Here is a 56,920-nt window from a genome sequence, read left to right as displayed (position 1 = left end):
GGACGAAGCGCCCGAACGCGAAGGACGACCTCCGCGACCGCGCCCGCGAGCTCCGCCTCCAGGGCATGACGTACGACGAGATCCAGGTCGAGCTCGGCTGCTCGAAGAGCTCCATCTCCCTCTGGGTCCGTGACCTTCCGAAGCCGGAACGGCGCCGCACCACGGAGGAGTCCTCGGCCATCGCCCGGCGAGGCTGGGAACGAACACTGGAGATCCGGGACCAGGAACGCCGCCAGGTCAAGCTGGATGCGGCCGCCGAGATCGGCCACCTCTCGGAACGTGAACTCTTCCTGGTGGGCGTCAGCCTCTACTGGTCCGAGGGCAGCAAGGACAAGTCATACGACCGCCGCGAGCGTGCGATCTTCGTGAACAGCGACCCCGGCATGGTGAGCACCTACCTCGCCTGGCTACGCCTCCTCGGCGTGAAAGACGAGCACCTGCGGTTCGCCGTGACGATCCACGAAACGGCCGACGTCGCCGGCGCGGAGACATTCTGGGTCGAACTCGCAGGGGTACCACCGAAGCAGTTCCTCAAGACGACACTCAAGCGGCACAACCCGAAAACCATCCGGAAGAACACCGGCGAGAGCTACCACGGTTGCCTAGCGGTACGTGTGCTTCAAAGCGCCGGTCTGTACCGTCGCATCGAAGGGTGGTGGTGCGGCATAGTAGGGGCTGCATCGCAGTTCGATCCGAAAAATCGGACATAGACGGCGAACCATCCCGGATCGTCTAAGGGCAGGACAAATGGTTTTGGTCCATTGAATGAGGGTTCGAATCCTTCTCCGGGAGCTCACACCGCACGACTGCTGAACTTCGGGTCCTGACTTTCGCAGTCGGGACCCACCCTCGTTTAGGGCCTCAAACCCCCCGGTATCCTTCACGGGTCCACCACCCGAAGCCGAAGGGCACACCCGTGAGCGCCAACCGCCCGGCAGCCGTCGTCGTACTCGCAGCGGGTGAAGGCACCCGCATGAAGTCGGCCACACCCAAGGTTCTGCACGAGATCGGCGGGCGTTCGCTCGTCGGTCACGTCGTCGCCGCCTCCCGCGAGCTGGATCCCACCCACCTCGTCGTCGTCGTCGGGCACGCCCGCGAGCAGGTCACCGCGCACCTCGCCGCGATCGACGCCGACGTCCGCACCGCGGTCCAGTACGAGCAGAACGGCACCGGGCACGCCGTCCGGATGGCCCTCGAAGAGCTGGGCGACCGGCCCGCCGGCACCGTGGTCGTCGTCTGCGGCGACACCCCGCTGCTGACCGGCGAGACCCTGGCCTCACTGACGGCCACGCACGAGGCCGACGGCAATGCCGTCACCGTGCTGACCGCCGAAGTCCCCGACTCCACCGGGTACGGCCGGATCGTCCGCGGCGCCGACGGGGCGGTCACCGCCATCGTCGAGCACAAGGACGCCACCGACGCCCAGCGCGCCATCCGCGAGATCAACTCCGGCGTCTTCGCCTTCGACGGCACCCTCCTCGCCGACGCCCTCGGCAAGGTCCGCACGGACAACAGCCAGGGCGAGGAGTACCTCACCGACGTGCTCGGCATCCTGCGCGAGGCCGGCCACCGCGTCGGCGCGGCCGTGGGCGCGGACCACCGGCAGATCCTCGGGATCAACAACCGGGTCCAGCTCGCCGAGGCCCGCGCACTGCTGAACGCCCGCCTGCTGGAGCGCGCCATGCTCGCCGGCGTGACGATCGTCGACCCGGCGAGCACGCTCGTCGACGTGACGGTGACTTTCGGCCAGGACGCGATCGTGCACCCCGGCACCCAGCTCCTCGGCACCACGCACATCGCCGAGCGGGCCGAGGTCGGCCCCAACACCCGCCTGAAGGACACGCACGTCGGTGCGGGCGCCCGGGTGGACAACACGGTGGCGGACACCGCCGTCGTCGGCGCGGCGGCGAGCGTCGGCCCCTTCGCGTACCTGCGCCCGGGCACCAACCTGGGCCCGAAGGCCAAGGCCGGCACGTACGTGGAGATGAAGAACGCCACGATCGGCGAGGGCACCAAGGTTCCGCACCTGTCCTACGTCGGCGACGCCACGATCGGCGAGTACACGAACATCGGCGCGGCCAGCGTGTTCGTGAACTACGACGGTGAGCACAAGCACCACACGACCGTCGGCTCACACTGCAAGACGGGTTCGGACAACATGTTTGTGGCTCCCGTCACCATCGGGGACGGCGCCTACACGGCCGCCGGCTCCGTGATCACGAAGGACGTGCCGCCCGGCGCCCTGGCCGTGGCCCGCGGCCAGCAGCGGAATATCGAGGGCTGGGTGGCCCGCAAGCGTCCGGGAAGCGCCGCCGCCACAGCGGCCCAGTCGGCGGTCCACGAGGACTCCGCCGAACGCTGAGGTGAACTGACCGGAAACGGCTACGCCCGAGAGCGCGTACCGTGATACGTGAACGCAATTCGGCTGGCTCACCGTGTGCGGGACGGACGCACATGGGGGCGAGCAGCTTTCCCACGTCTGAGGAGACAGTGCTGTGACCGGGATCAAGACGACCGGCGAGAAGAAGCTGATGCTCTTCTCCGGCCGCGCCCACCCCGAGCTGGCCGAGGAGGTCGCGCACCAGCTCGGTGTCGCCCTCGTGCCGACCAAGGCTTTCGACTTCGCGAACGGCGAGATCTACGTCCGCTTCCAGGAGTCGGCGCGTGGCGCGGACTGCTTCCTGATCCAGAGCCACACGGCTCCGATCAACAAGTGGATCATGGAGCAGCTGATCATGATCGACGCGCTCAAGCGCGCGTCGGCACGCTCCATCACCGTGATCGTCCCGTCCTACGGGTACGCCCGCCAGGACAAGAAGCACAAGGGCCGCGAGCCGATCTCGGCCCGCCTGGTCGCGGACCTGCTGAAGACCGCGGGTGCGGACCGCATCCTCACGGTCGACCTGCACACCGACCAGATCCAGGGCTTCTTCGACGGCCCGGTCGACCACCTTTCGGCCCTGTCGGTCCTCGCGGACTACGTCGGCGCCAAGGTCGACCGCTCCAAGCTGACGATCGTCTCCCCGGACGCCGGCCGCGTACGCGTCGCCGACCGCTGGTGCGACCGCCTGGACGCCCCCCTGGCGATCGTGCACAAGCGCCGCGACAAGGACGTCGCCAACCAGGTGACCGTCCACGAGGTCGTCGGTGAGGTCAAGGGCCGCGTCTGCGTCCTGGTCGACGACATGATCGACACGGGCGGCACCATCTGCGCCGCAGCCGACGCGCTCTTCGCGCACGGCGCGGAGGACGTCATCGTGACAGCCACGCACGGCATCCTGTCGGGCCCGGCCGCCGACCGCCTGAAGAACTCCAAGGTCAGCGAGTTCGTGTTCACGAACACCCTGCCGGACCCGTCCGACCTGGAGCTCGACAAGATCACGGTGCTCTCCATCGCCCCGATGATCGCCCGCGCCGTGCGCGAGGTCTTCGAGGACGGCTCGGTCACCAGCCTGTTCGAAGAGCAGCAGTAAGCACGTCCGCACCGTGCTGACTCCTGTGGGTCAGATCATTTTTGGGTACGGCCTCCCCGCCGGGTACACTCCTTGAGTTGCTCGGCGAGGGAGGCCGTACCTGTTTTCCGCGGGTATGGATGCTCCGTTATCGACGCGCTCTTCGTAGCAGGCCGTGTTCCGGCCGGGTGACTGTCGTCCATTTCCGTCACCCCACGAGGAGTGAGCATGTCCGAGATCAAGCTTTCCGCGAAGGTCCGCGAGAACTTCGGCAAGGGTTCCGCCCGTCAGGCCCGTCGTGACGCCCTGACCCCCGCGGTCATCTACGGCCACGGCACCGACCCGAAGCACGTCAACGTGGACGCCCACGCGCTCCAGCTGGCGCTGCGCACCCCGAACGTCCTGCTCTCCCTGGACATCGAGGGCGCCGGCACCGAGCTGGTCATCCCGAAGGCCGTTCAGAAGCACCCGCTGAAGCGTTCGATCTCGCACGTCGACTTCCTGATCGTCAAGAAGGGCGAGAAGGTCACCGTCGACGTCGCGATCGTCACCGAGGGCGAGCTGGCCCCGGGCGGCAACATGCTGGAGACCCTCCAGAACACCATCTCCGTCGAGGCCGAGGCCACGCACATCCCGACCGAGGTCACCGTCTCGATCGCGGGCCTGGAGGCCGGTGCCACCATCACCGCCAAGGACCTGGTCCTCCCGGCGGGCACCACCCTGGCCGTCGACGGCGACATCGCCGTCCTGCAGGTCATCGGCGCGTCGACCGAGGAGCCGGCCGCCGAGGGTGCGGGCACCGAGGCCTGAGCCTCGCCCCTTCCCCTCAGCACTTGCTGAACGACCGCCGTCCGGCTCCACTGGAGCGGGACGGCGGTCGTCTTCGTAGAAGGAGCTTTTGATGTCGGACGACGCGGCGCCCTGGCTGATCGTGGGTCTCGGGAACCCGGGTGCGGAGTACGCGGGCAACCGCCACAACATCGGTTTCATGGTGGCCGACCTGCTGGCGGAGCGGATGCGCGGCAAGTTCAAGGCGCACAAGGCCCGCGCGCAGGTGGTCGAGGGCCGGATGGGCCCGCCGGGACCGGCGAACCGGCGCGTGGTGCTGGCCAAGCCCATGTCGTTCATGAACCTGTCCGGCGGCCCGGTGACGGCGCTGCGGGACTTCTACAAGGTGCCGCTGGACCGGATCATCGCGGTCCACGACGAGCTGGACATCGACTACCCGACGCTGCGGCTGAAGCTGGGCGGCGGGGACAACGGCCACAACGGCCTCAAGTCGATGACCAAGTCGATGGGCCCCGACTACCACCGGGTGCGCTGCGGCATCGGCCGCCCGCCCGGCCGGATGCAGGTCGCCGACTTCGTGCTGAAGGACTTCTCCTCCACGGAGCGCAAGGAGCTGGACTGGTTCGTCGACCGTTCGGCGGACGCCGTGGAATGCCTCATCCAGGAGGGCCTGGAGCGCGCGCAGTCCACGTACAACAGCTAGCACGGCCAACAGCCGGCACGGCCAACAGCTAGCACGGCCAACAGCCGGCACGGCGGAGGGCCCGCACACCGTCTCCGGTGTGCGGGCCCTCCGCCGTGCCGTACGGAACCTCAGCCGGTGTTGCGCAGGCCGGCCGCGACGCCGTTGACGGTGAGGAGCAGCGCCCGGGACAGGATCGGGTCCGCCTCCTCGCCGCGCTCGGCGGCCGCGCGCTGGCGGGCCAGCAGGGAGACCTGGAGGTAGGAGATCGGGTCCAGGTAGGCGTCGCGGACCGAGAAGGTCTGCTGGAGGACCGGGTTGGAGTCGAGGAGCTTCTCGCCCCCGGTGATCCGCAGGACCTCGCGGACGGTCAGCTCGTGCTCGGCCTCGATGCGGGCGAAGACGTGCTTGAGCTCGTCGGGCACCAGGGTGTCGACGTAGTGGCGGGCGATCCGCAGGTCCGTCTTGGCCAGCGTCATCTCGACGTTGGACAGGAAGTTGCGGAAGAAGTGCCAGCGCTCGCCCATCTCGGCCAGCGCGTCGCCCTGGCCGGCCTCGCGCAGGGCCTTCAGGCCCGAGCCGACGCCGTACCAGCCGGGGACGATCTGGCGGGACTGGGTCCAGCCGAACACCCACGGGATGGCGCGCAGTCCGTCGAGGCCCGCGCCGGAGTCGGGGCGGCGCGAGGGGCGCGAGCCCAGGTGCAGGTCGGCGAGCTGGTCCACGGGGGTGGCGGCGAAGAAGTACGCCGGCAGGTCCGGGTCCTCGACGAGCGCGCGGTACGCGTCGTGCGCGGCGTCCGAGACGGTGTCCATGGCCGCGTCCCAGCGGGCCAGGTCCTCGTCGGACTGGCGCGGGGCGGTGTGCAGGGCGGAGGCCTGGAGGGTGGCCGCGACGGTCAGCTCCAGGTTCTCGCGGGCCAGCGAGGGCACGAGGTACTTGTCGGAGATGACCTCGCCCTGCTCGGTGACCTTGATCTCGCCCTCCAGGGTGCCCCAGGGCTGCGCGAGGATCGCGTCGTGCGAGGGGCCGCCGCCACGGCCGACGGTTCCGCCGCGGCCGTGGAAGAGGCGCAGCCGGACGCCGTAGCGGTGGGCCACGTCGCGCAGCCGGCGCTGGGCGCGGTGGATCTCCCACTGGGAGGTCGTGATGCCGCCGAACTTGGAGGAGTCGGAGTAGCCGAGCATGACCTCCTGCACGTCGCCGCGCAGGGAGACGAGGCGCCGGTAGGAGGGGTCGGCGAGCATCTCGTCGAGGATGACGTCGGCGGCCTTGAGCTCGTCGGTGGTCTCCAGGAGCGGGACGATGCCGATCTTGGCCCAGCCGCCGTGCAGGTCGATGAGGCCGGCCTCGCGGGCGAGGACGGCGGCGGCGAAGACGTCGTCGGCGCCCTGGCACATCGAGATGATGTAGGACTCGATGACCTCGGGGCCGAACTTCTCGAAGGCGTCCTTGATGGCGCCGAACACGCCGAGGGTCTTCTGGCCGGCCGCGTCGAGCGGGGCCGGGGTGGGCGCCAGCGGGCGGCGCGAGCGCAGCTCCTTGGCCAGGAGGCGGCCGCGGTAGTCGCGGGGCATGTCCGCGTAGCGCCAGGACTCCTCGCCGAGCCGGTCGAAGAGCTGGCCCAGCGCGTGGTGGTGGGCGTCCGCGTGCTCGCGTACGTCCATCGTGGCGAGCTGGAGGCCGAACGCGGCCAGCGTGCGGATGGTGCGGTCCATGCGGCCGTCGGCGAAGAGCGCGCCTCGGTGCTCGCGCAGGGAGGTCTGGATGAGGGTGAGGTCGGTGAGCAGCTCGGCGGTGCCGAGGTAGTCGCGGCCCTCCTCGTGCGGGATGCCCTTGGCGAGGCGCTCGCGGGTGTTGAGGAGCTTCTGCCGGATGCAGGTGGCCTTCAGGCGGTACGGCTCCTCGGCGTTCAGCCGCTTGTAGCGCGGGCTGATCTCGGGGAGGCGCTCCAGGTCGGCCTGGAGGGAGGTGAGGAGTTCCTCGGTGGCACCGGTGTAGCGGATGGAGTTCGACAGCAGTCCGCGCAGGAAGTCGATGAGTTCCAGGGCGTCGGTGATGCCGTGCTCGTGCTGGAGGATCAGCACGTCCCGGGTCACGTCGGGGGTGACGTTGGGGTTGCCGTCGCGGTCGCCGCCGATCCAGGTGCCGAAGGTGAGCGGGCGGGTGCCGGCCGGGATCTCGATGCCCACGCGCTGGAGCTCGGCGGCGAGGTCTTCGAGGACGTCGCCGACGGCGCCGGCGTGCAGCTCGTCGAGGTAGTAGATCGCGTTGCGGGCCTCGTCGGCGGGCTCCGGGCGGACCACGCGCAGCTCGTCGGTCTGCCAGACGAGGTCGATGTTCTCCGCGAGGCGCAGGTCGTGGCGGCGGCGCTCGCCGGCGCCCGCGACGGGCTCCTCCAGGAGGGCCGCGATGCGGCGCAGCTTGTTCAGGACGCTGCGGCGGGCCGCCTCGGTGGGGTGCGCGGTGAAGACCGGGCGGACGTTGAGGTTCTTGACCGTCTGGCGCAGGTGCTCGGGGTCCGCGTCCTTGAGCATGTCGGCCGTGCGGGCCAGCAGGCCGCCCTCGGCGGCGCGGTGGGCGCGCAGCTCCTTGCCGCGGTGCACCTGCTCGGTGACGTTGGCGAGGTGGAAGTAGGTGGAGAAGGCGCGCACCAGCTTGGCGGCGGTCTCCAGGTCGGTGTCGCCGAGCAGCTCGGCGGCCGCGATGCCGTCGGTGCGGGTGAGGGCCCGGACGCGTTCGACCAGGTCGAGGAGGTCCTGGCCCTCCTGGCGTACGAGGGTCTCGCCGAGGAGGTCGCCGAGGCGGCGGATGTCCGCGCGCAGCTCGGCGTTGGCGGCGCCGGCGGGGGACGTCGCGGCGGCGGTGGTCGAGTGGGCCTGGTCGGCACTGCTCACAGGTGCGGCTCCTTGCAGTGTTTCGAGCGCTACTGGGAGGTGGGCCCCGGAATGCGCGCGGTGGTGCCCGCCCGGACCTGGGTCCGGCGGTGCCACCGCTCCTGATGCGCAGCTCGGGCTGCCCGTGCGGACCGCGCTGTCCGACGACACCAGGATAGGTGGCCCGTACCGGTGACCAGGTCCGTGTGTCACCAGGCGGGACGGCGGCCCCGCGGGCCGGGCCCGTGCACCCGGACGGCGGGCGTGCTCCCCTTGCCCCGCGGGGGACCTTTGCCATACTTACGTTGCCGTAGGTTACGCGCCCGTAGGGACGCGAGGCCGGGCGGCGCGCCTGCCGACTCCCTCACCCTCAGGGGACACACCTATGACCATCAGTCCCGACGTGATCGAGGACGCCTCGGCGTCTTGCGGCGCGTCCGCGCCGTCCGCGACCCTCGGCGGTGAGAACAAGCGGTCCGTAGAGCAGATCGCGCTGCTGCTGTTCATCACCGTCCCCTTCCTCGCCCTGCTGGTGGCGCTCCCGCTCGCCTGGGGCTGGGGGGTGAGCTGGCTGGACGTGGGGCTGATGGTCTTCATGTACTTCCTGGCGTGCCACGGCATCACCATCGGCTTCCACCGCTACTTCACGCACGGCTCCTTCAAGGCGAAGCGGCCGCTGCGCATCGCCCTGGCGGTCATGGGCTCGATGGCGGTCGAGGGGCCCCTGGTGCGCTGGGTGGCCGACCACCGCAAGCACCACAAGTACTCCGACCACGAGGGCGACCCGCATTCGCCGTGGCGCTTCGGCGAGACGGTGCCGGCCCTGATGAAGGGCCTGTGGTGGGCGCACATCGGATGGCTCTTCGACGAGGAGCAGACCGATCAGCAGAAGTACGCCCCGGACCTGATCAAGGACCCGGCGATCCGCCGCATCTCGCGCGACTTCATCTTCTGGACGATGTTCTCGCTGGCGCTGCCGCCGCTGGTGGGCGGTCTGGTGACGATGTCGTGGTGGGGCGCCTTCACGGCGTTCTTCTGGGGCTCCCTGGTGCGGGTCGCGCTGCTGCACCACGTGACGTGGTCGATCAACTCGATCTGCCACGCGGTGGGCAAGCGCCCGTTCAAGTCGCGCGACCGCTCCGGCAACGTGTGGTGGCTGGCGGTGCTGTCCTGCGGCGAGTCGTGGCACAACCTGCACCACGCCGACCCGACCTCCGCCCGGCACGGTGTGCTGCGCGGCCAGGTCGACTCCAGTGCGCGGCTGATCCGCTGGTTCGAACGGCTGGGCTGGGCGTCCGACGTCCGCTGGCCGTCCGAGGCCCGCATCGACGCCCGGCGCAAGGAAGAAGTGTCGAACGCGGCATGATGGGGGGCGTGGGAAACGACGGCAGCAGTTCCAGCAGCGAGAAGCCCAGGCGCAGCCGCCGGGTCCGGATGACGGGCGTCGAACGGCGTCAGCAACTGCTGGACATCGGCCGCACCCTGTTCGCCGAGAAGGGGTTCGAGGGCACGTCGGTGGAGGAGATCGCGGCCAAGGCCGGAGTCTCCAAGCCGGTGGTCTACGAGCACTTCGGCGGCAAGGAGGGCCTCTACGCGGTCGTCGTGGACCGGGAGATGCGCCAACTGCTGGACGGGGTGACGGGCGCGCTGACGGCCGGGCACCCGCGGGAGCTGCTGGAACAGGCGGCGTTCGCGCTGCTGGACTACATCGAGAACTACACGGACGGTTTCCGGATCCTGGTCCGGGACTCCCCCGTGGCCCAGTCGACGGGCACCTTCGCCTCGCTGATCAGTGATATCGCCACGCAGGTGGAGGACATCCTGGGCCTGGAGTTCAAGGCCCGCGGCTTCGACCCGAAGCTGGCCCCGCTGTACGCCCAGGCGCTGGTCGGGATGGTCGCGCTGACCGGGCAGTGGTGGCTGGAGACGCGCCAGCCGAAGAAGGCCGAGGTCGCGGCGCACCTGGTGAACCTGTCCTGGCACGGCCTGGAGAACCTGGAGGCCAAGCCGCGGCTGGTGGGCCACCGCAAGAAGTGAGCCCGTACCGCGCGTGTACGACGGCGCCCCGTCACCGGATTCCGGTGGCGGGGCGCCGTCGTGTGGTGCTGGGCCGGCCGTGCGGGGCCGTACGCCAGGGGGTGGGGCCCGGTCAGGCCTCCCTGCGGGCGACGGCGAAGATCCGGCGGAACGGGAAGACGGTGCCGCGGGGGCCCATCGGGTAGGCCTCGCGGAGCAGGGCGCGGTACTCGGCGAGGAGGGCCTCGGCGGCCTCCTCGTCGTCGGCCAGCGCGGTGAGCACCGGCCGCAGGGCGGTGCCCTTGACCCAGTCCAGTACCGGGTCGGGGCCTTGGAGCAGCTGGTGGTAGGTGGTCTCCCACACGTCGGCGGCGCAGCCGAGTTCGGTGAAGCGCTCCAGGTATTGGGAGGGTTCGAGGATGTGGATGTAGCGGGCTCCGTGCCCGGCGAGCCGGGCCCGCCAGCGCGGGGCGTCGCACAGCTCGGCGAGGATCCGGTGGCTGGGGGCGGTGAAGTTGCCGGGGATCTGGAAGGCGAAGGTGCCGCCGGGGCGCAGTCCGTTGATCCAGGGGGAGAAGGACCCGGCGTGGCCGGGGACCCACTGGAAGGCGGCGTTGGAGACGATCAGGTCAAAGGGCTCCTCCGGAAGCCAGTCGGCGAGGTTTCCGTGGCGGAAGTCGAGCCTGCCGCCGCCGGCGGTGGGTCCGGCGTACTCGGCGTCGGCGCGGTGGAGCATCTCCGGGGAGAGGTCGTAGCCGGTGATGTGGGCCTCCGGCCAGCGGTCCGCGATGAGCGCGGTGACGTTGCCCGGTCCGCAGCCGAGGTCGGCGATGCGGGCGGCTCCGGAGGGGAGCTCGGGTATGCGGGCCAGAAGGTCGAGGAAGGGCCTGGCCCGGTGGCCGGCGTGCCGGAGGTACTGCTGCGGGTCCCAGGTGGGGGCCGTGGGAGCGATGGGGGCGTCATGCGTGGGGGACGCGGATGTCGGGGGCGCCGTGCTCGTGGTCGACGCCGGAATCCTGGCCGGCGCGGTATCGGAATGCATGTTCGAGCCTCCTTGCTGGCGGTGCGGTCGGAAACGGAAGCTGCTCCGGCCCCCTCCATGCCCCATGGTGGCGAAAAATATATCTCGATGTCAAGATACTTGACATCGAGATGCTCGATTTAAAGAGACTTCACGTCGACAGACCCTTTACACTGATCCGCATGGAGGACGAGGTCGACCGACTGGTCGCGGCATGGCGGCGGGAACGCCCTGACCTCGACGTGGAACCACTCGAGGTGCTCAGCCGCGTCAGCAGGCTCGCGCGGCACCTCGACCGCGCCCGCCGGCTCGCCTTCTCCGAGCACGGCCTGGAGCCCTGGGAGTTCGACGTCCTGACCTCGCTGCGGCGGGCCGGCGCGCCCTACCAGCTCTCCCCCGGCCAGTTGCTGACGCAGACCCTGGTGACCTCCGGGACCATGACCAACCGCATCGACCGGCTCGCCAAGAAGGGCCTCGTCGAACGGCTGCCGGACCCCAACGACCGCCGCGGGGTCCTGGTGCGCCTCAGCCCCGAGGGCCGCGACCGCGCCGACCAGGCGCTCGCCGGGCTGCTGGCCCAGGAACGGGCGATCTTGGCCCAGCTCTCGCGGACGCAGCGCGGCGATCTCGCGGGCCTGCTACGCCAGTTGACCGCTCCGTTCGACAACATCCCCGGCTAGTCCCGGCCCCGGCAGTGCCGGCCCCGGCAGTCCCGGCAGGTCCGCGGGCCGTACGCCGGCCCGCCGGGCCAGGGCGACCGCAGCGAGCGTGGAGTGCACGCCCAGCTTGCCCAGCACGTTCTGCATGTGGGTGCGAACGGTGTGCGGGGAGAGGAACAGCCGCGCGGCCACGTCCTTGCGGCCCAGCCCCGCCACCATGCAGCGCAGCACCTCGTGTTCCCTGGGCGTGAGGGACTCCACCAGCCGTTCGCTGTCGGTACGGTGCTTGCGCGCCGCGGTCAGTTCGCGGAGCACTCCGGTGAGCAGCGCGGGCGGAAGGTGCGTCTCCTCGCGCAGCACTCCCCGGACGACGGCCAGGAGCCGCGAGAGCGAGCAGTCCTTGGCCACCCAGCCCGAGGCCCCCGCCTGGAGCGCGAGGGCGGCCCGGCGGGCGTCGTCGCGCTCGGCGAGCACGACCGTACGGACCCCGGGATGGGAGACCCGAACACCTGCCACCAGCGCGATCCCGTCGGCGGGCGGGGCGGAGCCGGACTCCCGTTGCGCGGGGACGCCGGCGGAGACGGCGGCCAGGTCGGAGTCGACCAGCATGACGTCGAAGCGGCGGCCCTCGGCCACCGCGCGTTCGAGGCAGCGCAGCGCTGCGGGGCCGCTGCCGGCCGCGGAGACGTCCACGTCCGGTTCGGCCGCGAGCGCGGCGGCGAGAGATTCGGCGAAGATGCGGTGATCGTCGACGACGAGTACCCGGATACGGACCACAAAACCCCCAAGGGTCGGGGAACGGACGGCTGCGGGTACGACGCCCGGACCGGGTGATCCGCAGGCGTCGCGGCCGCCGCCGTGACATCTCTGCACTACCCCGGACCGGACGTCGTACCCGACTTGTCTCGACCCCTGAATCAACACCGGCCCCCACCGGTGTCACGCATCAGCGTAGGGCCGGGGTCGGCTCGTGGTTGGCCGAATTGCAGAAGTTTTCCGAGCGATTTTCCGGCGAGGCGCTTGCGGAGGGGGCCCCGGGGTGGCTTGAAATCGCCTGCTTCGCCCGAGGGGAGGCCCCGTTCCGGCCGGTCGTGTGCCATGGGCAGTTGCACGGAGGGTATTTCACTCGGCGTGCGCACGCCGGGCGCCCGCGCGCAGCGCCCGGCGAGGGCGCGCCCGGAACGCACGTGCGCCCCCGCCCTGGTCGGGGCGGGGGCGCGGTGAGAGCAGAGGTGGGGCGTGGTCGGGCGGGGGTGCCGGAGGGGATCAGCCGCGCCGGGCGCGGGTGAAGTTCCAGGCGTCCGTCACGATGCCCGTGAGGTCCGAGCGGGTCGGGGTCCAGCCGAGGCGCTCGTGGGCCCTGCGGGCGGAGGCGACGAGGAAGGACGGGTCGCCGGCCCGGCGGGGAGCCACCACCTCGGGAATCTCCTTCCCGGTGACCTTGCGGACCGTCTCGATGACCTCGCGGACCGAAAACCCGTTGCCGTTGCCGAGGTTGCACACCAGGTGCTCCCCTGCGACCGCGACCCGCAGCGCGGCCAGGTGGGCCTCGGCCAGGTCGGCGACGTGGATGTAGTCCCGTACGCAGGTGCCGTCCGGAGTCGGGTAGTCCTCGCCGAACACGGAGATCGACTCCCGCTCGCCGAGCGCCACTTGCAGCACCAGCGGGATCAGGTGGGTCTCGGGGTCGTGCAGCTCGCCGAACTGTCCGTACGCCCCGGCCACGTTGAAGTAGCGCAGCGAGGCCGCCGCGAGGCCGTGGGCCGCGCACTCCCCCGCGATCATGTGGTCGACGGCCAGCTTCGAGGCCCCGTAGGGGTTGGTGGGGGCGGTCACCGAGGACTCGGTCAACGGCCCGTCGCCGGGCTCCCCGTAGGTGGCCGCGGTGGAGGAGAACACCAGCCTGCGCACGCCCGCCCCGCGCATCGCGGCCAGCAGGGCCATGGTGCCGCCGACGTTGTTCTCCCAGTACTTGCCGGGGTTCACCACGGATTCGCCGACCTGCGAGGAGGCCGCGAAGTGCAGGACGCCGTCGTAGGAGGGGTCCAGGTACTCGGCGGCGTCCTGGATGCGGCCCTCGATGAACGCGGCGCCGGCGGGCACTGCGGAACGGAAGCCGGTGGAGAGGTCGTCGAGGACGGTGACCTCGTGACCCGCCTCCAGGAGGTGCGCGGCGACCACCCCGCCCACGTATCCGGCTCCACCGGTGACCAGGTATTTGAAAGACGCCGTCTCGCTCACGTGCCTGCTGCCTCTCGCGTGGGAACGCACGCGCAATCCACGTGCTGGGCACCGGCTTACCCCAATCCGGCCCACCAGGGAAATCCGCGGCCCCGATCAGAGCCGGGCGACCCCGGACGACGGCGCTCCGGCCCGGTCCAGCAGCCCGGTACGGGCGGCCAGCGCGGCCGCCTCCAGCCGCGAGCCCACGCCCAGCTTCATCAGCACCCGCTGGACGTGCGTGCGCGCGGTGCTCGGCGCGATGGCCATGCCGGCCGCGATCAGCCGGGTGTCCTCGCCCTCGGCGACCCGGACCAGCACCTCCACCTCGCGCGGGGTGAGCAGTCGCAGCAGCCGGCTGCCCTCGTCGTCGGGCTGGGCGGCGGGGTTGAGCAGCTCCGCGAAGGCTCCCTGCAACAGCTGCGGCGCGATGGCGACTTCCCCCGCCCGGGCCTTCGCCAGGGCCCGCTCCACGCCCTCGATGCGCTCGTCGTGGCGCACGTACCCCGAGGCGCCGGCCGCGAAGGCCGCGGCGATCCCGCGCGGGCTCGGCACCGGGCCCAGCACGACCACGGCGATCTGCGGACGCTCCCGCTTGATCCGGACGATCGGCTCGAAGACCCCGGGCTCCGCGGGCGTGGCGGTGCCCAGCAGGCAGACCTCCGGGGCGCGGCTGATGACCAGTTCGGCGGCGCCCGCGGCCGGGGCCGCGGCCGCCAGCACCCGGTGGCCGCGCAGTTTCAGGGCCGAGGCGAGCGCCTCGGCCAGCAGCCGGTGCTCGTCGACCACCATGACCCGTACGCCCATTGAGGCACCCACCCCCGCCCTTCTGCCCCGGCAAGCTACACGCTTGTTCGACGGCGCGGTGCGGTTACCGCGCAGAAGCCCCCGGAAGGACGGACCTTCCGGGGGCTTCGGGGCTTTCCGGGTGTTCTGCGCGGCTGCCGCTGCCGGGTCAGCCCGTCGTGAAGGAGACGAAGGTGTAGTACGGGTCGGTGGACGCGGAGGACCTGCTGCTCACGGCGTCACGGGCGATGAAGAGCTTCCCGTTGCCGTAGCGGTACTCGTGGGCGTCCGGCACGTACTGGGTCTCGGCGCGCTGGGATTCCTTGGTCGCCGGGTTCTGCATGAGGACGGTCTGCTTCATCGTCTTGCCGTCGATGGAGACGACCTGGCCGCCGCCGTCGTAGGGCGGGACCTTGTAGGCGATGAGGTTGGAACCGTCCATGCGCAGCGGGAACACGGTGTGGCGCTCGCCGGCGTCGGCGCGGTCGGTGGTCAGCTTGCCGGTCTCCAGGTCGAAGGAGACGATCTCGTTGGTGCGGCCGGAGTCGGACGTGCCCTTGTGCTCCTCGGTCGGCATGTAGACCTTGCCGTTGCCGACGACCATGTGCGTGCAGTCCTCGACCTCGGTGGCCCCGCACTCGGGGTCGTAGTTGCCCGAGGTGAGCGGGATGCGCGCCTTGAGCTGGCCCCCGTCGTCGAGGACGAAGAGGTCGCTGACGCCCGAGGCGTTCTTGGAGGTGTCGTTGACGTCCGCCGCGACGATCAGCGGCTTGGTGGAGACGATCTGGGCGAAGTCGAGGCCCGGGGGGAGCTTGTACGAGGACTTCGGCGCGCCGGTGGCCGGGTCGAGGCTCTGGGCGGACAGCACGTAGTTCGGGTGCTGGCCGCACCGGCGGATCACGGCGAGGGCCGGACCGCCCGCGTAGCCGAGGTCCGCACAGCGGTCCGCGTCGGTCTTGGGCGCCCACAGGGGCTTGCCGTCGGCGAGGTTCCAGGCACCGCCGCCGCTCAGGCCGCCCGCGGCGACGGTCTGGCCGCTGACGGTGACCTCGCCGAAGGTGACCGGCTTGTCCCCGCCGGTCTGGGACTTGGCGTTGGCCTTCCACAGGAGCTTGCCGGTGTTCAGGTCGATGACGCCGACCTGGTTGCACGGCTGGTACTTCTTCTCGGCCGTCGGCATGGCCTCGTCGAAGAGGATCGCGGTCTTGTTGTCGGAGACCCAGCGGCTGGCGCCGCAGATGTTGGCGCCGAGCGGGACTTCCCACTTCTTGGCGCCGTCGGTCAGGTTGTAGCCGACGACCTTGCCCATGTCGGACTTGGCGTAGGTGGTGTCGGTGAGCCAGGAGCCCGGGATCTGGACGATCTCGGCCGACTCCGGCATCGGGACGTTGACCAGCGTCTTCGACTTGGTCTTGGCCGGGACCTTCTCGGTGCCGCCGCCGCCCGGGGCCTTGTCGCCGCCGGGGCTCGTGCTGCCGCCGGCCACGGGCTGGTTGCTCGGGCCCTCGTCCTCGCCGGAGACGTACCAGAAGCCGCCGCCGACGATGAGGACGATGGCCAGGAGGGCCGCGCCGACGATCATCAGCTGGGTGCGCACCTCGTTGCCGCCGCCGGCGGGGACCGCCGGGCTCTGGGCCGCGTACATCGGCGCGGTGACGGGCTGCGGCTGCTGCGGGTAGCCGTAGGGCTGCTCCTGCGGGTAGCCGTACGCGGGCTGCCCGGCCGGAACCGTCGGCGGCTGGGCCGGCGGCTGCGGGGGGCCGGCCGGCACGGCCGGGGGCTTGGCCATGGGTGCGGGCGGGGCGGCGGGCGGGGGCGTGCCGTAGCCGCCCGGCGGCGGGTCCTGCGGCGCGCCGAAACCGCCGGAGGGCGGCTGGCTGGGGGGCGGCGGGGTACTCATCGGTGCTACTGCCTCTCGGTGGGCGGCTCGGCGGACTGCTCGTTCTCGGTTCGGTCGCTCACTTGCCGAAGACCATCAGGAACTTCTCGCTCTGGTTCTTGGCCTGCAGGTGGGAGGCGGAGACGAAGAGCCGGCCGTCCACGTAGTCCATCTTCGGGGCGACGAAGGAGCTCTCCACCGGGGCGGCGGCGCCGGACGGGTTGCGCAGGACCGCGGTGGGCGTGCCGCCGCCGGCCGGGATCGTGAGGACCTCGCCGCCCTTCTCGCTCTCCGCCTCGCGGTAGACGACGACCTGGCCGCCCGCCGCCTTCAGCGGGGTGAGGGTGCGGCCCTCGCCGGCCGGGGTGCGCCACTTCACCTTGCCGGTGGCGAGGTCGAAGGCGACGATCTCGTTCGGCTTGCCGATGTCGGCCTTGGTGGGCAGGTAGAGCGTGTTCGCGTCCACGTAGGAGGAACCGCAGCTCTGGAGCGAGCGGTTGAACAGGCCGCCGCAGCCGACCGGGAAGCTTCCTTCGCCGGAGACCGTGGTGCGCTGCTTGCCGTCGGGTCCGAGGACCACGATGGAGCGCTCCTTGCCCGCGCTCTTGCCGAGGTCGAGGACGATCGGGTCCAGCGAGTAGACGTTCTTGACCTCGAAACCCTTGGGGAGCTTGTAGATCCAGGTGCTCTTGCCGGTGGCCGGGTCGGCGTCCGTGACCTGGACGGTCTTGTCGGCGTCCTGGCAGCTCCCGACCGAGATCATCTTGCCGTTCATGGCGACGAAGTCGGTGGGCTGGCAGCCCTCTTCCCGCTTGTTGTCGAAGAGCTTGTCCCCGGTGCTGACCTTGAACGCGCTGCTCGTGCCCATCCGGTTGACGACGAGGGCGTCGCCGGTGAGGGCCAGGTCCGGGCTGGTGAAGATGTCGAAGAGCCCTTCCTTCGGGACCTCCTTCGTCCATCCCTCCTTGCCGGCCTTGAGGTCGATCATCCGCATCTGGTTGCAGTCTTTGGCGCCGTCGGACTCGCCGTTCTTGAACATGACGACGGTCTTGCCGTCCGCGGTCATGTCGGTGACGCCGCAGATCACGGCGGGGAGCGTGAGGGTCCACTTCTCCTTGCCGTCCTTGACCCCGTAGCCGGTGACCGACTTCCACAGGGTCTTGACGACGGTGTCGCCGACGATCCACTGCCCCTTGGAGTCGACGCCCGAACCGGGGCCGTCGATCTTGCTGGTCTTGAACCAGAGGACCTTGTCCTCGCCCTGCTTGCGGCCGGCGTTGAGGTCCTGCTGCTCCTCACCGCCGTTGCCGCTGCCGTCGCCCTTGTCCACGGAGGGAGAGGGCGAGGCCTTGTCGTCGGCGGGCGGCGTGGTGTCCTGCCCGACGACCTCGCCGGTGTCCTTGTCCTTGCCGTCGGAGAGCAGGAAGTAGCCGCCTGCGCCCAGGACGAGCACGCCGGCGACGGCGGCCGCGATCAGCACGGCCGCCTTGCTCTTCGGCCCGGTGGGCGGCACGGGCGGCATGCCGGGTGCGCCGGGGGGCGTGTTCGGGGGCGGCGGCGGGAAGCCGTAGCCGCCGGGCGGCTGCTGGCCGTACGGGCCCTGCGGCTGGGGCTGCTGCGCGTACGGGTTCTCGCCCTGCGGCGGGAACCCGTAACCGGGCTGCGGGGGCCCGGGGAGGTGCCCGTAACCGGAAGGGTTCGGCGGCTGGTTCGGCGGCTGGGGCGGCTCGGTCATCAGCGCATACCTTCGGCTTCGGGTGTGGGAGGAAGCCCTTTCTATCACTGACGGCGCGAACCGCGCCGGGCCGGTCCGCCCCCTGTTCCCAAGGGAGGACCGGCCCGTGATGCCGCCGTTATCGGCCAGTTGGGGCCCTCGGGCCCCGGAGGCTACGCGTCCTCGGCGAGCTCCAGCCAGCGCATCTCCAACTCGTCCCGGCCCGAGATGAGTTCCCGCAGCTCGGCGTCGAGCTTGGCGACCTTGTCGAAGTCGGTGGAGTTCTCGGCGATCTGGGCGTGCAGGCTGCTCTCGCGGTCCGTCATCTTGTTGAGCTGCCGCTCGATCTTCTGCAGCTCCTTCTTCGCGGCGCGCGCGTCCCCGGAGGCCGAGGACTTTCCGGCGGAGGCCGGGGCGGGCGCCGGAGCGGCCGCTTCGACCATCTTCTGGCGGCGCTCCAGGTACTCGTCGAGGCCGCGCGGCAGCATCCGCAGGCTCGCGTCGCCCAGCAGGGCCATGACCGTGTCGGTGGTGCGCTCGATGAAGAACCGGTCGTGCGAGATCACGATCATCGACCCGGGCCAGCCGTCGAGGAGGTCCTCCAGCTGGGTCAGGGTCTCGATGTCGAGGTCGTTGGTGGGCTCGTCGAGGAAGAGGACGTTGGGCTCGTCCATCAGCAGGCGCAGGATCTGCAGGCGGCGCCGCTCACCACCCGAGAGGTCGCCCACGGGCGTCCACTGCTTCTCCTTGGTGAAGCCGAACTGCTCGCACAGCTGGCCCGCCGTCATCTCGCGGCCCTGACCGAGGTCGACCCGGTCGCGGACGCGCTGCACCGCCTCCAGGACCCGCAGGGACGGGTCGAGTTCGCCGACCTCCTGGGAGAGGTAGGCCAGCTTGACGGTCTTGCCGACGGACACGGACCCGGCGGCCGGCTGGACCTCGCCCTGGGTGCGGGCGGCCTCGGCGAGGGCGCGCAGCAAGGAGGTCTTGCCGGCGCCGTTGACGCCGACGAGACCGACGCGGTCACCGGGGCCCAGGTGCCAGGTGAGGTGCTTGAGGAGGGTCTTGGGGCCGGCCTGGACGGTGACGTTCTCCAGGTCGAAGACCGTCTTGCCGAGGCGGGCGTTGGCGAACTTCATCAGCTCGGACTTGTCGCGCGGCGGCGGCACGTCGGCGATCAGCTCGTTGGCGGCCTCGATGCGGTAGCGCGGCTTGGAGGTCCGGGCGGGGGCGCCGCGGCGCAGCCAGGCGAGCTCCTTGCGCATCAGGTTCTGCCGCTTGGACTCCTCGGTCGCGGCGATGCGGTCGCGCTCGGCGCGGGCGAAGACGTAGTCGCTGTAGCCGCCCTCGTACTCGTGGACGTCACCGCGCTGCACGTCCCACATGCGGGTGCAGACCTGGTCGAGGAACCACCGGTCGTGGGTGACGCAGACGAGTGCGGAGCGGCGTTCCTGGAGGTGCTTGGCCAGCCAGGAGATGCCCTCGACGTCGAGGTGGTTGGTGGGCTCGTCGAGTACGAGGAGGTCCTGGTCGGCGATGAGCAGCTTGGCGAGCGCGATGCGGCGCCGCTCGCCACCGGAGAGCGGGCCGATGACCGTGTCGAGGCCCTGCCCGAAGCCGGGCAGGTCGAGGCCGCCGAAGAGGCCGGTCAGCACGTCGCGGATCTTGGAGTTGCCGGCCCACTCGTGGTCGGCCATGTCCCGGATGATCTCGTGCCGGACGGTGGCCTCGGGGTCGAGCGAGTCGTGCTGGGTGAGCACGCCCATCTGCAGGCCGCTGTTCTGGGTGACCCGGCCGGTGTCGGGTTCCTCCAGCTTGGCGAGCATGCGGATGAGGGTGGTCTTGCCGTCGCCGTTGCGGCCTACGACACCGATCCGGTCCCCCTCGGATACGCCGAGGGAGATGCCGTCGAGCAGGGTACGGGTGCCGTACACCTTGCTGACTGCCTCGACATTGACCAGGTTGACGGCCATCAGGAGCGCTCCAGGGAAGGGGTGTGGATCAGCCCCTCAGCCTAACCCTCCGCGAAGTGCCGGACCGTTCCACCAGCAGCCAGCCGCCCAGCGCCATGGCGATCGCGGCGGGCGCGGTCACCGGGAGCGCGATCAGGGTGGCGCTGTGGCCTTCCAGGAGCCCGCCGAGGCCGGTCGTGGAGAGCCCCAGGACGCCGAGGAGGCAGAGCGCGGTGCCGAGGGCGGCGCGGGGGCCGGAGCCGGAGCCCGGCCCGGAGTCGGGGCCTCTGTCGCTCGCGACGGGCGCCTCGAAGCGCCGGAAGACGGCGACGAGTACGCAGGTCAGCGCGGCGGCGGCGAGGAACCGCACCGGGACCTGGGCCCACCAGGCCGCCCCGGCGGGCTCGGGCAGGGTGATGCCGAGGCCGAGCTGGGCGGCGTAGACGGCCAGCATCGCGGTGAGGTGCCAGAGGAAGGCCGTCATGGCGACCCCGTTGGCGGCGACCACGCCGCGCCAGACCCGGGGCCGGGCCAGCCACGCGCCGGCCGGGGCCCTGAGCAGTTCCACGGCGCCGACGAGCCAGATCCCGTGCGCGAGCAGGGCGAGGGTGGGCGGGGCCATGTTGGAGACCTTCTCGCCGGGCATCCCGACCATGGACAGCGGGTACGGCCCGTACGCCACCAGCAGGACGGCCCCGGCGAGCCCGGCGGCGGCGAGGGCGCCGGGTCGTCGGATCCGGGCGTCTGCGCGCAGGAAGCCCAGCTGGTGGACGGCGAGCCAGACGAAGGCGAAGTTCAGGAACTCGGCGTACGGGACCCCGCCCGCGAAGCGCAGCAGGTCGACGGCGGCGGCCGCCGCGGCCAGGGCCCCGAAGGCGGCCCAGCCGTAGCGCTCGTGCAGTCTCAGCAGGGGCGGGGTGAGGGCCACCATCGCGAGGTAGATCCCGATGAACCACAGCGGCTGCGTGACCAGCCGGAACGCCGCCCCGGACAGGCGGCCCCCGCCGGCGCCGAGGAGCTGCGCGGTGAGGGCGGCGGCGGTCCAGACGGCGACGAACACGAGGGTGGGCCGCAGCAGCCGCCGCAGGCGGGCGCGCAGGAAATCGGCGTACACCGGGCCGTCGGTACGGCGCGCGAGGGACCGGTAGGAGAGGGCGTGCGAGAACCCTCCGACGAAGAAGAACACCGGCATGACCTGCAGGGCCCAGGTGAGCACCTGGAGCGGCGGCACGACGGCGAGCAGGTTCCCTATGCCGTCGGTGCTGACGGCGGCCATCAGCCAGTGCCCCGCGATGACGGTCCCGAGCGAGGCGACCCGGAGCAGGTCGACGTAGCGGTCCCGCGTGGCGGGGGTGGCGGCGGCGATGTCGCGTGCGCTGGCTCCCATGGGGCCTACGCTCCCGCGCGGGCCCGCGCGGCGACAGGGCGCGGATACTCAGTCCGCCCTAGGTACCCGTGGGGGCCGGTGCCCCGCGCCGGATCCCGCCGCGCGGCGGCGAAGTCCCCGACCCGCCCTTCGCCCGTTCCCCGGGCGCTGCCCGGACCGGCCCGGGCCGTCAGAGCAGGGTCGCGCCCGGGGCCGGGCTCGTGGCCACGTGGGTGCTGCGGCATGTGCCGGAGGCGGCCAGGGCGGCCGCCACCTTCGTCGCGGACTCCGCGTCGCGGACCAGGAAGGCCGTCGTGGGGCCGGAGCCGGAGACCAGCGCCGCCAGGGCTCCGGCGCCGGTACCCGCCGCGAGGGTGTCGGCGAGCGACGGCCGCAGCGAAAGGGCCGCGGGCTGGAGTTCGTTGGCCACGGTGGCGGCCAGCTCGTCCGGGTCTCCGGAGGACAGGGCCGCGAGGAGGGTCGGGGAGGCCTGCGGAGCGGGAACCTCCGTGCCGGCGGTGAGCCGGTCGAACTCGCGGAACACAGCCGGGGTCGAGAGGCCTCCGTCGGCCACCGCGAACACCCAGTGGAAGGTGCCGGCCGGCACCGGGGTCAGGATCTCCCCGCGCCCGGTGCCCAGCGCCGCCCCGCCGACCAGGCTGAACGGCACGTCGCTGCCCAGCTCGGCGCAGATGGCCAGGAGTTCCCGGGCCGGGGTCTTCAGACCCCACAGGGCGTCGCAGGCGACCAGGGCAGCCGCCCCGTCGGCGCTGCCGCCCGCCATGCCGCCCGCCACCGGGATCCGCTTGTCGATGTGCAGGTGGACGTCGGGGCTCAGCCCGGCCCGCTCGGCCAGGATCTCCGCCGCCCGGGCCACGAGGTTGGTGCGGTCGAGCGGCACCTTGTCGGCGTCCGGGCCGGCGCACGTGACGGTCAGCGTGTCGGCGGCGGTCGCGGTGACCTCGTCGTAGAGGGAGACCGCCAGGAAGACGTTCGCCAGGTCGTGGAAGCCGTCCGGCCGGGCCGCCCCCACCGCCAGCTGGACGTTGACCTTCGCGGGGACCCGGACGGTGATCTTCCCGGTCACAGCGCGGGCCTCTCCGCTGCGGGCTTGTGTTCGGCGATCGCCGCGAACTCCTCGACGGTGAGGGATTCTCCGCGGGCCTGCGGGGAGACGCCGGCGGCCACCAGCGCCGCCTCGGCGCCCGGCGCCGACCCGGCCCAGCCGGACAGCGCCGCGCGCAGCGTCTTGCGGCGCTGCGCGAAGGCCGCGTCGACGACCGCGAAGACCTCGGCCTGGGTGGCGGTGGTCTTCACCGGCTCGGCCCGGCGCACCAGGGAGACCAGCCCGGAGTCCACGTTCGGCGCGGGCCAGAACACGTTGCGGCCGATGGAGCCGGCCCGCTTGACGTCCGCGTACCAGTTGGCCTTGACGGAGGGGACTCCGTAGACCTTGTTCCCGGGCTTGGCGGCGAGCCGGTCGGCGACCTCGGCCTGCACCATGACCAGCGTGCGCTCGATGCTCGGGAAGCGGCTGAGCATGGTGAGCAGGACCGGCACGGCCACGTTGTAGGGAAGGTTCGCGACGAGCGCGGTGGGCGGCGGCCCGGGCAGCTCCTTGACCAGCATCGCGTCGGAGTGGACCAGCGCGAAGCGGTCCTTGCGCTCCGGCATCCGCGCCTCGATGGTGGCGGGCAGCGCGGCGGCCAGGATGTCGTCGATCTCGACGGCGACGACCCGGTCGGCGGCCTCCAGCAGTGCCAGCGTCAGCGAGCCCAGCCCGGGCCCGACCTCGACGACCACGTCGTCCGGCCGGACCCCGGCGGTGCGCACGATGCGGCGCACCGTGTTGGCGTCGATGACGAAGTTCTGGCCCTTCTGCTTCGTCGGCCGTACGCCGAGTACGGCGGCCAGCTCCCTGATGTCGGCCGCCCCGAGGAGGGCCGACATCTCGGGCGGGGAGGTCTCGGACGGGGAAGTCTCCGACGCGGAGGTTTCGGGCTGCTGCTCTGCGGTGCTCACCGATAAAGGGTACGGCCGCAGTGTGGCCAGGGACTCGCCCCCCGCTGTACGTAGAGCTTCTTGGCGCGGTACGTCTGTTCCGGGGCCGGAGCGTCCTGCGGACGGCCGCTGCCGCCGAGGGCCTGCCAGGTCTGCACGTCGAACTGGTAGAGCCCCCCGTACGTCCCCGAGGGGTCCGTGGCGCCGGGCCGGCCGCCCGACTCGCAGCGGGCCAGCGCGCCCCAGTCCAGGCCGTCCGCACCCTGCACGGAGGTCGGCAGCGGCCTGGTGCCGACCTTGACGAGCTGGCTGACCGGCTCGCGGACGATCTCATCGGCGACCCGGCGGGGCTTCTGACGGACGCCGTTGACGGTGCGCAGGCTGTACGTGACCCTGCGCGCTCCGGGTCGGCCCGAGCGCTCGACGACTTCGGTGCCGGCGAAGAGGGTGGAGTCCCTGACCCTCTCGGTCGCGTACGGGATGCGTTCCTCGCGGATCTCCCGGGTGCCGGTGATGCGGAGCACGGTGACGGTCTGGCCGTCGCGCGGGAAGGAGCCGACGGGTACTGAGGTGGTGTCCTGTCCGTGGAGGGTGATGCCGGCTTCGTCGAGGGCCTCCCGGACGGTGGCCGCGTTCGTGCGGATCGCCCGCTCGCGGCCGTCGGCCATGAAGGTGATGCTGCGTTCGGTGCGGACGGCGAGGGCAAGGCCGGTCCGGGGGACGGGGGCGGTGCGGGGTGCGGAGAGGTAGGCGCCCTCGGCGCGGATGCCGAACTGGCGCAGCGCGCCATCCACGGTGCGGGCCGTGGTCCACACCTCGCGCCGCTGTCCGTCGAGGGTCAGGCTCAGCGGGCGGCCGTAGCGCAGGACGATCTCGTCCCCGTCGTCGAGGGCCTCCGCCCCGGCCGGGGCGACCATGTCGTGGGGGCCGATGCCGAGTCCTTCTGCGGCGAGCAGCTCGTCCACGTCGTCGGCGAAGGTGTGCAGGGTCCGCGGGACCCCGTCGACGGTGAGGCGTACGGCCTTGTCGGCGGCGACGAAGGCCGTGGTGCCGCCCGCCAGGAACGCGACGACCAGGGCCTGCGGCACGATGCGCCGCCAGGTGTCCCGGGGCGCGGGGGCGGCGCTCCGGCGCCGCCGGGGACCGGGGGCGAGGCCGGTGCCGGGGCCGGTGCCCGGGCCGGATCCGATGCCGGTGCCCGGTCCGGCCGGTGCGGGCACCGTGCCGAGTCCGCCCCTGCGCCGCCCGGTCCCCGCGGGGGCCGGTCCGCCCTTGGCTGGGCCGGTGTCCGGGAGCGCCACCGGCCCGCTGCGACGACGACGGCCGGTGGCCGGGGCTTCCGGCTCGGGGGCGAGGTCCGGAGCGAGGGCCGCGGCGGGGCCGGCCGGGACCGCTGCCGGGACCGCTGCCGGGGCGGGCGTCCGGCCGCGTGCCCGGCGGCCCGCTCCGGGCTCGGCGGCCGACCGCCGGCGCCCGCCGCCCCGCGGCGCGGGCACCCCGGGCTCCGGGTGCGGGCTCGGGGAGGACGGGTCCACCACCTGGCCCGGGAACAGATCGGGGGTCGCCCCCGAGCCCGGGTACGGGCCCGGCCCCGAGCCCCGGTACGGATCTGGGTCTGACCCCGACCCTCGGTACGGGCCTTGTTCCGCCCCCGACCCCCGGTAGGGGTCTTGCTCCGATGCCGAGCCCCGGTACGGGTCAGGGTCCGCGCCCGGGTCCGAGTACGGGTCCCGGTCCGGGCCCCGGTAGGGCCTCGGTTCGGTGACCGGGTCCCGGTCCGCCGCCCTCGGAGCCGGGTACGCGTCCGACCCGGGGTCCGAGCCCGCGTCCGACCCGGGGTCCGAGCCCGCGTCCGACCCGGGGTCCGAGCCCGCGTCCGACCCGGGGTCCGAGCCCGCGTCCGACCCGGGGTCCGAGCCCGCGTACGGCGCCGGATCGCGGTCCGCGCCCCGGGCCGGGAACGGCTCCGGGTCCGGGTGGGGCGCCGGTTCCGCGGTCGGGTCCGGGGCCGCGGCCCAGGGGTCGCGGCCACCGGCCGGCCAGGCCACATCGCTCATCGCGCTCGCTCCACTGGTCCGTCCGGCTGCTTCGGGCACGGCACCCTAGCGGAGCGGCCGTCACGCTACAAAGCGGGACGACTACGGAACGTGGCGAACGGGTGAGCGCGGTCCCGGCGGGCCCGGGGGCCCGCTCCACCCTCAGTAGGCGAAGGCGCGAGCCGTGTTGGCCGCCAGGGCCGTCGCCATGGCGTCCTCGTCGATGCCGCGGACCGCGGCCATGGCCCGTACGGTCAGCGGAATGAGGTACGGGGCGTTGGGCCGTCCGCGGTACGGGGCCGGGGTCAGGTACGGGGCGTCCGTCTCCACGAGGACCAGCTCCAGCGGAGCCACCGCGAGGGCTTCGCGCAGCGGCGCCGCGTTCTTGAAGGTGACGGTCCCGGCGAAGGACATGTAGTAGCCGGCGGCGGCGCACTCCCGGGCCATCTCCGCGTCGCCGGAGTAGCAGTGTAAGACGGTCCGCTCGGGGGCGCCCTCCTCGCGCAGGACGCGCAGTACGTCCGCGTGCGCCTCGCGGTCGTGGATGACCAGGGCCTTGCCCTGCCGCTTGGCGATCTCGATGTGCGCGCGGAAGGAACGCTCCTGCGCGGCCATGCCCTCCGGGCCGGTGCGGAAGTAGTCGAGTCCGGTCTCGCCGACCGCCTTCACGTGCGCGAGGGCGGCCAGGGCCTCGATCTCGGCGAGCGCGTCGTCGAGCGCGGCCTCGCCGCCGCCCGTGCGGGCGCCCTGCCGCGACCAGCCGTCGGGGTCGCCGTGCACGATCCGGGGGGCTTCGTTGGGGTGCAGGGCCACGGCCGCGTGGACGTTCTCGTACGCGGCGGCGGTCTCGGCGGCCCAGCGGGAGCCCTTCACGTCGCAGCCCACCTGGACGACGGTGGTCACCCCGACGGAGGCCGCCTTGGCCAGGCCCTCCTCCACGGTGCCGGACTGCATGTCCAGGTGGGTGTGGGAATCCGCGACCGCCACCCGGAGCGGTTCGGGCAGCGGGGGCGGCGCGTCGTTCGACGTACTACGGCTCATACGGCCGATCTTATGACCGGCGGAAGAACCCCAGCAGCCGGGCGATCGGCCCGGGCCGTTCCACATGGACCGGCCCGGGGGCGTCGTGCACGTCGGCCTTGCGGGGCTTCGGAGTCCTCTCGGTGTACCCGGCGGGGACCGGGCCGGCGATCCCCGGGGCGGCGCGGTGGTGGTAGAGCTGGTCGAGCATGCCGATGACCGACTCGACCTGCCCCTCCCGCATGATCCGCACCACGTGGCCGCCGCAGTTCATGCAGGTCGGGTTGGACAGGGGGGAGGGGACCCGCTCGCCGTCCGCCGTGTAGACGATGAACGGCAGCCCCCGGCCGTCGGTGTGGTGCTCGATCTCGTATCCCTGCTCCCAGCCGTATCCGCACTTCATGCACGCGAAGGAGTACGCCTCGTGCACGGTCGGCACGGCCGCGGGAAGGGGGTCCGCCGCCGGCACGGCGGGTGCGGCGACCGTTGAAGTGACGGGTCCGGCGGACGGGGGTCGGGGTTCGGCGATCTCACTCATGCCAGCTCCTCTTGTTCCACTGCTGCCATGGCCAGTGGACGCCTCTTCGGGCGGGAGCGCATCAGGCCCTGTCCAGTGTTGAACGGTCCTTGGGCGAGTCATGCCCAAAGCGCCCGGTGCGCGGTCTGAGCTTTGCTTTTCAGGTTAGCCCTTTACCGTCTCACGGCGACTTTTGTGCCGCGTTCTTTGCCGCGACGACGGCGTCGAACACCTCGCGCTTGGGTACCCCGGCCTCGGCCGCGACCGCCGCGATGGCCTCCTTGCGCCGCTCGCCCGCCTCCTCGCGCACCCGGACCCGGTTCACCAGTTCCTCGGCGTCCACATCTCCGGGGGCCGCGGCCGGGGCGCCCTCGACGACGACCGTGATCTCTCCGCGCACGCCTTCGGCGGCCCAGGCGGCCAGCTCGCCGAGCCCGCCGCGCTTGACCTCCTCGTAGGTCTTGGTCAGCTCGCGGCAGACGGCGGCGCGCCGGTCGGCGCCGAAGACCTCGGCCATGGCGGCCAGGGTGTCGTCGAGCCGGTGCGGGGCCTCGAAGTAGACGAGGGTGCGGCGTTCGGCGGCGAGCTCGCGGAGCTTGCCGAGGCGCTCGCCGGCCTTGCGCGGCAGGAAGCCCTCGAAGCAGAAGCGGTCGACCGGCAGCCCGGAGAGGGCGAGCGCGGTGAGGACGGCGGAGGGCCCGGGTACGGCCGTGACCTTGATGTCCTTCTCCACGGCGGCGGCGACGAGCCGGTAGCCGGGGTCGGAGACGGAGGGCATGCCGGCGTCCGTCACCAGCAGGACGCGCTTGCCGGCCTCCAGCGCCTCGACCAGCTCGGGGGTGCGCGCGGACTCGTTGCCCTCGAAGTACGACAGGACGCGCCCTGTGGTGTACACACCGAGCCCCTGGGTCAGCCTGCGCAGCCGCCGGGTGTCCTCAGCGGCGATCACGTCGGCCCGCTCCAGCTCGGAGGCGAGCCGCGGCGGGGCGTCGGCGAGGTCCCCGATGGGGGTCCCGGCGAGGACGAGGACGCCCGCCCCGTGCCCGTCGGAGGAGGCCGGAGAGGGGGCCGCGGAGGAGGCCGGGGAGGGGGCCGCGGAGGAGGCCGGGGAGGGGGCTTCGGCGGAGCGGGGCTGGTCAGTGGTCACCACCCCATCCTCTCAGCCGCCCCAACCGCCGCGCCCCACACTCCCGTCCCCCTGGGTCCGGCACAGGGTCGTTCCCTACGATGTGCCGGTGACCAGTACCGCGACGCCGCCGCCCAGCCCCGCGGGGGCTCCGCCCGCCACCGAGGCCGGGCCCGGCCCGGACCCAGCCGACCAGCCGTCCGCCTGGCTGCGCCGTCTGCGCGGCTTCGGCTACGCACCGCCCGCCGGGACCAAGCGGCAGTCGGACGTCCACACCCGCCTGGTGCCCCCGTACGCGCGGCCGTCCGCGCAGCTGTGGGCGCAGCTCGGGATCGGGCCGGCCGCGGCGGAGCGCTGGGAGCGGGTCCTGGCGTGGGCCGGGCCGCTGCTGGTGGCGCTGGTCGCCGGGGTGCTGCGGTTCGCCCATCTGGGCAGCCCGAAGGCGGTGATATTCGACGAGACGTACTACGCCAAGGACGCCTGGGCCACGATCAAGCAGGGCTACGAGGCGAGCTGGCCCAAGGACATCGACAAGTCGATCCTCGCCAACCCCGACGGGGTCCCCCTCCCGCTGGACCCGGGCTACGTGGTGCACCCGCCGGTAGGCAAATGGGTGATCGGCCTGGGCGAGCTGATGTTCGGCTTCGACCCGTTCGGCTGGCGGTTCATGACCGCGGTCCTCGGCACCCTGTCCGTGCTGATGCTGTGCCGGATCGGCCGGCGGCTGTTCCGCTCCACCTTCCTGGGCTGCCTGGCCGGCCTCCTGCTGGCGGTGGACGGCCTGCACCTGGTGATGAGCCGGACCGCCCTGCTCGACCTCGTGCTGATGTTCTTCGTACTGGCCGCCTTCGGATCGCTGGTGATCGACCGGGACAAGGTGCGGGCCCGGCTCGCGGCGGCGCTCCCGGTGGACGAGGAGGGGCGGACCCGCCCGGACGCGCGGATCGCGGAGACGCTGAAGCTGGGCTGGCGCCCGTACCGGCTGCTGGCCGGCGTCTGCCTGGGCCTGGCCTTCGGCACGAAGTGGAACGGCCTGATCGTGCTGGCCTTCTTCGGCGTGCTGATGGTCCTGTGGGACGCGGCCGCGCGCCGCACGGCGGGCGCGGGCACCCCGTACGCGGCAATGCTGCGCCGCGACAGCTGGACCGGCTTCCTCGCCCTCGTCCCCGTGGCGATCTCCGTCTACGCGGCCTCGTGGCTCGGCTGGATCCTCTCCCCCGACAACGGCAAGGGCGGCTACTTCCGCGACTGGGCCGCCAAGAACGACCAGAACAGCTCGTTGTCCTTCCTGCCGGAGTGGCTGCGGAGCCTGTGGCACTACGAGACGGAGGTCTACAGGTTCCACGTGGGCCTGACCTCGGGCCACACCTACGAGTCGAACCCGTGGAGCTGGCTGGTCCTGGGCCGCCCGGTCTCCTACTTCTACGAGTCCCCCGCACCCGGCACCGACGGCTGCCCGGCGACCGAGACGGCCAAGTGCGCGCGCGAGGTGCTGGCGCTCGGCACGCCGCTGCTGTGGTGGGCGGGCTGCTTCGCGCTGCTGTACGTGCTGTGGCGGTGCTTCTTCCGGCGCGACTGGCGGGCGGGCGCGATCGCGTGCGCGCTCGGCGCGGGCCTGCTGCCCTGGTTCAACTACCAGGAGCGGACCATCTTCTTCTTCTACGCGGTGGTCTTCGTCCCGTACCTGTGCCTGGCGGTGGCCATGATGATCGGCGCCCTGCTGGGCCCGGCCGGCTCCTCGGAACGCCGACGCGCCCTGGGCGCGGTGGCGGCGGGTGTGCTGGTGCTCCTGATCGTGTGGAACTTCATCTATTTCTGGCCCATCTACACGGGCCAGACCATCCCGATGGATTCCTGGCAGAACCGCATGTGGCTGGACACCTGGGTCTAGGAGGGCCTGTGTGAGCCTGATCAAGCTCCGGTAACAAACCCCGGAACCGTGCGTCTGTGCGACGTAAGGTCTACTCCACGGGCTCCTTGAACGCGTTCAGTGTTCAGCGACGGGGGCCGTGGACCACGGGGACGGGGACAGGGAATGAACGGGGCGGCAAAGGGCGCCATCGTCGGCGGGGTCCTCCTCGCGATGCTGGGCGGGGCCGGGTACGGGGTGTTCGCGCTGGTGGGGGACGCCGGCGAGAGCGATGCCAAGAGCACGAGCGCGACCGGCCCGGCGGGGCCCGCCAAGGGCAGCGGGCCGGTCAGCGACAAGGACGCCGCGGCGACCGCCAAGGCGTTCTTCGCCGCGTGGACGGCCGGGGACGCCCGCGCGGGGGCCGATCTGACGAACAACCCGGCGGAGGCGCAGGTCGTCCTCGGGGATTTCAAGGCCCGGGCCTACGTGTCCAAGGTGGTGGTCACCCCCGGCACCCAGACCGGGACCACGGTGGCGTACTCCGTCGCGGCGGAGGTCACCTACGAGGGGGTCACCAAGCCCCTCGCCTACGAGTCCCGGCTGACCGTGGTCCGCGGCAACACCACCGGGCTGCCGCTCGTCGACTGGCAGCCCTCGGTGGTCCACCCGGAGCTCCAGACGGGCGAGAAGCTGCGCAGCGGCCCCCCGGCGGCCCCGCCGGTCAAGGCCGTCGACCGCGAGGGCAGGGAGCTGACGGCCGAGAAGTACCCGTCGCTGCGCCCGGTGCTCGACAGCCTGCGCAAGACGTACGGGGAGCGGCAGGGCGGCAAGGTCGGCGCCGAGCTGTGGATCGAGCCGGTCTCCCAGGAGGCACCCCGGCGGACCCTGCTGACGCTGGTCGAGGGGAAGGCGGTGGAGATCGAGACCGTACTGGACGCGGACGTCCAGGCGGCGGCCGAGCAGGCGGTCCTGAAGTTCCCTCAGGCGTCGGTGGTGGCCGTCCAGCCGAGCACCGGGAACGTCCTGGCCATCGCCGACCACCGTGCGGACGGCTTCCCCGCGTCCCTCAGCGGAGCCCGCGCGCCCGGCTCCACGATGAAGATCGTGACCGGCGCGATGCTGCTGGACCGGGGTCTGGTGGCGGCGGACAAGGTCGCCGAGTGCCCGGCGGAGGTGTCGTGGGAGGGCAAGCCCTTCAGGAACCTGAAGGGGTTCAAGCTCGACGGCGAGACCTTCGCGACGAGCTTCGCCCAGTCCTGCAACACCGCCTTCATCAAGCAGATCAAGCCGGTCGGCGACAACGACGCGCTCCCGAAGGAGGCCCGTGAGGTCTTCGGCATCGGCGCGGGCGTCGAGTGGAAGGTCGGCGTGCCCACCGTCGACGGCAAGGTCCCGGACGCGACCGGTCCGGCCGCGGCCGCCGCGTACATCGGCCAGGGCCAGATCCAGATGAACCCGCTGACGATGGCCTCGATCACGGCGACCGCCCGGACCGGGGTGTTCCGCCAGCCGGTCGTCGTCAAGGCCTCGCTGGACGGCCGCAAGCTCGCGAAGGCCACCCGGACGATGAAGCCCTCGGTGGCGGCGCAGCTGGTGCGGATGATGAAGCTGACGGCCACCGCGGGCACGGGCCAGGGCGCGATGTCCGCGGTCCGCGGCTCCGACAAGGGTGCGAAGACCGGCTCGGCGGAGGTCGACGGGGCGCAGAACCCGGACAGCTGGTTCACCGGCTTCAGCGGCGACGTGGCGGCCGCTGCGATGGTCGAGGGCGGCGGCCACGGCGGAGACGCGGCGGGCCCGATCGTGGCGGCCGTCCTCAACGCGGGCTGACGCGGTAGGTCAGCTCTGCCGCTCCCGTACGTCGGCGAGCGCGGCCACCCGCGTACCGGATGAGCTCGCGCGGGCCCATCGGGAACACCCGTGTGCGGGGCCCCGGAGGCCGCCCCGATCACCTCGTGGACCAGCAGGGAGCGGTCCACGAGGACCCGGGGTGCCGTCGTCATGGGGGCACGCTAAGACTTGATCCGTTAGCCCCGTGGGGATGACGGATTGCAGCCGGGGCGGTTCCTGGGCCGTCCGACGTGGTCGCCCGGGGGCGGCTCATCCGGGGTCGCTCAGGGCGCTGGTCCGGCATTCGGGGAGCAGGGGCACAGCTCAAACGTCGTGCTGCCGCGTGATCCGTACCGGCAAGCCGGGGACAGACACGGTGCGGTTGACTCCCACAGGGCGTCTTCTCGCCCTATCCCTCACGGGACTTGGCGATCCTAGCGGAAATACAGAACGCCTCCTATGCTCCCCGCCCCGCCCACGCGACGCCCTTTCCCCAAGCCCGCGCCGCAGGCGCCGGACCCGGCTACAGCGCGGAGCGCAGGGCCCGGACCAGGGCCTGGGCGCGCGGGTCGGCGGTGACCGACTTGGCGAGGGCGTTGGTGACGTAGCCGAAGCCGATCCCCGCCTCCGGGTCCGCGAAGGCCAGCGAGCCGCCGCGGCCGGGGTGCCCGAAGGAGGCCGGGGACAGCAGCGGCGAGGCCGGCCCGTGCAGCATGTAGCCGGGGCCGAAGCGGGTGTTGACCACCAGGACGCGGTCCGGTCCGGACGAGAGCTCTCGGCCGGCGAGTGCGGTGGTGGCCGGGGTGAAGATCCGCGCCCCGTCCTCCACCACGCCGATGGTGGCGGCGTAGAACCGGGCCAGGGCGCGGGCCGTGCCGATGCCCGCGGAGGCCGGCAGCTCGGCCGCCCGGTAGGCCGGGTCGTTCTCGTCGGGCAGCGGGTCGATGGCCGCGAAGGCGCGGCGGGTGAGGGAGTTCGGGTCGGCGTAGGCCTCGGAGACGCCCCGCCGCGGCCGGGTCCTGAGCAGGCCCGCGCCCTCCGGCGGATCGACCGGCGCCACCCGGCCCACCCGGTGGGCCTCGGTCTCCGGCAGGCCGATCCAGAAGTCGATGCCCAGCGGCTCCGCTATCTCCTCGGCCAGGACGGAGCCCAGCGAGCGGCCGGTCGCCCGCAGCACCAGCTCGGACAGCAGCCAGCTGAAGGTCTGCGCGTGGTAGCCGTGCTCGGTGCCCGGCTCCCAGAAGGCCTGCTGGGCGGCGACCGCGCGCGGTCCGGTGACCCCGTCGGCGGCCTCGGCCGCGGTCAGTCCGCGATCCAGGGCCGGCACCCCGCCGCGGTGGGCGAGCAGATCGCGGACCCGGGCGCGCTCCTTGCCGCCCGCCTTGAACTCCGGCCAGTACGAGCCCACCGGCGCGTCCAGGTCGAGCAGCCCGCGCTGCTGGAGCAGCAGCGGTACGGCGGCGGCCACGCCCTTGGTCGCGGAGCGGACGAGCTGCGCGGTGTCCTCGGCCCAGGGCTCCGCACCGTCGCCGTCGGCGGCGCCGTCCGCGTCGGCGTCGGCGTCGGCGTCGGCGTCGGCGTCGGCGTCGGCGTCCTTGGTACCGGCCCAGAGGTCCACGACCTTGCGCCCGTCGCGGTACACGGCCACCGCCGCGCCCCGGTCCCCGAGCACCTGGAAGTTGCGTACGAACGCGTCCCTGACGGGCTCGAAACCCTCCGCCACCACACCCTTGATGTCCACGGGCAGTCCAACAACCTCCGACCGGCCGTTATGCCACGTCCGAGGGCCTGTCGGCCCCGGCTCAGCCGACGACGACCGAGCGGGGGTCGAAGCCGAAGGGCAGCTCCAGCCGGTGCGCCCGCATCAGCTCCTCGTCGCACAGCACGTCCTGGGTCCTGCCGTCCGCCACGATGCTGCCTTCGCTGAGGATCACCGCGCGCGGGCAGAGCTCCAGCGCGTAGGGCAGGTCGTGCGTGACCATCAGCACGGTCACGTCCAGCGAGCGCAGGATGTCCGCGAGTTCGCGGCGCGAGGCCGGGTCCAGGTTGGAGGACGGCTCGTCCAGAACCAGGATCTCGGGCCGCATGGCCAGTACGGTCGCCACCGCGACCCGGCGGCGCTGGCCGAAGGAGAGGTGGTGCGGGGGGCGGTCCGCGAAGGCGGCCATCCCGACCTGCTCCAGGGCCTCCCGGACCCTTCCCTCCAGCTCGGCGCCGCACATTCCGCCGGCGGCCGGGCCGAAGGCCACGTCCTCCCGGACGGTCGGCATGAAGAGCTGGTCGTCCGGGTCCTGGAAGACGATGCCGACCCGGCGGCGGATCTCGGCGAGGTTCCGCTTCTCCACGGGCAGCCCGGCCACGGTCACGGTGCCGACTCCGCCGGTGAGGATGCCGTTGAGGTGCAGCACCAGGGTGGTCTTGCCGGCGCCGTTGGGGCCGAGCAGCGCCACCCGCTCCCCGCGCCCGACGGAGAGGTCGACTCCGAAGAGGGCCTGGTGGCCGTCGGGGTAGGCGTAGGCGAGGCCGGCCACGTCCAGCGAGGGCGGGGTGGCGGGCTGGGGGGCGTTCACGGGGTTCGGAGCGTTCAAAGGGTCCATCCGATCAGACAGACGGCGAGTGCCGTCACCGGGAGCACGGCCGCGTACGCCCACTGCGTGCGGGTGGCCGCCACCTCGTCGATCACCGGCATGGAGCCGGCGTAGCCGCGGCTGACCATCGCGAGGTAGACCCGTTCGCCGCGCTCGTAGGAGCGGATGAACAGGGCTCCGGCGGTCTTCGCGAGGACCCCCCAGTGCCGGATCCCGCGCGCCTCGAAGCCTCGGGAGCGCCGGGCGATGGACATCCGGCGCAGCTCGTCGCTGATGACGTCTCCGTACCGGATCATGAAGGAGGCGATCTGGACGAGCAGCGGCGGCAGTTTGAGCCGCTGGAGGCCCAGCAGCAGGGCCCGCAGCTCGGTGGTGGAGGCCAGGAGTACGGACGCGGCCACGCCGAGGGTGCCCTTGGCCAGCACGTTCCAGGCGCCCCAGAGGCCGGAGACGCTGAGCGACATGCCCAGGACCTCCACGCGCTCGCCCTGGGCCACGAAGGGCATCAGGACGGCGAAGGCGACGAAGGGCACCTCGATCAGGAGCCGGCGCAGCAGGAAGCCGGCCGGGATCCGGGCCACGGCCGCGGCCGCCGCGATGAGGACGGCGTACAGGCCGAAGGTCCACACCGCTTCGCGCGGTGTGGACACGACGACGATGACGAAGCCGAAGGTCGCGGCGAGTTTGCAGTGCGGCGGCAGACCGTGGACCGGGGAGTTCCCGGGCCGGTAGAGCTTGTGGGCGTGGCCCGCGCCCATGTCAGGCGGCCGGCACGGCCGTGGAGGCGGCCGTCAGGTCGGCGCCGCGGCGGCGGCGCACGGTCCAGAACACGCCGGTGCCGACCGCGACGGTCGCGCCCACGCCGATGATTCCGGCGAGGCCGCCGGAGAGGCGGGCGTCGGAGACGTCCTTGACGCCGTAGTCGGCGAGCGGGGAGCCGGCGGCCGCGTGCTCGGTGACCTTCTGGTCGATGCCGTTGTCGGCGGCGACCTTCTCCAGCCCGTCAGGGCTGGCGGAGGCGTAGAAGGAGACGAAGCCGGCCAGGGCCAGCGCGGCGACCAGCCCGGTGATCCACACGGGCTTCGTGGAGCGGGCGGCGACCGGCACGGCCGCCGGGGCGGCGGGGGCGTCGACCAGTTCGCCGCCGACGCGCAGCTTCAGCGGGGCGGACAGGCCGCGGGCGCCGTGGACGAGGTCGGGGCGGACGGCGATCACGGCGCCGACGGTGGCGGCGGTGATGACGGCCTCGCCGATGCCGATGAGGACGTGGACTCCGACCATGGCCCCGAACACCTTCACCAGCGGGACGTCGGTGGTGCCGCCGAGGGCGAAGAGCAGGGAGAAGAAGGCGGCCGCGGCGGGCACGGAGAGCAGGGCGCCGGCGAAGGCGGCGACGGTGACCGAGCGGCGGCTGTCGGGCAGCAGCTTGACCAGCCCGCGGAAGACGGCGTAGGCGACGACCACGGTGACGACGCCCATGGTGACGATGTTGACGCCGAGGGCGGTCAGGCCGCCGTCGGCGAACAGGAGGCCCTGCATGAGCAGGACCACGGACACGCACAGCACACCCGTGTAGGGGCCGACGAGGATCGCGGCGAGCGCGCCTCCCAGCAAGTGGCCGCTTGTTCCGGCCGCGACGGGGAAGTTGAGCATCTGGACGGCGAAGATGAAGGCGGCGACGAGGCCGGCGAGCGGCGCTGTGCGCTCGTCGAGTTCCCGGCGGGCGCCGCGCAGGCTGACGGCCACGGCTCCGGCGGCGGCGACACCTGCGGCAAGGGAGACGGGGGCATCGATGAAGCCGTCGGGCACATGCATGGTTCTGCTCCGCTTCCTGCGGTCCGTTGACCTGGCAAAGTCTTTAATCGTTCAAGAATAGGGCCTACTTGCGAACGCTTGGCAAGAGCGGTGGCATCACAAATAGCTCCGCGCGGATTCGTGGAAATGTGCGAGGCTGGGGGCAATACGGACGCAAATGTTCCGATTCGAGGAGTCTTGTCGATGTCAGCCGCCGCCGAGAATCCATCCGCAGGTGCCACCGCGACCCGGGCCGCGACCGCTACGGCAGGCCTCATCGAGGCCCCCCTCGCCGAGGCCCCCTTCATCGAGGAACGCGTGCGCGCCCGAGTGATCACCGACGACCCGCTCTACCGGGCCATCCCGGTCGCCCTGCGCTTCGTCCCCGACGAGCCGCTGGCCGTACGGATCGTGTTCCCCGCCGACCTCTCCCCCGAGGGCACCGACAACGAGTGGGTCTTCCCCCGCGCCCTCCTGGAGGCCGGCCTCCAGGCCCCGACCGGGACCGGCGACGTACGCGTCTGGCCCTGCGGGCGCGTCCAGGCCGTCGTCGAGTTCCACTCCCCGGAGGGCGTCGCGGTGGTCCAGTTCGACATCGCCGCCCTGCGCCGCTTCCTGCGCCGTACGTACGCGCCCGCGCCCGCCGCCACCCGTTAGGCCCAGCCGGGCCCGCCCGATCCGGACGGCGGCCGGCCCGGGCGCACGGGAACGGCCCCGCACCTTTCGGTGCGGGGCCGTTCTGCGTGGTGCGTGCGTGCCGCCCGACCCGCGGGTCAGACGTTGGCCAGCTCGCGGTCCTTGTCGGGACCGGAACCGTCCGAGGAATCCCCGAGGTGCTTGCGCAGGCTCTCGCCCTCCACGTCCACGTTCGGCAGGATCCGGTCGAGCCACTTCGGCAGCCACCAGGCCTTGTGGCCGAGCAGTGCGAGGACGGCCGGGACGATGGTCATGCGGACGACGAAGGCGTCGAAGAAGACGGCGATGGCCAGCGCGAAGCCGATCATCTTCACCATCTGGTCGCTCGCGCCCATGAAGCCGGAGAACACCGCGATCATGATGACCGCCGCGGCCACGACCACCCGGGCGCTGTACTGGAACCCGGTGACGACGGCCTGGCCGGGCCGCTCCCCGTGGACGTACGCCTCACGCATGCGGGTGACCAGGAAGACCTCGTAGTCCATGGCCAGGCCGAAGACCACGCCGACCATGAAGATCGGCATCATCGACATGATCGGGCCGGTCTGCTCCACCCCGAAGAGCGAGCCCAGCCAGCCCCACTGGAAGACCGCCACGACGGCGCCGAGGGCGGCGACCACCGAGAGCAGGAACCCGAGGGCCGCCTTGAGCGGGACCAGGATCGAGCGGAAGACGAGCATCAGCAGCAGGAAGGCGAGGCCGACGACGAGTGCCAGGTAGGGCAGCAGCGCGTCGTTCATCTTCTGCGAGAAGTCGATGTTCATCGCGGTCGCGCCGGTGACGAACACCTTGCCGCTGTCGCTGCCGTCGCGGATCTCGTGGACCAGGTCCTCGGTCGCCACGGAGGACGGACGGTCCTTCGGGACGACCGTGATGACGGCCGCGTCCCCGGCCTCGTTCTGCATGGCCGGCATGACGGCGGCCACGCCCTTCAGGCCCTTGATCCGCTCGACCGTCTGGTCGGCGAGCGCCTTGTCCCCGTCCACGACGACCATCAGCGGGCCGTTGAAGCCGGGGCCGAAGCCCTCTGAGAGCAGGTCGTACGCCTGGCGCTGGGTGGTGGACACCGGCTGGGCGCCGTCGTCCGGCAGGCCCATCTCCAGCTTGCTCGCCGGGATGGCGACGATGCCGAGGCCGATCACGCCCGCGAGCAGCACCATGACGGGGCGGCGCAGGATGAAGCGGGCCCAGCGGGTGCCGCCGTTGGGCTTGGGCTCGGCGCCTTCGGCGGCCGCCTTGCCCTTGCCGAGGAAGCGGGACTTCGTACCGGCGGGCAGCACCTTCTTGCCGGCGAAACCGAGCATGGCCGGGACCAGCGTCAGGGCGACGAGGACGGCGATGACCACGGTGCCGGCGGCGGCGAAGCCCATCTTGCTGAGCATCGGGATGTTGACGACGGCCAGGCCCACGAGGGCGATGACCACGGTCAGACCGGCGAACACCACGGCGGAACCTGCGGTTCCGACGGCCCGTCCGGCGGCCTCGTCGCGCTCACGGCCCTCGGCGAGCTCCGCGCGGTAGCGGGAGACGATGAAGAGGGCGTAGTCGATGCCGACCGCGAGGCCGATCATCATCGCGAGGGTGGAGGTGGTGGTGCCGAGGTCCAGCACGTTGGCGAGCGCGGTGATGGAGGAGATGCCGATGCCCACGCCGATGAGCGCCGTCAGCAGCGGCAGCCCGGCGGCGATGAGCGAGCCGAAGGTGATGACGAGGACGATCGCGGCGATCGCGATGCCGATGATCTCGCCGGAGCCCGTCTCGGGGGCGGCCTGCAGGGCGTCGCCGCCGATCTGGACGTTCAGGCCGTCGGCCTTTGCGGCGGTGGTCGACTCCGTGAGGGCCTCACGGGTGGCGTCCGTCAGCTCCATGCCGCTGACCTTGTACTTGACGCTCACGTAGGCGGTGGAGCCGTCCTGGCTGACGGCCTTGGCCTCGTACGGGCTGGTGACCGAGGAGATCTGGTCCTTGCCCGGACCGTCCTTCAGCTCGCCGACGATCTTCTCGACCTGGGGCTTGACCGCCTCGGAGTCGACCTTCTCGCCGGCCGGGGCCTTGATCACGATGCGGGCGGTGGCGCCGTCGGCGGCCATCCCCGGGAAGCGCTGGTCCAGCAGGTCGAAGGCCTTCTGGGCCTCCGTGCCGGGTATGGAGAAGGAGCCTGAGGTGGGTGTGGACGCGGTTGCCGCGCCGAAGCCGGCGGCGAACAGCAGCGCCACCCAGACGAGGGCGACGAATCGGCGGCGCCGGAAGGCGCCTCTGCCGAGTCGGTAGAGGAAGGTGGCCACGTCGGTGGTTCTCCCGTTCGGGTCGTGGGATGGATCAGGGCATGGAATGCCGTTCCGACGACGAGAGCGGCGTGTCAGGAGAGGCAGGAAGCGAGCGCGGGGACAGCGCGGGCGGGCGGCTGCCGGGTGAGCAGCCGGGCAGGATCAGACGCCGAGGGCGGGGAAGACCACGGCGTCGATGAAATCACCGAGGAAGGTCCGGTCGACCGACCGGTCCTCGATGAGCGGGAGGGCGATGAACGCCCCGATGAGCATGTGCGGCACGAAGGCCAGGGCCGGACAGTCCGGGGCGATCTCTCCCCGGTCCACCGCTCGTTGCAGCATCAGCTGCAGACCGTTGATCTCCGGATCGACCAGCAGGTCCCGCAGCGCCTTGTGGAGCTCGGGGCTCTCGTGCACCGCGTGGGTCAGGCCCCGCATCAGCGCGGTGTCCTTCGCCATCTGGGCATCGTCGGAGTTCTCGATCATGACCCCGAAGTCCCCGCGGATGCTGCCCGTGTCGATCTCCCGGAGGGAGACCGGCTGGGTGCAGCGCAGGGCCTTCGCGACCAGCTCGGGCTTGCTCCCCCACTGGCGGTAGAGGGTGGCCTTGCTGGACTTCGTACGGGCGGCGACCGCGTCCATGGTCAGCGCCTCGTAGCCGACTTCGCGCAGCAGGTCGAGTACCGCCCCGTGGAGTTCGGCCTCCCGCTCGGGGGTGATCCGGCTGCGACGCGACATGACCTCTTCGACCATCTCGGCATCTCCTCCCGACCTTGCCCAACCGAACGAAACTGTTTCGTACGGATCGACCATACCCCGGCAGCAAACGAAACGAAACCGTTCCGTTTCGCTTGGCGGGTGGTGTCGGTCACATCCCGGCGACCGCCCGCCGCCCCGCCGGAAGGCGGCATGGATCACCTGTACGAGTTGCCAGCCCCCCTCCGCGCGGAAAGCATTGGGGGGTGAGTCACGACGCGGCGTACCTCCGGTTCCCCCATCTCCACGACGATCTGCTGTGCTTCGCCACCGAGGACGACCTCTGGGTGGCGCCCCTGGTCCCTCCCGGAGAACCCGCGGGCCGGGCCTGGCGGATCACCGTCGACCGGACCCGGGTGGGCCACCCCCGGTTCTCCCCCGACGGCAAGTACATCGCCTTCACCACCTGGCGAAGCCTCGACCCCGAGATCCACCTGGCCCCCGTCGCGGGCGGCCCGGCGCGCCGCCTCAGCTACTGGGGCTCCACCGACACCCGGGTCTGCGGCTGGACCCCGCCCGACAAGGACGGCCGCAGCGACATCCTGGCCGTCTCCTCGCACGGACAGCCCTTCTCCTACTTCGCCTGGGCGTACACCCTGCCCACGGACGGCAGCCCCGGCGGCCGGCTCCCCTGGGGGCCCGTCTCCGACATCGCCGTCCACGAGGAGGAGCGCGACGGCGAGGAGCCCGGCGAGCGGCGCACCCTGCTGCTGACCGGCAAGCCCCCTCACGAGCCCGCCGCGTGGAAGCGCTACCGCGGCGGCGCCACCGGCCGGCTGTGGCTGCACGGCGAGCGGCTGCTGGAGGGCATCGAAGGCCACCTGGACTCGCCGATGTTCGTGGACGGCCGGATCGCCTTCCTCTCCGACCACGAGGGCATCGGCAACCTCTACTCCTGCCTGCCCGACGGCACGGACCTGCGCCGGCACACCGACCACGCCGAGTTCTACGCCCGGCACGCCTCCAGTGACGGCTCCCGCATCGTCTACCAGTGCGCCGGCGACCTGTGGATCGTCGAGTCGCTCGCCCCGGACGCCTCCCCGCGCAAGCTGGAGGTCCGCCTCGGCGGCCCCCGTGCGGGCCGCCGCACCTACCAGGTCCCGGCCGCCAGCCACGTCGACTCCCTGTCGGTGGACGCCACCGGACGGGCCAGCGCCGTCGTCGTGCGCGGCAGCCTGTACTGGCTCACGCACCGCGACGGGCCCGCCCGCACCATCGCGGACACCCCGGGCGTACGGGTCCGCCTGCCCGAGATGCTCGGCAGCGGCGGGCAGGTGGCGTACGTGACGGACGCGGAGGGCGAGGACGCGATCGAGATCGCCTACCTGCCCCGCGCCTCGGGCGAACGCGAGCCGCGCCGGCTCGCCTCGGGCGCGCTGGGCCGCGTACTGGAGCTGCTCTCCGATCCCGACGGGGAGCGGCTCGCGATCGCCTCCAACGACGGACGGCTGCTCCTCATCGACGCGACCGAGGAGTCCAACGGGGAGGCCAGCGAACTGATCCGGTCCGAGAACGGGCCCGTCACCGACCTCGCCTTCTCCCCCGACGGCTGCTGGCTGACCTGGTCGCACCCGGGCATCGGCCGCTCGCTGCGCCAGATCAAGATGGCACGGATCTCCGGGCCCGGCGCGCGCACGATCGTGGACGTCACCAACGGCCGCTTCGAGGACGAGAATCCGGTCTTCACCCGGGACGGGCGCTACCTCGCCTTCCTGTCCTGGCGCGGTTTCGACCCCGTCTACGACGTCCACACCGGTGACCTGTCCTTCCCGCTGGGCTGCCGCCCGTACCTGGTGCCGCTGTCCTCGGCCACCCCCTCCCCCTTCGCCTTCTCCCCCGACGGGCGGCCGGCGGCGGGCGGACTCGACCCGGTCGAAGGGGACTCGGAGTCCGGCGACGGAGCGGTCACCGTGGAGGTGGAGGGTCTGGAGAGCCGCGTGACGCCCTTCCCCGTCTCTGCCTCCAAGTACTCGGCCCTGTACCCGGTGCACGGCGGCGGGCTGGTCTGGCTGCGCTGGCCGATCTCGGGCGCGCTCGGCGAGACCTTCGCCAACCCGGCGGACGTCAGCGGCAAGCCGACGCTGGAGTACTTCGACCTCACCAAGGCCCGCAAGACGGAACTGGCGTCCGGGCTGGACTGGTTCGCCGTCAGCGGCGACGGCACCCGGCTCGTGGTCAACGAGGACGGCGACCTGCGGGCGGTCCCGGCGACCGAATCGGGCGACAGCGACTCCACCGTCTACCTCGACCTGCGGCGCATCCTGCACGAGGTGGACCCGGCGGCCGAGTGGCGCCAGGCCTTCGAGGAGGCGGGACGGCTCATCCGCGCCTACTTCTGGGAGCCGGAGATGTGCGGCATCGACTGGGACGGGGTGCTGCGGCAGTACCGCTTCCTGGTCGAACGGGTCGCCTCCCCGGACGAGTTCGCCGACCTGCTGCGCGAGGTCCTCGGCGAGCTCGGCACCTCGCACGCGTACGTGTCCCCGGCCCGCCGCAACGAGGGTCCCCCGCACTACCAGCGGGCCATCGGCCTGCTCGGTGCCAACCTCTTCCCCCGCGACGGCGCCTGGGTCGTCGGCCGGATCCTGCCCGGCGAGTCCTCCGACTCCAAGGCCCGCTCCCCGCTCGCGGGCACCGGCATCCGCGAGGGCGCGGTCCTCACGCACGTGGACGGCCGGCCGGTGGACCCGGTCACCGGGCCGTACCCGCTGCTGTCGGCGGCCGGCGGCACCACCGTGGAGCTCACCTTCGAGCCCGCCGAGGGCCAGGGCCGCTCCCGCCGGGTCGCGGTCGTCCCGCTGATCGACGAACGGCCGCTGCGCTACCAGGACTGGGTGGCCAAACGCCGCGCGGTGGTCCGGGAGATCAGCGGCGGAAGGTGCGGCTACCTGCACATCCCCGACATGGGCGGGTCGGGCTGGGCGCAGTTCAACCGCGACCTGCGCGCCGAGATGTCGAAGCCGGCCCTGCTCGTGGACGTACGCGGCAACGCGGGCGGGCACATCAGCGAGCTGGTGGTGGAGAAGCTGACCCGCTCGATCCTCGGCTGGGACCTGACCCGCAACGCGCAGCCCGTCTCCTACGCCTCCAACGCGCCCCGGGGCCCGATCGTGGCGCTGGCCGACGAGGCGACCTCCTCCGACGGGGACATGATCACGGCCGCCTTCAAGCTGCTGGGGCTCGGCCCGGTCGTCGGACAGCGCACGTGGGGCGGGGTGGTCGGCATGACCGGCCGGCACACCCTCGGCGACGGCACGGTGATCACGGTGCCGATGAACGCGGCCTGGTTCCCCGAGTACGGCTGGTCCGTGGAGAACCAGGGCGTGGAGCCCGACCTCCCCGTCCTGCGCACCCCGCTCGACTGGGCGGAGGGACGGCACGCGCAGCTCGACGACGCCGTGCACCTGGCGCTGGAGCTGCTGGAACAGGACCCGGCGGCGGTACCGCCCGGCTACACGGAGGTACCGGACCGGCGCCGGCCGAAGCTGCCGCCACGGGAGTGAGCGGGCGACCGCCGAGCGGGCGGGGCGGGTGTCCGTAGGGCATGCGAAAGGGTGCGACCCGGGAACGGCGGGTCGCACCCCTCGGCGCGTGTCTTCAGCTACCGCGATACCGCCGCGTGCCGCTACTTGTCGAAGTTCTCGACGGTCCCGTCGAAGGGTTCGCGGGCCCTGCCCTTGGCCTGGTCGACGGCCTGCGAGGCGCGCTCGGACGCCTCGTCCTGCTTGCCGGAGGCCTTCGCCCGCTCCGCGAGCTCCTTGGCCTTGTCCTGGAACTGGTCCTTGATGCCCATGTGTCCTCACTCCTGTAGCGGTGTTCGGTAAGGGGAACCCGACCAGTCTCACCCAGGTGGACATCCCTCGCATTCCGGTCAGCGGCTCTGGCTGCGCTCCTGCTCGTCCGCGGCCCCGCCGGCCCCCACAAGCCCCTTGGAAACACTGCCCAGTCGCGGTTCGAACCGCTTCATCTCGCGCTGCCCGACTGCCGAGATGATGCCGGGCAGGTACCCGCGGAACCCCTGCATGCCGCGCAGCCACCACTGCGCGTACACGTGCGCGGAGCGCCGCTCGATGCCCGCCACGATCCGGTCGACGGCCGGCCCCAGCGGGTAGGTCCGGTTCGACGGCCACGGCAGCCGCTGGCGCAGTTCGCGCATGACCTCGTCCTGGTCGGCGCCGCGCACCATGTCGGTGTCGGTCCAGGACAGGTAGCCGACGCCCACCTTGACCCCCTTGTAGCCGACCTCGGCGCTCAGGCAGTGCGCGAAGGCCTCGACCCCGGACTTGGAGGCGCAGTAGGCGGTCATCATCGGCGCCGGGGTGATCGCCGCCAGGGAGGCGATCTGCAGGAAGTAGCCGCGGCTCTCCATCAGCACCGGCAGGAAGGCGCGGGCGGTGACGGCGCCGCCGATGAGGTTGACCTCGATGACCCGGCGCCAGGCGTCGGGGTCGGAGTCGGCGAAGGGCCCGCCGGAGGCGACGCCGGCGTTGGCGACGACTATGTCCACCTTGCCGAAGCGCTGCTTGACCTCCTGCGCGACCCGGGCCATGGCCTCGTGGTCGGTGACATCGGCGTACCAGTGGTCGCTGTCGGTGTGCAGCCGCTCGGAGACCTCCTTGAGGGCCTCCGGCTCCAGTCCCACGAGGGCCACCATCGCGCCGCGTGCGGACAGTTTGCGGGCGAGCAGTTCACCGACCCCGCGCGCGGCCCCCGTGACGACGGCTACCTGGCCTTCCAGACTCCTGCGAGCACTCACGGCGTCTTCTCCTTGACGGGCTTCTGGTTCGGGGAGGTCGGGGCGGGAGGGTCGGTGGGGGCGACGGGGTCGGCCGGGGCGGCCGTGCCGGTCGCGGCGGCGGGGGCGAGGGGGACGGCGCCCGCGGCGAGGTACACCTCGGCGAGTTCGCGCACGGCGGCGGTGACGGCTTCCGGAGCCTCGATCGGGCTCATGTGCCCCACCCCGGTCAGCTCGGTGAGCCCCACGCAGTGGGGCAGCGCGGCCGCCAGCCCCCGGGCGTGCACGATCGGAGTCAGCCGGTCGCTCTTGCCGCCGAGGACGGCGGTGGGCACGGTGAGCGCGGCCAGCTGCGCGTCGAGGTCGAGGGAGGCCAGCACCCCGGACCAGGCGTGCCGCACCCGTGTGGGGCAGGCGTGGACGATCCGCGCACAGGCCTCGACCTTGTCGGGCGCGGAGCCGGGGCCCATCGTGGCGTACTTCAGCACCTTGCGGGCGACCGGGGTGACGGGCCCGAGCGGGGCCCGGGATCCCAGGACCGCTCCGGTGATACGGGTCCTCGCGCGGCCGGCGCGCCACGGCAGGACCTGTGCCTCCGCGACCAGCCGGCCGCTGCCGGTGCTGCACAGCAGGACGGCCGCGGCGTGTTCGGCGAACTCCGGCCGGGCGGCTGCGGCCATGACCGTCATCCCGCCCATGGAGTGGCCCGCTATGACGGCCCGCTCGCCGGGGGCGAGGGTGGCCCCCAGGACCGCGACCAGGTCGTCGGCGAGGGCGGTGGTGCCGTAGCCGGAGCCGGCGGGGCTCCGGCCGTGACCCCGCTGGTCATAGGCGATGACCCGGTGCCCGGTGGACAGGGCCCGTATCTGCGCGGCCCAGAAGGCGGTGGAACAGGTCCAGCCGTGCGCCAGCACGACGGCCGGGGCCCCGTCCTCGCCGTGCACCTCCACGTGCAGGCGCGAACCGTCGGCGGAGGTGGCGACCAGCTCCCGGCGGGCGGCCGGCGGGGCGTACGGCCCCGCGGTCACGTGCGTCAGGCGGCTCACGCCGCCTCCTCCCGCACCGCTTCGGCCGCACCGGCCGCCGGGACCCGTTCGCGCTCGCGCTCGCGGACCCGTACGACCTCGTACTCGCTCAGGTCCACGCCCAGCGTCTCCCGGCGGAACTCCCCGGTCGTGCCCGGCCAGACGGTGGTGTTGCGCCCCTGCGCGTCCAGGTACCAGCTCGTGCAGCCGCCGGTGTTCCACACCGTCCGCTCCATCCGCGCCTGCACCTGCCGGTTCCACGCGTTGACCGCGGACGGCCGGGCGGCGAGGGCGACCTTCCCGCCCAGACCGCTTCCACCGAGGAGGGCGAGCTGACGCATGTAGTCCGCCATGTAGTTCAGCTGCGATTCGATCATCAGGATCATCGAGCTGTTCCCGAGCCCGGTGTTCGGCCCGATGATCGTCATCCAGTTCGGGAAGCCCGCCGCGGTGGCCCCGCGCAGCGACTGCATCCCGTCCTTCCAGACCTCCGCGAGGGTCTTGCCGTCCACGCCCACCACCCGGTCGGCGATCGGCATGTCGGTGACGTGGAAGCCGGTGCCGAAGACGATCGCGTCGACCTCGGTCTCGGTCCCGTCGGCCGCGACCAGCACCGACCCCCGGATCTCCTTCAGCCCGGAGGCCACGAGGTCCACGTTCGGCCGGGCGAGCGCCGGGTAGTACTCGCTCGACAGCAGGATCCGCTTGCAGCCGATGCGGTACGAGGGCGTCAGCTTGGCCCTCAGCTCCGGGTCCTTGATCGAGCGCGCCATGTTCGCCTTGGCCAGGGACTCGACCAGCCCGAGCCGGCCCGGCCGCTTGGTGAAGGCGCTGACCTGGAGTTCCCGTATCCCCCACAGCAGCCCGCGGCGGGCCGCCCGGGTGAAGGGGAGCTGGCGGTGCAGCCAGCGCTCCACGGAGGTGATCGCCCGGTCGGTGCGCGGCATCACCCACGGCGGGGTGCGCTGGAAGAGGGTGAGCCGCTCCACCTCGGGCGCGATGGCGGGCACGATCTGGATGGCGGAGGCGCCCGTACCGATCATGGCGACGCGCTTGCCGCGCAGGTCGTAGTCGTGGTCCCAGCGGGCGGAGTGGAAGACCTTGCCGGGGAAGCCGGCCAGTCCGGGCACCTCCGGCATCTTCGGGTCCGACAGCGGCCCGGTGGCGGAGACGACCACGTCGGCGGTGAGGTCCCCGCCCGAGGTCTCGATCTCCCACCGCATCCCGTCCGCGTCCCACCTCATCATCCGGACCTCGTGGTTCAGCCGGATGTGGCGGCGCAGCCCGAAGGTGTCGGCCACGTGCTCCAGGTACTCCCTGATCGCGGGCTGCCCGGAGAAGGTGCGGGGCCAGTCGGGATTGGGAGCGAAGGAGAACGAATACAGGTGGGAGGGCACGTCGCAGGCGCACCCGGGGTAGTTGTTGTCCCGCCAGGTGCCGCCGACGGAGTCCGCGCGCTCCAGCACGACGAAGTCCGTGATCCCCTCGCGCCGCAGCCGCACCGCGGCGCCCAGTCCGCCGAACCCGGACCCGATCACCGCCACGCGTACGTGCTCGCGCCCGTCCATGCCACCGCCCATGCCAGCCACCTTCGGATGCCGATGCCAACGCCCATTCAGATGCTGCCAGCAATCACTGGCACAATCGGGAGAGTAGAGCAGCCGCGTACTCATGGGTAGGGGTCGCGCCGGGAAAGTTACCGGGAGTACGCCCTAGGCTGCGCACGTGCCGCACAATGCGACGCAGGACGCGGCGCCACCCACCACAACCACAGAAGCAAGGACCACAGTGCGCGAATACCGCACGGAAGAGCTGGCCGAGGCCGCCGGCATCCCCGTACGCACCCTGCGCTTCTACCGTGAGCGCAAGCTCCTGCCGCCGCCCCGCCGCGAGGGCCGCATCGCCTGGTACGACGACCACCACCTGGCCCGGCTGCGCACCGTCGCCGCCCTGCTGGAGCGCGGCCACACCCTCGGCGGCATAGCCGAGCTGACCGTCGCCTTCGAGAACGGCCGCGACGTCGGGCAGCTGGGTGAGCTGCTCGGCATCGGCTGGTCGGAGGAGACCCCGGTCCGCCTGACGCCCGAGGCCCTCGCCGACTACTTCGAGGGCGAGGTCACGCCCGAGAACCTGGCGGCCTCGCTCGACCTCGGCTACCTCGCCACCGACGGCGAGGAGATCGTCCACGTCAGCCGCCGGCTCCTGGACGTCTCCTCGGCCCTGGTCCGCGAGGGCGTCCCGCTCTCGGCGGTCCTGGAGGCGGGCCGCCGGGTCCGCGAGCACGCGGACGCGATGGCGGCCCTGTTCGCGGAGCTCATCTCCACCCACATCTCGGAGGAAGCGGTCCCGCGCCTGCGCCCGCTGGCCAAGAGCGTGGTCGAGGCGGAGCTCACGATGGCCATGGACCGCCTGCGCCCGCCGGCGCCGGGGCCCTCCCGACCCTCGTCCCCTCAGACGCCGAGCTCGTAGACCACGGTCACGGGCGCGTGGTCGGACCACCGCTCGGGGTGCGTCTCGGCCCGCTCCACGAACGCCTTGACGGCCCTGGCCGCCAGCCCCGGCGTCGCCACCTGCAGGTCGATCCGCCAGCCGGCGTCGTTGTCGAAGGCCCGCCCGCGGTAGGACCACCAGGAGTACGGCCCCTCGGTGTCCGGGTGCAGGCTGCGCACCACGTCGACGTACCCGGCGGCGTCGTACACCTGCCCGAGCCACTCGCGCTCCTCGGGCAGGAAGCCCGCGCTCTTCCGGTTGGTCTTCCAGTTCTTCAGGTCGGCTTCCCGGTGGCAGATGTTCCAGTCACCGCAGACGACGACCTCCCGGCCGTCCGCGGCCGCCCGCGCCTTGAGCTCCTTCAGATAGCCGAGGAACTCCCCCATGAACCGGTACTTCTCGTCCTGCTTCTCGGTCCCCGCCTCCCCGGAGGGCAGGTAGAGGCTGGCGACGGTCACACCCGGCAGGTCGATCTCCAGGTACCGCCCGCTCGTGTCGAACTCCTCGCTCCCGAAGCCGACCCGCACCCGCTCCGGCTCCCGCCGCGTGTACACCGCGACCCCGGCCCGCCCCTTGGCGGCGGCCGGCGCGAACACCGCGTGCCACCCCTCGGGCGCCCGCACCTCGTCCGGAATCTGCCCCTCCTCGGCCCGCACTTCCTGCAGGCAGACGACGTCGGCGTCCGATCCGGCCAGCCACGGGGAGAACCCCTTCTTGGCGGCGGCGCGGATCCCGTTGACGTTTACGGACGTCACAGTGATCAAGACATGCTCCCCACATCGCACAAAACGGGAACAGCCTACTCGGCGGCACCATCCGGGGGACCTTTCGTCTCATCGCCATCGCCCCATGGGTCCCGCTCCCACAGCGGATGCACGGCGATAATCACGGGTGCCCCCTCTCGCCGCCTGAAGGTAACTCGACGAACGAGCTGCTTGAGCAGCGCGTTCTTTTCGGAGTTCAGGAGCACGCCCCACTCCTGCGCCAGCCCGACGATCAGAGGCTCACATTCGGCGCGGCCAAGCCTTGCCTCGCCCGTCACCCTTTCCGCTTCGAGGACGATCCAGTCGTGCAGCTCACCCTCGACCACGGACCGCCGAACCCAGAAGCCGGGGCAACCATGCGTACTCGTCACCGAGCGTCGGCCACAGCAGTAGGAGTAACCCCGTACGAGTTGCTTCTGCCCGTCCCGGCCCTTGCGGTCCCTCGACTCCACCGGGGCGGTACCACGACAGAGATCACACTTGGCGAGGTTGGTGAGCGGATAGAGAGGTTTGACGGAGCGCGGTAGCCTCTTGCGCCTGCTGTCGCGTTCATCCGGGCTGCTCCGGAGCCCTGGCCCGGCCGGGCCGCACCACTCGGGCAGTGAGCCGTGGCCCGTAGGCTGTTCGGATGTCTCAGGAGATCCAGCTCCGCGTCGTGTCGTACGACCACCCGGACGCGGTCAAGCTCAACGACCAAGTACAGATCGAATACCAGGAGCGCTACGACGGCGAGGGTGACGAAACCTTCCTCGACCCGGCGATGTTCGACCCGCCGAGGGGCCTCTACCTCCTCGCCTACGACGCTTCGGACACGCCGATAGCCAGCGGCGGCTGGCGCGGCCACGAGGCGAACGACGAGGGCTACGCCGACGGCGACGCCGAGCTGAAGCGCATGTACGTGGTCCCCGAGGCCCGCGGCCTGGGCCTGGCCCGCCGCATCCTCGCCGCCCTGGAAGCGGACGCCCGCGCGGCCGGCCGACTGCGCATGGCCCTGGAGACCGGCGACCAGCAGCCGGAGGCCATCGCCCTCTACCTCTCCGAGGGCTACACCCTGACGGACGCCAAGTTCGGCCACTACCGCTTCCACGACTCCAGCCGCTGCATGACGAAGCCGCTGGACCCGGGAGCCTGAACCGGGAGCCTGACCCGGGAGCCGCGGCCCGAGCCGGGTGCCCGGCCGCGAACCTCAGATCGGCCTCTGAACTCCCCACCGCCACGGTCCGTCCCCCGGCCACCGCACCCACACTGGGCCGAGGACGTCATCACGACCCAAGGGGGGACCGTGCACACCGATCCGACCGTCCACGAACTGGCCCACCTGGCAGGCGGGCCCCAACGCGTCGCCGAAACCGCCCTGATCGCCCTGCGCGACCTCGGCGCGCTGACCATCACCGGACCCCGCGTCCGCGCGACCTCGCCCACCCCGCCCGCCCGTCACCCGGTCGAAGCGGTGCTCACGGCGTTCTGCTCGCGCGGGCGCGGCGTCGCGGACGCGATCGCCTTCGTGCGCGAGGCTCCGCAGACCGAGGAGATCGGCCGCCGGCTGCGCACCCTCGGCCTCCTCTCCCGCATCGGCCACCGCCCCACCCGCGCCGGCCGCCGGCTGCTCGCGGAGGCCGAGTCCGCGGGCACGCACCCCGCCCACGTCTTCCAGGGACCGTCCGCCATCGAGGACCGCCTCCTGCGCAACCTGATCACCGGCACCCGCACCCCGACGGTCCTGGACCGTCTGAGACGCCGCCCTCCCGCCCTGGACCGCGACGGCAGCGGAAGCTGCGGCAGCGGCGGCGACTTCGGCATCGGCGGCAGCGGCGGCGGCTCCGGAAGCGACTGATCCGAACGCAAAAGATCCCGCCCGGTCTTCCGACCGGACGGGATCTCGTGACGTTCTCGGGAGCAACCCGTGAACTGTCGTTTGTGGACCTGTGGGGATTTGAACCCCAGACCCCCTCGATGCGAACGAGGTGCGCTACCAGACTGCGCCACAGGCCCTTGCGACGTGTGAAACATTAGCATCCCCTCGCGGGTGCTCCAAAACCGGTATCGGGGAGCGTCCGCGCAGGTCATCGATCACTCGTTCGCGGCGCGCGGGCGCTCGTCGCCCTCGTACTGGTCGAAGAGGGGCGTACGGGCCGCGTCGCGCGGCCGGGGGCGCGGCGACGGGGTGGACGGCTGGGCGCGCAGGCGGGGTTCCGTCGGCTCGGCCGTGCTGGAGCGGGTCGCGCTCCAGGGGTCCGGGGTCGCCGGTCCGGTGGCGCGCGGGGCGACCGGGGCCGTCACGTACGTCGGCAGCGGCACCGGGACGGGCTCCCAGCTGTCACCGCGGGCGGGTCCGCGCTCGCGCTCGCGCTGCTGGTCCACCCACTCCGCGTGGTCGGTCTGCTCGACCAGGGCGCGCCGGCCGGCCTCCTGCGGGGAGACGGGTGGCGCGGGGTCCGGGTCGGAACCTGCCGCGGCCGTGCCTTCGGGGTGCTCGGCGTGCCGGCGCCGGGGGCGGTTCTCGCGCAGGTGGCGGGCGGCCGCCTCGGCGCGCCGCCGGTCCATCGTGAACTCGTAGCGGCGTCGCTCCTGGACCCGCAGGTGCACGATGTAGGTGCTCAGCAGCAGGGCGGGGACGGCCGGGGCCCACAGGTACTGGAGTCCGCCGACGGCGGCGGCGACCGCGCCGAGGGTGAAGATCAGGAAGAGCAGTGCGGTGGTGCGCCGGCGGCGGGCCAGGACGACCAGGCGCTGCTCGCGGCGGGCCCGCTCCACACGGTCGGCCCGCTCCACGCGGTCGGCCCGCTCGGAAGCGGCCGATCGCGGCTCGGAACGGGTCGGCGGGGGCACGACGACGGCCCGGGCGTCGGCGGCGTCCACGGGTTTCACCGTTTCCGTCGCGGCGTCCGGGTCCGCGGGGGGCTGGGGCTGCGCCTCCTCGTCACCGCGCTCACGCAGCCCCTTGGCGTAACGGCGCTCCATTCCCGCCCGGCCGGAAAGCAGCCGGATGGCGGTGGAGAAGCGTTCCGTCGGACGGGCTTCGTTCAGCTCGTCCTGCCTCCGGAGCCACATGGGCACCAAGTAGGCGGCCCAGGCCCCGACAATGACTGCGTAGATGAGGCCGCTGCTGCTCACACCCCACACCGTAGAGGGGCGCGGCCGGGCGGATCCGCCAATTGGGACGGCGTGTCGCCCGATCTCGCTGATATCACGGACTTTTTTTGTGATTCTTCGGATCAGGTTATGGGCGAATCGGTCATTGAGCGAAGGAATTCGAACAGATATCGGATTTCTATTGTTCGGTGGACTCCGCGGGACCGTGGGGATGGCGCTCGCGGTGCCAGCGGCGCAGCAGCCCCTCCGGCGCCTCCTCCGTCGTCAGCGCGTACACGAGGTGATCGCGCCACGCCCCGTCGATGTGCAGGTAGCGCGGGCGCAGTCCCTCCTCGCGGAAGCCGAGCTTCTCCACCACCCGCCGGCTCGGACCGTTCTCCGGCCGGATGCACACCTCGATCCGGTGCAGCCCGACCTTGCCGAAGCAGTGGTCGACCGCCAGTGCGACCGCCGTCGGCATCACGCCGCGGCCCGCCACGTCCCGGTCCACCCAGTAGCCGACGTGGCCCGCGCACATCGATCCCCAGGTGATCCCGGCGACCGTCAACTGGCCCACCAGGCGGCCTTGGTACTCGATGACGAACGGCAGCATGCGCCCCGCGTTCGCCTCCGCCCGCAGGTGGCGCACCATCTGGCGGTACGTCGGCCGCTGGATCACCGGCCCCCAGGGCGCGGGCGGCGGGATCGTCGCCTCCCACGGCCGGAGCCAGTCGCGGTTGCGGCGGTTGACCTCGCGCCAGGCGGCCTGGTCCCGCAGCTTTATCGGCCGGAGCGTGACGTCGCCGTCCGCCAGCACCACCGGCCAGGAGGGGCCGTTCAGCTCGCGCTCCCCGGCGGTCCGGTCTCGGGCCGGGGGTGGTCTCCGCCGCGGATCTGGTCGACGGCGTGCAGCAGGACGCGGGACAGGACCGCGATGCCGTCGCGGACCCCGCCCGTGGAACCCGGCAGGTTCACGATCAGGGTGTGCCCGGCCACGCCCGCCAGGCCCCGGGACAGGGCCGCGGTGGGCACCTTCGCCAGGGACTCGGCCCGGATCGCCTGCGGGATGCCCGGGATCTCGTAGTCCAGGACCCGGGCGGTGGCGTCGGGGGTCCGGTCGGTCGGCGAGATGCCGGTGCCGCCGGTGGTCAGGATGACGTCGTACCCGGCGGCCACGCCCTCGCGCAGGGCCGCCTCCACGGGGTCCCCGTCGGGGACCACGCGCGGGCCGTCCACCGCGAAGCCGAGCGCGCGCAGGCCCTCGGCGAGCACCGGGCCGCCCTTGTCCGCGTACACGCCCTGCGAGGCCCGGTTCGAGGCCGTGACCACCAGCGCGCGCGGCGAGGGGGGCTGCGGGGTCACCGGGTCCGCCGCTTCGGCACGGGTGTGTGCGTGGCTGTGGACCTCGCCGCCGCGCGGGGCGTTCACGAGCGCGCCCAGTCGCCGGACTTGCCGCCCGTCTTCTCCTCGACCCGCACGTCGGTGATGACCGCGCCCTTGTCGACGGCCTTGACCATGTCGATGACGGTGAGCCCGGCGACCGCGACGGCGGTCAGCGCCTCCATCTCGACGCCCGTGCGGTCCGTGGTCTTGACGGTGGCCAGGATCTCGACGGCGTCGTCGGTGACCTTCAGGTCCACCTTCACTCCGGAGACGGCCAGCGGGTGGCACAGCGGGATCAGGTCGGGGGTCTTCTTCGCCCCCATGATCCCGGCGATCCGCGCGGTGGCGAGGGCGTCGCCCTTGGGCACGCCCTCGCCCCGCAGCAGTTCGACGACCCGGGGAGAGACGAGCACGCGGCCGCTGGCCCGCGCCGTCCGGGTGGTGACGTCCTTCGCCGAGACGTCGACCATCCGGGCCGCGCCGGCCTCGTCGATGTGCGTCAGCCTGGTGCCGGCGGCGCCGCCGGCGCTGCTCTGCGTACTCATATCTGCGTGCCGCTCCCGTCCGGGCCCCGCAAGGGCCTGTGTGGTGCAACACGCTACCCGCATCCGCGGGACCTCAGCCGAGCAGGACCACTTCCAGCTCGGCGCCGGGCTCCACCGAGGTCACGTCCTCCGGTACGACCATCAGCGAGTCGGCGTGCGCCAGTGCGGCGATCAGGTGCGAGCCCGATCCGCCGACCGGGCTGACCGTGCCGTTCTCCGCGTCGTACGTGCCGCGCAGGAACTGCCGGCGGCCCGCCGGAGAGCCGAGGGCCTTGTCCGCCTTGAGCACCGCGCGCACGCTCGGCCGGCTGACCTCGGAGGCGGGCAGGCCCATGAGGGCGCGGATCGCGGGGCGCACGAACAGCTCGAAGGAGACGTAGGAGGAGACCGGGTTGCCGGGCAGGGCCAGCAGCGGGGTGTGGTCGGGGCCGATGGTGCCGAAGCCCTGGGGCTTGCCGGGCTGCATGGCGAGCTTGCGGAAGTCGATGCCCGCGCCGTCCACCCCGTCATCGCCGGTGGAGACGGCGGTGAGGGCCTCCTTGACCACGTCGTAGGCGCCGACGCTGACCCCGCCCGTGGTGACCAGCAGGTCGGCCCGGATGAGCTGGTCCTCGATGGTGGAGCGCAGGGTGTCGGCGTCGTCGGCGACGGCTCCGACCCGGTAGGCGATGGCCCCGGCGTCCCGCGCGGCCGCGGCCAGGGCGAAGCTGTTGGAGTCGTAGATCGTGCCGGCCGTCAGGGCCTCGCCGGGCTGGACCAGTTCGCTGCCGGTGGACAGGACGACCACGCGCGGGCGCGGCCGCACCCGAACGGTGCCCCGGCCGATGGCGGCCAGCAGGGCGATCTGCGGCGGTCCGAGGACCGTTCCCGCGGCGAGCGCGAGGTCCCCGGCCTGTACGTCGCTGCCGCGCGAGCGGACGTGCGCCCGCGCCTCGGCCGCACGGTGGACCCGTACCTCGCCCGCGGCGCCCTCGGGCGACTCGCTGGCGGGGTTCATTCCGGAGGCGGCGCCGCCGCCCGTGCCGCCGTCGGTCCATTCGACCGGTACGACGGCTTCCGCGCCGGGGGGCAGCGGGGCGCCGGTCATGATGCGGGCGGCCTGGCCGGGGCCGACGGTCGGCAGCTCGCCGTCGCCGGCCGCCACGTCCCCGATGACCGTCAGCACCGCGGGGAACTCCTCGCTGGCGCCCTGGACATCGGCGGTCCGGACGGCGTAGCCGTCCATCGAGCTGTTGTCGAAGGGCGGCAGGGCCACGGGCACGGTGACGTCCTCGACGAGGACGCAGCCCTGGGCGTCCAGCAGCTGGAGCTCGATGGGCTCCAGCGGCCGGACCGTGCCGAGGACGTCCGCCAGGTGCTCGTCCACCGACCAGAGGCGCTGGGCGGCGGGGTCCTGCGGTGCTTCGGGCTTGCTCAAGGTCCTACATCTCCTCCGTGACGTACTGGTGAAGCCAGGTGCGGAACTCCGGGCCCAGGTCCTCACGCTCGCACGCGAGCCGGACGATGGCCCGCAGGTAGTCCCCGCGGTCTCCGGTGTCGTAGCGGCGGCCCCGGAAGACCACGCCGTGCACCGGGCCGCCGACGGTCTCGTCGGCGGCCAGCTTCTGCAGGGCGTCGGTCAGCTGGATCTCACCGCCGCGGCCCGGCTCGGTCTCCCGCAGTATGCCGAAGATCGCGGGATCGAGGACGTACCGTCCGATGACCGCGTAATTGCTCGGCGCGTCCGCGGCGTCCGGCTTCTCCACGAGACCGGTGATGCGGACCACGTCGGCCTCGCCGGTCGACTCGACCGCGGCGCAGCCGTAGAGGTGCACCTGGGAGGGATCCACCTCCATCAGCGCGACGACGGTGCCGCCGGCGCTCTGCTGGATCTCCGTCATCCGGCGCAGCAGCGGATCGCGGGGATCGATGAGGTCGTCGCCGAGGAGGACGGCGAAGGGCTCGTCGCCGACGTGCGGCTCGGCGCACAGCACCGCGTGGCCCAGGCCCCGGGGGTCGCCCTGGCGGACGTAGTGCATGGTGGCCAGGTCGCTGGATTCCTGGACCTTCTTGAGCCGGTCGTCGTCACCCTTGGCGATGAGGGCCGACTCCAGCTCGTAGTTGCGGTCGAAGTGGTCTTCGAGAGCACGCTTGTTACGGCCCGTGATCATGAGGATGTCGTCGAGCCCGGCCGACACGGCTTCTTCGACGACGTACTGAATGGCCGGCTTGTCCACCACAGGGAGCATTTCCTTGGGTGTCGCCTTGGTCGCCGGAAGGAACCGAGTGCCGAGGCCCGCGGCCGGGATGACGGCCTTTTTGATCACGGGGTGCAACTGAGTCATGAGCGGAACGATAGTCGCTCGCCGTGAGGGCCACGTGAGGTTCAGATGAACATGATCAGGTATACCCCGATAGAAACGGATACGAGCCAGCCGTGACAGAGAACCAGCCTTCGAGGGCCAAGACGGAGCTGCGCCGCGAACTCCTCGCCGCCCGCCGCGCCTTGTCCGCCGACACCCTCCGTACGGCGGCCCGCGCCCTCTCCCGCTCCGCCCTGGAGCTGCCCGAACTCGCGGCCGCCGATACCGTGGCCGCCTACGTCTCCATCGGCTCCGAACCCGGCACCCGCGAGCTGCTCGACGCCCTGCGGGCGGCCGGCGCCCGGGTGCTGCTGCCCGTCCTGCTGCCCGACAACGACCTCGACTGGGCGGCGTACGAGGGCCCGGACAGCCTGGCCGAGGCCGCGCACCCGGGGAAGATGCGGCTCCTGGAGCCCTCCGGTCCCCGCCTCGGCCCGGACGCGGTGACCGGCGCCGACGCCGTCCTGCTGCCCGGACTGGCCGTGGACCGGCGGGGGATGCGGCTCGGCCGGGGCGGAGGCTCGTACGACCGGGTGCTGGAGCGGCTGGAGCGCGCCGGGGCGCATCCCGCGCTGGTCGTGCTGCTCTACGACGACGAGGTGGTCGCGCGGGTCCCGGAGGAACCGCACGACCACCCCGTACGAGCGGTGGCCACCCCGTCGGGGGTGC

General features: G+C 72.2%; 49 protein-coding genes and 2 tRNA genes (2 of these 51 cut by a window edge). 17 read left to right on the top strand and 34 right to left on the bottom strand.

All coding sequences use genetic code 11. From position 1 onward, the window contains the following. The 6 genes from AC6CKD_RS23275 to pth form a co-directional block, all read left to right on the top strand. Positions 1-710: the 3' portion of a hypothetical protein gene (locus AC6CKD_RS23275; protein WP_498329565.1), read on the top strand. The gene continues 193 nt to the left of window position 1, outside the view; the window shows 710 of its 903 coding nt (coding positions 194-903); its start codon lies off the left edge, out of view; its stop codon occupies positions 708-710. Between the two features lie 11 nt (positions 711-721). After that, positions 722-792 (top strand) — tRNA-Gln (locus AC6CKD_RS23270). 124 nt (positions 793-916) lie between these two features. Beyond that, a complete protein-coding gene (gene glmU / locus AC6CKD_RS23265) occupies positions 917-2,362 on the top strand; it encodes a bifunctional UDP-N-acetylglucosamine diphosphorylase/glucosamine-1-phosphate N-acetyltransferase GlmU (protein ID WP_498329563.1) in 1,446 nt (481 codons plus the stop codon). A gap of 133 nt (positions 2,363-2,495) precedes the next feature. Next, the gene (locus AC6CKD_RS23260; protein ID WP_498329562.1) at positions 2,496-3,473 is read left to right on the top strand and encodes a ribose-phosphate diphosphokinase; all 978 of its coding nucleotides are present in this window, start codon (positions 2,496-2,498) and stop codon (positions 3,471-3,473) included. A 207-nt stretch (positions 3,474-3,680) separates the two neighbouring features. Next, positions 3,681-4,262, top strand: coding sequence for a 50S ribosomal protein L25/general stress protein Ctc (locus AC6CKD_RS23255; RefSeq protein WP_498329561.1), 582 nt, complete (start codon positions 3,681-3,683; stop codon positions 4,260-4,262). 91 nt (positions 4,263-4,353) lie between these two features. Beyond that, complete coding sequence (gene pth / locus AC6CKD_RS23250) at positions 4,354-4,944, top strand: aminoacyl-tRNA hydrolase (protein ID WP_243335281.1); 591 nt, start codon at positions 4,354-4,356, stop codon at positions 4,942-4,944. 110 nt (positions 4,945-5,054) lie between these two features. Here pth and ppc read toward each other — a convergent pair whose 3' ends face one another. After that, positions 5,055-7,820 (bottom strand): phosphoenolpyruvate carboxylase, encoded by a 2,766-nt coding sequence (ppc, locus tag AC6CKD_RS23245; RefSeq protein WP_498329559.1) that lies wholly within the window; start codon positions 7,818-7,820, stop codon positions 5,055-5,057. A 364-nt stretch (positions 7,821-8,184) separates the two neighbouring features. On the opposite strand from ppc, the gene AC6CKD_RS23240 reads away from it, so the two are divergent. Together AC6CKD_RS23240 and AC6CKD_RS23235 are read left to right on the top strand one after the other, a co-directional pair. Continuing rightward, positions 8,185-9,165, top strand: coding sequence for an acyl-CoA desaturase (locus AC6CKD_RS23240; protein ID WP_498329558.1), 981 nt, complete (start codon positions 8,185-8,187; stop codon positions 9,163-9,165). Next, on the top strand, positions 9,165-9,836 hold the full coding sequence (locus AC6CKD_RS23235) for a TetR family transcriptional regulator (protein WP_498329726.1): 672 nt from the start codon (positions 9,165-9,167) through the stop codon (positions 9,834-9,836). Before AC6CKD_RS23240 ends, AC6CKD_RS23235 begins: the two co-directional genes overlap by 1 nt. A gap of 112 nt (positions 9,837-9,948) precedes the next feature. Here AC6CKD_RS23235 and AC6CKD_RS23230 read toward each other — a convergent pair whose 3' ends face one another. Then, the gene (locus AC6CKD_RS23230) at positions 9,949-10,857 is read right to left on the bottom strand and encodes a trans-aconitate 2-methyltransferase (protein ID WP_498329556.1); all 909 of its coding nucleotides are present in this window, start codon (positions 10,855-10,857) and stop codon (positions 9,949-9,951) included. Between the two features lie 161 nt (positions 10,858-11,018). On the opposite strand from AC6CKD_RS23230, the gene AC6CKD_RS23225 reads away from it, so the two are divergent. Next, on the top strand, positions 11,019-11,516 hold the full coding sequence (locus tag AC6CKD_RS23225; protein ID WP_243335294.1) for a MarR family winged helix-turn-helix transcriptional regulator: 498 nt from the start codon (positions 11,019-11,021) through the stop codon (positions 11,514-11,516). Here the strand turns inward: AC6CKD_RS23225 and AC6CKD_RS23220 are convergent. The 13 genes from AC6CKD_RS23220 to rsmI all read right to left on the bottom strand — a co-directional run bounded on the left by AC6CKD_RS23220 (position 11,475) and on the right by rsmI (position 28,133). Further along, a complete protein-coding gene (locus AC6CKD_RS23220; protein ID WP_498329554.1) occupies positions 11,475-12,272 on the bottom strand; it encodes a response regulator transcription factor in 798 nt (265 codons plus the stop codon). The genes AC6CKD_RS23225 and AC6CKD_RS23220 overlap by 42 nt on opposite strands. A 489-nt stretch (positions 12,273-12,761) precedes the next feature. Beyond that, on the bottom strand, positions 12,762-13,736 hold the full coding sequence (gene galE, locus AC6CKD_RS23215; RefSeq protein WP_498329552.1) for a UDP-glucose 4-epimerase GalE: 975 nt from the start codon (positions 13,734-13,736) through the stop codon (positions 12,762-12,764). A 96-nt stretch (positions 13,737-13,832) separates the two neighbouring features. After that, positions 13,833-14,522: a response regulator transcription factor gene (locus AC6CKD_RS23210; RefSeq protein ID WP_498329724.1), complete on the bottom strand. Its 690-nt coding sequence runs from the start codon at positions 14,520-14,522 to the stop codon at positions 13,833-13,835. Between the two features lie 148 nt (positions 14,523-14,670). Next, complete coding sequence (locus AC6CKD_RS23205) at positions 14,671-16,401, bottom strand: outer membrane protein assembly factor BamB family protein (RefSeq protein WP_498329551.1); 1,731 nt, start codon at positions 16,399-16,401, stop codon at positions 14,671-14,673. Between the two features lie 58 nt (positions 16,402-16,459). Beyond that, positions 16,460-18,115: an outer membrane protein assembly factor BamB family protein gene (locus AC6CKD_RS23200; protein ID WP_498329549.1), complete on the bottom strand. Its 1,656-nt coding sequence runs from the start codon at positions 18,113-18,115 to the stop codon at positions 16,460-16,462. A gap of 152 nt (positions 18,116-18,267) precedes the next feature. After that, on the bottom strand, positions 18,268-20,067 hold the full coding sequence (locus tag AC6CKD_RS23195) for an ABC-F family ATP-binding cassette domain-containing protein (protein ID WP_498329547.1): 1,800 nt from the start codon (positions 20,065-20,067) through the stop codon (positions 18,268-18,270). Between the two features lie 28 nt (positions 20,068-20,095). Continuing rightward, on the bottom strand, positions 20,096-21,433 hold the full coding sequence (locus AC6CKD_RS23190) for an acyltransferase family protein (protein ID WP_498329545.1): 1,338 nt from the start codon (positions 21,431-21,433) through the stop codon (positions 20,096-20,098). A gap of 169 nt (positions 21,434-21,602) precedes the next feature. Next, entirely contained in the window at positions 21,603-22,499 is an 897-nt protein-coding gene (locus tag AC6CKD_RS23185) for a 4-(cytidine 5'-diphospho)-2-C-methyl-D-erythritol kinase (RefSeq protein WP_498329543.1), read from the bottom strand. Then, a complete protein-coding gene (gene rsmA / locus AC6CKD_RS23180) occupies positions 22,496-23,362 on the bottom strand; it encodes a 16S rRNA (adenine(1518)-N(6)/adenine(1519)-N(6))-dimethyltransferase RsmA (protein ID WP_498329722.1) in 867 nt (288 codons plus the stop codon). Before rsmA ends, AC6CKD_RS23185 begins: the two co-directional genes overlap by 4 nt. 68 nt (positions 23,363-23,430) lie before the next feature. Next, positions 23,431-24,633 (bottom strand): resuscitation-promoting factor, encoded by a 1,203-nt coding sequence (locus tag AC6CKD_RS23175; RefSeq protein WP_498329720.1) that lies wholly within the window; start codon positions 24,631-24,633, stop codon positions 23,431-23,433. A gap of 978 nt (positions 24,634-25,611) precedes the next feature. Beyond that, the gene (locus tag AC6CKD_RS23170) at positions 25,612-26,490 is read right to left on the bottom strand and encodes a TatD family hydrolase (protein WP_498329541.1); all 879 of its coding nucleotides are present in this window, start codon (positions 26,488-26,490) and stop codon (positions 25,612-25,614) included. 10 nt (positions 26,491-26,500) lie between these two features. Continuing rightward, positions 26,501-26,872 (bottom strand): hypothetical protein, encoded by a 372-nt coding sequence (locus AC6CKD_RS23165; protein WP_498329719.1) that lies wholly within the window; start codon positions 26,870-26,872, stop codon positions 26,501-26,503. 295 nt (positions 26,873-27,167) lie between these two features. Next, the gene (rsmI, locus tag AC6CKD_RS23160; protein WP_498329539.1) at positions 27,168-28,133 is read right to left on the bottom strand and encodes a 16S rRNA (cytidine(1402)-2'-O)-methyltransferase; all 966 of its coding nucleotides are present in this window, start codon (positions 28,131-28,133) and stop codon (positions 27,168-27,170) included. 88 nt (positions 28,134-28,221) lie between these two features. Between rsmI and AC6CKD_RS23155 the strand changes: the two genes are divergently transcribed. Together AC6CKD_RS23155 and AC6CKD_RS23150 are read left to right on the top strand one after the other, a co-directional pair. Continuing rightward, the gene (locus AC6CKD_RS23155) at positions 28,222-30,003 is read left to right on the top strand and encodes a dolichyl-phosphate-mannose--protein mannosyltransferase (protein WP_498329538.1); all 1,782 of its coding nucleotides are present in this window, start codon (positions 28,222-28,224) and stop codon (positions 30,001-30,003) included. A 144-nt stretch (positions 30,004-30,147) separates the two neighbouring features. Then, on the top strand, positions 30,148-31,794 hold the full coding sequence (locus tag AC6CKD_RS23150; protein WP_498329537.1) for a penicillin-binding transpeptidase domain-containing protein: 1,647 nt from the start codon (positions 30,148-30,150) through the stop codon (positions 31,792-31,794). Positions 31,795-32,317: 523 nt separating this feature from the next. Here the strand turns inward: AC6CKD_RS23150 and AC6CKD_RS23145 are convergent. The 4 genes from AC6CKD_RS23145 to AC6CKD_RS23130 all read right to left on the bottom strand — a co-directional run bounded on the left by AC6CKD_RS23145 (position 32,318) and on the right by AC6CKD_RS23130 (position 36,197). After that, positions 32,318-33,535: a serine hydrolase domain-containing protein gene (locus AC6CKD_RS23145; RefSeq protein WP_498329536.1), complete on the bottom strand. Its 1,218-nt coding sequence runs from the start codon at positions 33,533-33,535 to the stop codon at positions 32,318-32,320. A 61-nt stretch (positions 33,536-33,596) separates the two neighbouring features. Then, the gene (locus AC6CKD_RS23140) at positions 33,597-34,391 is read right to left on the bottom strand and encodes an energy-coupling factor ABC transporter ATP-binding protein (RefSeq protein ID WP_498329535.1); all 795 of its coding nucleotides are present in this window, start codon (positions 34,389-34,391) and stop codon (positions 33,597-33,599) included. After that, positions 34,379-35,140 (bottom strand): cobalt ECF transporter T component CbiQ, encoded by a 762-nt coding sequence (gene cbiQ / locus AC6CKD_RS23135; protein WP_498329534.1) that lies wholly within the window; start codon positions 35,138-35,140, stop codon positions 34,379-34,381. The genes AC6CKD_RS23140 and cbiQ overlap by 13 nt, the downstream gene beginning before the upstream one ends. A 1-nt stretch (position 35,141) precedes the next feature. Continuing rightward, positions 35,142-36,197: an energy-coupling factor ABC transporter permease gene (locus AC6CKD_RS23130; RefSeq protein WP_498329533.1), complete on the bottom strand. Its 1,056-nt coding sequence runs from the start codon at positions 36,195-36,197 to the stop codon at positions 35,142-35,144. A gap of 183 nt (positions 36,198-36,380) precedes the next feature. On the opposite strand from AC6CKD_RS23130, the gene AC6CKD_RS23125 reads away from it, so the two are divergent. Continuing rightward, complete coding sequence (locus AC6CKD_RS23125; RefSeq protein ID WP_498329532.1) at positions 36,381-36,833, top strand: SsgA family sporulation/cell division regulator; 453 nt, start codon at positions 36,381-36,383, stop codon at positions 36,831-36,833. Positions 36,834-36,949: 116 nt separating this feature from the next. On the opposite strand, the gene AC6CKD_RS23120 is transcribed toward AC6CKD_RS23125, so the two are convergent. After that, positions 36,950-39,157 (bottom strand): MMPL family transporter, encoded by a 2,208-nt coding sequence (locus AC6CKD_RS23120; protein ID WP_498329531.1) that lies wholly within the window; start codon positions 39,155-39,157, stop codon positions 36,950-36,952. 144 nt (positions 39,158-39,301) lie between these two features. Then, on the bottom strand, positions 39,302-39,892 hold the full coding sequence (locus tag AC6CKD_RS23115; RefSeq protein WP_356512305.1) for a TetR/AcrR family transcriptional regulator: 591 nt from the start codon (positions 39,890-39,892) through the stop codon (positions 39,302-39,304). A 209-nt stretch (positions 39,893-40,101) separates the two neighbouring features. Between AC6CKD_RS23115 and AC6CKD_RS23110 the strand changes: the two genes are divergently transcribed. Then, positions 40,102-43,398: a S41 family peptidase gene (locus AC6CKD_RS23110; protein ID WP_498329530.1), complete on the top strand. Its 3,297-nt coding sequence runs from the start codon at positions 40,102-40,104 to the stop codon at positions 43,396-43,398. 122 nt (positions 43,399-43,520) lie between these two features. Here AC6CKD_RS23110 and AC6CKD_RS23105 read toward each other — a convergent pair whose 3' ends face one another. The 4 genes from AC6CKD_RS23105 to AC6CKD_RS23090 all read right to left on the bottom strand — a co-directional run bounded on the left by AC6CKD_RS23105 (position 43,521) and on the right by AC6CKD_RS23090 (position 47,223). Further along, a complete protein-coding gene (locus AC6CKD_RS23105; RefSeq protein WP_498329529.1) occupies positions 43,521-43,688 on the bottom strand; it encodes a hypothetical protein in 168 nt (55 codons plus the stop codon). Positions 43,689-43,766: 78 nt separating this feature from the next. Continuing rightward, positions 43,767-44,651 carry an SDR family oxidoreductase gene (locus AC6CKD_RS23100; protein WP_498329528.1) on the bottom strand — a complete coding sequence of 295 codons (885 nt, stop codon included), beginning with the start codon at positions 44,649-44,651 and terminating at the stop codon, positions 43,767-43,769. After that, positions 44,648-45,676: an alpha/beta fold hydrolase gene (locus AC6CKD_RS23095; protein ID WP_498329527.1), complete on the bottom strand. Its 1,029-nt coding sequence runs from the start codon at positions 45,674-45,676 to the stop codon at positions 44,648-44,650. Before AC6CKD_RS23095 ends, AC6CKD_RS23100 begins: the two co-directional genes overlap by 4 nt. Continuing rightward, a complete protein-coding gene (locus tag AC6CKD_RS23090) occupies positions 45,673-47,223 on the bottom strand; it encodes a flavin-containing monooxygenase (protein WP_498329717.1) in 1,551 nt (516 codons plus the stop codon). The genes AC6CKD_RS23095 and AC6CKD_RS23090 overlap by 4 nt, the downstream gene beginning before the upstream one ends. Positions 47,224-47,443: 220 nt before the next feature. On the opposite strand from AC6CKD_RS23090, the gene AC6CKD_RS23085 reads away from it, so the two are divergent. After that, positions 47,444-48,124 carry a MerR family transcriptional regulator gene (locus AC6CKD_RS23085; RefSeq protein WP_498329526.1) on the top strand — a complete coding sequence of 227 codons (681 nt, stop codon included), beginning with the start codon at positions 47,444-47,446 and terminating at the stop codon, positions 48,122-48,124. On the opposite strand, the gene AC6CKD_RS23080 is transcribed toward AC6CKD_RS23085, so the two are convergent. Together AC6CKD_RS23080 and AC6CKD_RS23075 are read right to left on the bottom strand one after the other, a co-directional pair. Continuing rightward, positions 48,106-48,909 (bottom strand): exodeoxyribonuclease III, encoded by an 804-nt coding sequence (locus AC6CKD_RS23080; RefSeq protein WP_498329525.1) that lies wholly within the window; start codon positions 48,907-48,909, stop codon positions 48,106-48,108. The two genes, AC6CKD_RS23085 and AC6CKD_RS23080, sit on opposite strands and share 19 nt — an antisense overlap. Positions 48,910-48,944: 35 nt before the next feature. Further along, positions 48,945-49,235: a hypothetical protein gene (locus AC6CKD_RS23075; RefSeq protein WP_498329523.1), complete on the bottom strand. Its 291-nt coding sequence runs from the start codon at positions 49,233-49,235 to the stop codon at positions 48,945-48,947. Positions 49,236-49,537: 302 nt separating this feature from the next. Here AC6CKD_RS23075 and AC6CKD_RS23070 point away from each other — a divergent pair, with 302 nt between their 5' ends. Beyond that, positions 49,538-50,041 carry a GNAT family N-acetyltransferase gene (locus AC6CKD_RS23070; protein WP_498329521.1) on the top strand — a complete coding sequence of 168 codons (504 nt, stop codon included), beginning with the start codon at positions 49,538-49,540 and terminating at the stop codon, positions 50,039-50,041. 150 nt (positions 50,042-50,191) lie between these two features. After that, positions 50,192-50,743, top strand: a complete 552-nt coding sequence (locus AC6CKD_RS23065; protein ID WP_498329520.1) for a TIGR04222 domain-containing membrane protein — start codon at positions 50,192-50,194, stop codon at positions 50,741-50,743. Positions 50,744-50,827: 84 nt separating this feature from the next. Here AC6CKD_RS23065 and AC6CKD_RS23060 read toward each other — a convergent pair. The 7 genes from AC6CKD_RS23060 to galU all read right to left on the bottom strand — a co-directional run bounded on the left by AC6CKD_RS23060 (position 50,828) and on the right by galU (position 56,233). Continuing rightward, positions 50,828-50,901 (bottom strand) — tRNA-Ala (locus tag AC6CKD_RS23060). A 78-nt stretch (positions 50,902-50,979) separates the two neighbouring features. Beyond that, entirely contained in the window at positions 50,980-52,023 is a 1,044-nt protein-coding gene (gene sepX, locus AC6CKD_RS23055; protein WP_498329519.1) for a divisome protein SepX/GlpR, read from the bottom strand. A gap of 157 nt (positions 52,024-52,180) precedes the next feature. Beyond that, entirely contained in the window at positions 52,181-52,801 is a 621-nt protein-coding gene (locus AC6CKD_RS23050; RefSeq protein WP_498329517.1) for a GNAT family N-acetyltransferase, read from the bottom strand. 17 nt (positions 52,802-52,818) lie between these two features. After that, positions 52,819-53,343 (bottom strand): MogA/MoaB family molybdenum cofactor biosynthesis protein, encoded by a 525-nt coding sequence (locus tag AC6CKD_RS23045; RefSeq protein WP_498329715.1) that lies wholly within the window; start codon positions 53,341-53,343, stop codon positions 52,819-52,821. A 62-nt stretch (positions 53,344-53,405) separates the two neighbouring features. Next, entirely contained in the window at positions 53,406-53,909 is a 504-nt protein-coding gene (gene moaC, locus AC6CKD_RS23040; RefSeq protein WP_498329515.1) for a cyclic pyranopterin monophosphate synthase MoaC, read from the bottom strand. 73 nt (positions 53,910-53,982) lie between these two features. Beyond that, a complete protein-coding gene (glp, locus tag AC6CKD_RS23035) occupies positions 53,983-55,326 on the bottom strand; it encodes a molybdotransferase-like divisome protein Glp (protein ID WP_498329513.1) in 1,344 nt (447 codons plus the stop codon). 4 nt (positions 55,327-55,330) lie between these two features. Then, positions 55,331-56,233: a UTP--glucose-1-phosphate uridylyltransferase GalU gene (gene galU / locus AC6CKD_RS23030; protein ID WP_498329511.1), complete on the bottom strand. Its 903-nt coding sequence runs from the start codon at positions 56,231-56,233 to the stop codon at positions 55,331-55,333. Positions 56,234-56,325: 92 nt separating this feature from the next. On the opposite strand from galU, the gene AC6CKD_RS23025 reads away from it, so the two are divergent. Next, a protein-coding gene (locus AC6CKD_RS23025; protein ID WP_498329509.1) for a 5-formyltetrahydrofolate cyclo-ligase crosses the window boundary here: on the top strand, positions 56,326-56,920 show its 5' portion. 17 nt of this gene lie beyond the right edge of the window; only the first 595 of its 612 coding nucleotides appear in the window; its start codon is at positions 56,326-56,328; its stop codon lies off the right edge, out of view.

The sequence above is a fragment of the Streptomyces sp. GQ60 genome (assembly GCF_059758875.1).
The sequence above is the reverse complement of the archived record's forward strand: the minus strand, read 5'-3'. Positions and strand labels throughout refer to the sequence as shown.

Coding starts and splice junctions, on each gene's coding strand:
- AC6CKD_RS23255 (WP_498329561.1), top strand. CDS start 3,681: ATGTCCGAGATCAAGCTTTCCGCGAAGGTCCGCGAGAACTTCGGCAAG.
- pth (WP_243335281.1), top strand. CDS start 4,354: ATGTCGGACGACGCGGCGCCCTGGCTGATCGTGGGTCTCGGGAACCCG.
- AC6CKD_RS23240 (WP_498329558.1), top strand. CDS start 8,185: ATGACCATCAGTCCCGACGTGATCGAGGACGCCTCGGCGTCTTGCGGC.
- AC6CKD_RS23235 (WP_498329726.1), top strand. CDS start 9,165: ATGGGGGGCGTGGGAAACGACGGCAGCAGTTCCAGCAGCGAGAAGCCC.
- AC6CKD_RS23230 (WP_498329556.1), bottom strand. CDS start 10,857: ATGCATTCCGATACCGCGCCGGCCAGGATTCCGGCGTCGACCACGAGC.
- AC6CKD_RS23225 (WP_243335294.1), top strand. CDS start 11,019: ATGGAGGACGAGGTCGACCGACTGGTCGCGGCATGGCGGCGGGAACGC.
- AC6CKD_RS23210 (WP_498329724.1), bottom strand. CDS start 14,522: ATGGGCGTACGGGTCATGGTGGTCGACGAGCACCGGCTGCTGGCCGAG.
- AC6CKD_RS23205 (WP_498329551.1), bottom strand. CDS start 16,401: ATGAGTACCCCGCCGCCCCCCAGCCAGCCGCCCTCCGGCGGTTTCGGC.
- AC6CKD_RS23200 (WP_498329549.1), bottom strand. CDS start 18,115: ATGACCGAGCCGCCCCAGCCGCCGAACCAGCCGCCGAACCCTTCCGGT.
- AC6CKD_RS23195 (WP_498329547.1), bottom strand. CDS start 20,067: ATGGCCGTCAACCTGGTCAATGTCGAGGCAGTCAGCAAGGTGTACGGC.
- AC6CKD_RS23190 (WP_498329545.1), bottom strand. CDS start 21,433: ATGGGAGCCAGCGCACGCGACATCGCCGCCGCCACCCCCGCCACGCGG.
- rsmA (WP_498329722.1), bottom strand. CDS start 23,362: ATGTCGGCCCTCCTCGGGGCGGCCGACATCAGGGAGCTGGCCGCCGTA.
- AC6CKD_RS23170 (WP_498329541.1), bottom strand. CDS start 26,490: ATGAGCCGTAGTACGTCGAACGACGCGCCGCCCCCGCTGCCCGAACCG.
- AC6CKD_RS23165 (WP_498329719.1), bottom strand. CDS start 26,872: ATGAAGTGCGGATACGGCTGGGAGCAGGGATACGAGATCGAGCACCAC.
- AC6CKD_RS23150 (WP_498329537.1), top strand. CDS start 30,148: ATGAACGGGGCGGCAAAGGGCGCCATCGTCGGCGGGGTCCTCCTCGCG.
- AC6CKD_RS23140 (WP_498329535.1), bottom strand. CDS start 34,391: ATGGACCCTTTGAACGCTCCGAACCCCGTGAACGCCCCCCAGCCCGCC.
- cbiQ (WP_498329534.1), bottom strand. CDS start 35,140: ATGGGCGCGGGCCACGCCCACAAGCTCTACCGGCCCGGGAACTCCCCG.
- AC6CKD_RS23130 (WP_498329533.1), bottom strand. CDS start 36,197: ATGCATGTGCCCGACGGCTTCATCGATGCCCCCGTCTCCCTTGCCGCA.
- AC6CKD_RS23125 (WP_498329532.1), top strand. CDS start 36,381: ATGTCAGCCGCCGCCGAGAATCCATCCGCAGGTGCCACCGCGACCCGG.
- AC6CKD_RS23115 (WP_356512305.1), bottom strand. CDS start 39,892: ATGGTCGAAGAGGTCATGTCGCGTCGCAGCCGGATCACCCCCGAGCGG.
- AC6CKD_RS23105 (WP_498329529.1), bottom strand. CDS start 43,688: ATGGGCATCAAGGACCAGTTCCAGGACAAGGCCAAGGAGCTCGCGGAG.
- AC6CKD_RS23090 (WP_498329717.1), bottom strand. CDS start 47,223: ATGGACGGGCGCGAGCACGTACGCGTGGCGGTGATCGGGTCCGGGTTC.
- AC6CKD_RS23070 (WP_498329521.1), top strand. CDS start 49,538: ATGTCTCAGGAGATCCAGCTCCGCGTCGTGTCGTACGACCACCCGGAC.
- moaC (WP_498329515.1), bottom strand. CDS start 53,909: ATGAGTACGCAGAGCAGCGCCGGCGGCGCCGCCGGCACCAGGCTGACG.
- galU (WP_498329511.1), bottom strand. CDS start 56,233: ATGACTCAGTTGCACCCCGTGATCAAAAAGGCCGTCATCCCGGCCGCG.